General features: G+C 68.3%; 51 protein-coding genes, 1 tRNA gene and 1 pseudogene (2 of these 53 cut by a window edge). 20 read left to right on the top strand and 33 right to left on the bottom strand.

Annotated features, from left to right (window positions below):
• A protein-coding gene (locus BLU08_RS15560) for a GPW/gp25 family protein (protein WP_233996020.1) crosses the window boundary here: on the top strand, positions 1 to 80 show its 3' end. The gene continues 136 nt to the left of window position 1, outside the view; 80 of the gene's 216 nt are visible here — the last part of the coding sequence; its start codon lies off the left edge, out of view; the stop codon is at positions 78 to 80.
• A 287-nt stretch (positions 81 to 367) separates the two neighbouring features.
• Here BLU08_RS15560 and BLU08_RS14980 read toward each other — a convergent pair whose 3' ends face one another.
• Complete coding sequence (locus tag BLU08_RS14980) at positions 368 to 1447, bottom strand: FAD-binding domain-containing protein (RefSeq protein ID WP_233996019.1); 1080 nt, start codon at positions 1445 to 1447, stop codon at positions 368 to 370.
• 401 nt (positions 1448 to 1848) lie between these two features.
• On the opposite strand from BLU08_RS14980, the gene BLU08_RS15555 reads away from it, so the two are divergent.
• The 5 genes from BLU08_RS15555 (at position 1849) to BLU08_RS14965 (ending at position 3050) form a co-directional block, all read left to right on the top strand.
• The gene (locus BLU08_RS15555; RefSeq protein ID WP_233996018.1) at positions 1849 to 2064 is read left to right on the top strand and encodes a hypothetical protein; all 216 of its coding nucleotides are present in this window, start codon (positions 1849 to 1851) and stop codon (positions 2062 to 2064) included.
• Positions 2061 to 2180 carry a fasciclin domain-containing protein gene (locus BLU08_RS15550; protein ID WP_233996168.1) on the top strand — a complete coding sequence of 40 codons (120 nt, stop codon included), beginning with the start codon at positions 2061 to 2063 and terminating at the stop codon, positions 2178 to 2180. Before BLU08_RS15555 ends, BLU08_RS15550 begins: the two co-directional genes overlap by 4 nt.
• A 132-nt stretch (positions 2181 to 2312) precedes the next feature.
• A complete protein-coding gene (locus BLU08_RS15545) occupies positions 2313 to 2417 on the top strand; it encodes a fasciclin domain-containing protein (protein ID WP_090200787.1) in 105 nt (34 codons plus the stop codon).
• A gap of 208 nt (positions 2418 to 2625) precedes the next feature.
• A complete protein-coding gene (locus BLU08_RS15585; protein WP_255361265.1) occupies positions 2626 to 2760 on the top strand; it encodes a hypothetical protein in 135 nt (44 codons plus the stop codon).
• Positions 2757 to 3050 carry a COG3650 family protein gene (locus tag BLU08_RS14965; protein WP_233996017.1) on the top strand — a complete coding sequence of 98 codons (294 nt, stop codon included), beginning with the start codon at positions 2757 to 2759 and terminating at the stop codon, positions 3048 to 3050. Before BLU08_RS15585 ends, BLU08_RS14965 begins: the two co-directional genes overlap by 4 nt.
• A 180-nt stretch (positions 3051 to 3230) precedes the next feature.
• On the opposite strand, the pseudogene BLU08_RS14960 reads toward BLU08_RS14965, so the two are convergent.
• Together BLU08_RS14960 and BLU08_RS14955 are read right to left on the bottom strand one after the other, a co-directional pair.
• Positions 3231 to 4601: pseudogene (locus tag BLU08_RS14960) on the bottom strand (IS1380 family transposase).
• Between the two features lie 108 nt (positions 4602 to 4709).
• Positions 4710 to 5953 (bottom strand): IS3 family transposase gene (locus BLU08_RS14955; protein ID WP_090193779.1). Its coding sequence is split into 2 segments (ribosomal slippage): positions 4710 to 5612 and positions 5615 to 5953, totalling 1242 coding nucleotides; the frame shifts between segments, so codons are not numbered across the junction.
• A 57-nt stretch (positions 5954 to 6010) separates the two neighbouring features.
• Here BLU08_RS14955 and BLU08_RS14950 point away from each other — a divergent pair.
• The 4 genes from BLU08_RS14950 to BLU08_RS14935 all read left to right on the top strand — a co-directional run bounded on the left by BLU08_RS14950 (position 6011) and on the right by BLU08_RS14935 (position 9749).
• On the top strand, positions 6011 to 6514 hold the full coding sequence (locus tag BLU08_RS14950) for an antirestriction protein ArdA (RefSeq protein WP_090193777.1): 504 nt from the start codon (positions 6011 to 6013) through the stop codon (positions 6512 to 6514).
• Positions 6515 to 6621: 107 nt separating this feature from the next.
• A complete protein-coding gene (locus BLU08_RS14945; protein ID WP_090193775.1) occupies positions 6622 to 6867 on the top strand; it encodes a helix-turn-helix domain-containing protein in 246 nt (81 codons plus the stop codon).
• Positions 6867 to 8198 carry a type II toxin-antitoxin system HipA family toxin gene (locus BLU08_RS14940; protein WP_090193773.1) on the top strand — a complete coding sequence of 444 codons (1332 nt, stop codon included), beginning with the start codon at positions 6867 to 6869 and terminating at the stop codon, positions 8196 to 8198. Before BLU08_RS14945 ends, BLU08_RS14940 begins: the two co-directional genes overlap by 1 nt.
• A 180-nt stretch (positions 8199 to 8378) precedes the next feature.
• Positions 8379 to 9749 carry an IS1380 family transposase gene (locus tag BLU08_RS14935; protein ID WP_090193770.1) on the top strand — a complete coding sequence of 457 codons (1371 nt, stop codon included), beginning with the start codon at positions 8379 to 8381 and terminating at the stop codon, positions 9747 to 9749.
• A gap of 214 nt (positions 9750 to 9963) precedes the next feature.
• On the opposite strand, the gene BLU08_RS14930 is transcribed toward BLU08_RS14935, so the two are convergent.
• The 6 genes from BLU08_RS14930 to BLU08_RS14905 all read right to left on the bottom strand — a co-directional run bounded on the left by BLU08_RS14930 (position 9964) and on the right by BLU08_RS14905 (position 16767).
• Positions 9964 to 10701: a PaeR7I family type II restriction endonuclease gene (locus BLU08_RS14930; RefSeq protein ID WP_090193765.1), complete on the bottom strand. Its 738-nt coding sequence runs from the start codon at positions 10699 to 10701 to the stop codon at positions 9964 to 9966.
• A complete protein-coding gene (locus BLU08_RS14925) occupies positions 10698 to 12410 on the bottom strand; it encodes an Eco57I restriction-modification methylase domain-containing protein (RefSeq protein WP_172801049.1) in 1713 nt (570 codons plus the stop codon). The genes BLU08_RS14930 and BLU08_RS14925 overlap by 4 nt, the downstream gene beginning before the upstream one ends.
• A gap of 247 nt (positions 12411 to 12657) precedes the next feature.
• A complete protein-coding gene (locus tag BLU08_RS14920; protein ID WP_090200781.1) occupies positions 12658 to 14028 on the bottom strand; it encodes an IS1380 family transposase in 1371 nt (456 codons plus the stop codon).
• 182 nt (positions 14029 to 14210) lie between these two features.
• Positions 14211 to 15554, bottom strand: a complete 1344-nt coding sequence (locus tag BLU08_RS14915; RefSeq protein ID WP_090200779.1) for a relaxase/mobilization nuclease domain-containing protein — start codon at positions 15552 to 15554, stop codon at positions 14211 to 14213.
• Positions 15551 to 16114, bottom strand: a complete 564-nt coding sequence (locus BLU08_RS15415; protein WP_197676878.1) for a hypothetical protein — start codon at positions 16112 to 16114, stop codon at positions 15551 to 15553. The genes BLU08_RS14915 and BLU08_RS15415 overlap by 4 nt, the downstream gene beginning before the upstream one ends.
• Positions 16115 to 16377: 263 nt before the next feature.
• Positions 16378 to 16767, bottom strand: a complete 390-nt coding sequence (locus tag BLU08_RS14905; protein WP_090200777.1) for a hypothetical protein — start codon at positions 16765 to 16767, stop codon at positions 16378 to 16380.
• Positions 16768 to 16891: 124 nt separating this feature from the next.
• On the opposite strand from BLU08_RS14905, the gene BLU08_RS14900 reads away from it, so the two are divergent.
• The gene (locus BLU08_RS14900; protein WP_090200774.1) at positions 16892 to 18172 is read left to right on the top strand and encodes an NADH:flavin oxidoreductase/NADH oxidase family protein; all 1281 of its coding nucleotides are present in this window, start codon (positions 16892 to 16894) and stop codon (positions 18170 to 18172) included.
• 72 nt (positions 18173 to 18244) lie between these two features.
• Here BLU08_RS14900 and BLU08_RS14895 read toward each other — a convergent pair whose 3' ends face one another.
• Both BLU08_RS14895 and queF read right to left on the bottom strand, forming a co-directional pair.
• Positions 18245 to 23284, bottom strand: a complete 5040-nt coding sequence (locus BLU08_RS14895; RefSeq protein ID WP_090200772.1) for an autotransporter domain-containing protein — start codon at positions 23282 to 23284, stop codon at positions 18245 to 18247.
• A 222-nt stretch (positions 23285 to 23506) separates the two neighbouring features.
• Positions 23507 to 23959: a preQ(1) synthase gene (gene queF, locus BLU08_RS14890; RefSeq protein WP_090200769.1), complete on the bottom strand. Its 453-nt coding sequence runs from the start codon at positions 23957 to 23959 to the stop codon at positions 23507 to 23509.
• Between the two features lie 139 nt (positions 23960 to 24098).
• On the opposite strand from queF, the gene BLU08_RS14885 reads away from it, so the two are divergent.
• The 9 genes from BLU08_RS14885 (at position 24099) to BLU08_RS14845 (ending at position 32742) form a co-directional block, all read left to right on the top strand.
• Positions 24099 to 25418, top strand: a complete 1320-nt coding sequence (locus tag BLU08_RS14885) for a hypothetical protein (protein WP_157674580.1) — start codon at positions 24099 to 24101, stop codon at positions 25416 to 25418.
• A 74-nt stretch (positions 25419 to 25492) separates the two neighbouring features.
• Positions 25493 to 26362 carry a sulfurtransferase gene (locus BLU08_RS14880; RefSeq protein ID WP_090200763.1) on the top strand — a complete coding sequence of 290 codons (870 nt, stop codon included), beginning with the start codon at positions 25493 to 25495 and terminating at the stop codon, positions 26360 to 26362.
• Entirely contained in the window at positions 26359 to 27582 is a 1224-nt protein-coding gene (gene metC, locus BLU08_RS14875; protein ID WP_090200760.1) for a cystathionine beta-lyase, read from the top strand. Before BLU08_RS14880 ends, metC begins: the two co-directional genes overlap by 4 nt.
• The gene (locus BLU08_RS14870; RefSeq protein WP_090200757.1) at positions 27579 to 28691 is read left to right on the top strand and encodes a mechanosensitive ion channel family protein; all 1113 of its coding nucleotides are present in this window, start codon (positions 27579 to 27581) and stop codon (positions 28689 to 28691) included. The genes metC and BLU08_RS14870 overlap by 4 nt, the downstream gene beginning before the upstream one ends.
• A 135-nt stretch (positions 28692 to 28826) precedes the next feature.
• Positions 28827 to 29609 (top strand): uroporphyrinogen-III C-methyltransferase, encoded by a 783-nt coding sequence (gene cobA / locus BLU08_RS14865; RefSeq protein WP_090201501.1) that lies wholly within the window; start codon positions 28827 to 28829, stop codon positions 29607 to 29609.
• The gene (locus BLU08_RS14860) at positions 29606 to 29905 is read left to right on the top strand and encodes a DUF2849 domain-containing protein (RefSeq protein WP_090200755.1); all 300 of its coding nucleotides are present in this window, start codon (positions 29606 to 29608) and stop codon (positions 29903 to 29905) included. Before cobA ends, BLU08_RS14860 begins: the two co-directional genes overlap by 4 nt.
• 2 nt (positions 29906 to 29907) lie before the next feature.
• Positions 29908 to 31536 carry a nitrite/sulfite reductase gene (locus BLU08_RS14855; RefSeq protein ID WP_090200752.1) on the top strand — a complete coding sequence of 543 codons (1629 nt, stop codon included), beginning with the start codon at positions 29908 to 29910 and terminating at the stop codon, positions 31534 to 31536.
• The gene (locus BLU08_RS14850; protein ID WP_090200750.1) at positions 31529 to 31990 is read left to right on the top strand and encodes a DUF934 domain-containing protein; all 462 of its coding nucleotides are present in this window, start codon (positions 31529 to 31531) and stop codon (positions 31988 to 31990) included. The genes BLU08_RS14855 and BLU08_RS14850 overlap by 8 nt, the downstream gene beginning before the upstream one ends.
• Positions 31987 to 32742 carry a phosphoadenylyl-sulfate reductase gene (locus BLU08_RS14845; protein WP_090200748.1) on the top strand — a complete coding sequence of 252 codons (756 nt, stop codon included), beginning with the start codon at positions 31987 to 31989 and terminating at the stop codon, positions 32740 to 32742. The genes BLU08_RS14850 and BLU08_RS14845 overlap by 4 nt, the downstream gene beginning before the upstream one ends.
• Before the next feature lie 20 nt (positions 32743 to 32762).
• Here the strand turns inward: BLU08_RS14845 and BLU08_RS14840 are convergent, their stop codons facing one another.
• The 22 genes from BLU08_RS14840 to BLU08_RS14735 all read right to left on the bottom strand — a co-directional run.
• Positions 32763 to 33671 carry an NAD(P)-dependent oxidoreductase gene (locus tag BLU08_RS14840; RefSeq protein WP_090200747.1) on the bottom strand — a complete coding sequence of 303 codons (909 nt, stop codon included), beginning with the start codon at positions 33669 to 33671 and terminating at the stop codon, positions 32763 to 32765.
• Positions 33668 to 34801, bottom strand: a complete 1134-nt coding sequence (gene proB, locus BLU08_RS14835; RefSeq protein ID WP_090200745.1) for a glutamate 5-kinase — start codon at positions 34799 to 34801, stop codon at positions 33668 to 33670. The genes BLU08_RS14840 and proB overlap by 4 nt, the downstream gene beginning before the upstream one ends.
• Complete coding sequence (gene cgtA / locus BLU08_RS14830; RefSeq protein ID WP_090200743.1) at positions 34786 to 35856, bottom strand: Obg family GTPase CgtA; 1071 nt, start codon at positions 35854 to 35856, stop codon at positions 34786 to 34788. Before cgtA ends, proB begins: the two co-directional genes overlap by 16 nt.
• Positions 35857 to 35935: 79 nt before the next feature.
• Positions 35936 to 36011: transfer RNA gene (locus BLU08_RS14825), tRNA-Ala, on the bottom strand.
• 123 nt (positions 36012 to 36134) lie between these two features.
• Positions 36135 to 37190 carry a hypothetical protein gene (locus BLU08_RS14820; protein ID WP_197676877.1) on the bottom strand — a complete coding sequence of 352 codons (1056 nt, stop codon included), beginning with the start codon at positions 37188 to 37190 and terminating at the stop codon, positions 36135 to 36137.
• Positions 37191 to 37398: 208 nt separating this feature from the next.
• Positions 37399 to 38142, bottom strand: a complete 744-nt coding sequence (locus BLU08_RS14815) for a Bax inhibitor-1/YccA family protein (protein ID WP_090200741.1) — start codon at positions 38140 to 38142, stop codon at positions 37399 to 37401.
• A gap of 154 nt (positions 38143 to 38296) precedes the next feature.
• Positions 38297 to 39097, bottom strand: coding sequence for a pyrroline-5-carboxylate reductase (locus BLU08_RS14810; RefSeq protein ID WP_233996016.1), 801 nt, complete (start codon positions 39095 to 39097; stop codon positions 38297 to 38299).
• Positions 39094 to 39600: a YbjN domain-containing protein gene (locus BLU08_RS14805; protein ID WP_090201499.1), complete on the bottom strand. Its 507-nt coding sequence runs from the start codon at positions 39598 to 39600 to the stop codon at positions 39094 to 39096. The genes BLU08_RS14810 and BLU08_RS14805 overlap by 4 nt, the downstream gene beginning before the upstream one ends.
• 215 nt (positions 39601 to 39815) lie before the next feature.
• Positions 39816 to 41186, bottom strand: coding sequence for a lipopolysaccharide assembly protein LapB (locus BLU08_RS14800; RefSeq protein WP_233996015.1), 1371 nt, complete (start codon positions 41184 to 41186; stop codon positions 39816 to 39818).
• A gap of 155 nt (positions 41187 to 41341) precedes the next feature.
• The gene (gene ftsZ / locus BLU08_RS14795; protein ID WP_090200735.1) at positions 41342 to 43045 is read right to left on the bottom strand and encodes a cell division protein FtsZ; all 1704 of its coding nucleotides are present in this window, start codon (positions 43043 to 43045) and stop codon (positions 41342 to 41344) included.
• 181 nt (positions 43046 to 43226) lie between these two features.
• Complete coding sequence (gene ftsA, locus BLU08_RS14790; RefSeq protein WP_090200733.1) at positions 43227 to 44609, bottom strand: cell division protein FtsA; 1383 nt, start codon at positions 44607 to 44609, stop codon at positions 43227 to 43229.
• Complete coding sequence (locus tag BLU08_RS14785) at positions 44609 to 45532, bottom strand: cell division protein FtsQ/DivIB (RefSeq protein WP_090200731.1); 924 nt, start codon at positions 45530 to 45532, stop codon at positions 44609 to 44611. The genes ftsA and BLU08_RS14785 overlap by 1 nt, the downstream gene beginning before the upstream one ends.
• On the bottom strand, positions 45525 to 46511 hold the full coding sequence (locus BLU08_RS14780; protein WP_090200729.1) for a D-alanine--D-alanine ligase: 987 nt from the start codon (positions 46509 to 46511) through the stop codon (positions 45525 to 45527). The genes BLU08_RS14785 and BLU08_RS14780 overlap by 8 nt, the downstream gene beginning before the upstream one ends.
• The gene (murB, locus tag BLU08_RS14775) at positions 46508 to 47485 is read right to left on the bottom strand and encodes a UDP-N-acetylmuramate dehydrogenase (RefSeq protein WP_233996014.1); all 978 of its coding nucleotides are present in this window, start codon (positions 47483 to 47485) and stop codon (positions 46508 to 46510) included. Before murB ends, BLU08_RS14780 begins: the two co-directional genes overlap by 4 nt.
• Positions 47475 to 48929 (bottom strand): UDP-N-acetylmuramate--L-alanine ligase, encoded by a 1455-nt coding sequence (gene murC, locus BLU08_RS14770; protein ID WP_090200725.1) that lies wholly within the window; start codon positions 48927 to 48929, stop codon positions 47475 to 47477. The genes murB and murC overlap by 11 nt, the downstream gene beginning before the upstream one ends.
• 10 nt (positions 48930 to 48939) lie before the next feature.
• On the bottom strand, positions 48940 to 50166 hold the full coding sequence (murG, locus tag BLU08_RS14765) for an undecaprenyldiphospho-muramoylpentapeptide beta-N-acetylglucosaminyltransferase (RefSeq protein ID WP_090200724.1): 1227 nt from the start codon (positions 50164 to 50166) through the stop codon (positions 48940 to 48942).
• Positions 50163 to 51392, bottom strand: coding sequence for an FtsW/RodA/SpoVE family cell cycle protein (locus BLU08_RS14760; protein ID WP_090201497.1), 1230 nt, complete (start codon positions 51390 to 51392; stop codon positions 50163 to 50165). Before BLU08_RS14760 ends, murG begins: the two co-directional genes overlap by 4 nt.
• Complete coding sequence (gene murD, locus BLU08_RS14755; protein ID WP_090200721.1) at positions 51389 to 52783, bottom strand: UDP-N-acetylmuramoyl-L-alanine--D-glutamate ligase; 1395 nt, start codon at positions 52781 to 52783, stop codon at positions 51389 to 51391. Before murD ends, BLU08_RS14760 begins: the two co-directional genes overlap by 4 nt.
• Positions 52784 to 52793: 10 nt before the next feature.
• Entirely contained in the window at positions 52794 to 53864 is a 1071-nt protein-coding gene (gene mraY, locus BLU08_RS14750) for a phospho-N-acetylmuramoyl-pentapeptide-transferase (protein WP_090200719.1), read from the bottom strand.
• A gap of 21 nt (positions 53865 to 53885) precedes the next feature.
• A complete protein-coding gene (gene murF, locus BLU08_RS14745) occupies positions 53886 to 55352 on the bottom strand; it encodes a UDP-N-acetylmuramoyl-tripeptide--D-alanyl-D-alanine ligase (RefSeq protein ID WP_090200717.1) in 1467 nt (488 codons plus the stop codon).
• On the bottom strand, positions 55349 to 56854 hold the full coding sequence (locus tag BLU08_RS14740; RefSeq protein ID WP_090200714.1) for a UDP-N-acetylmuramoyl-L-alanyl-D-glutamate--2,6-diaminopimelate ligase: 1506 nt from the start codon (positions 56852 to 56854) through the stop codon (positions 55349 to 55351). Before BLU08_RS14740 ends, murF begins: the two co-directional genes overlap by 4 nt.
• A protein-coding gene (locus BLU08_RS14735) for a penicillin-binding protein 2 (RefSeq protein WP_233996013.1) crosses the window boundary here: on the bottom strand, positions 56851 to 57091 show its 3' portion. 1700 nt of this gene lie beyond the right edge of the window; only the last 241 of its 1941 coding nucleotides appear in the window; the start codon falls outside the window, past its right edge — the gene reads right to left on this strand; it ends in the stop codon at positions 56851 to 56853. The genes BLU08_RS14740 and BLU08_RS14735 overlap by 4 nt, the downstream gene beginning before the upstream one ends.

Here is a 57091-nt window from a genome sequence, read left to right as displayed (position 1 = left end):
ACAACGGCGCCAAGCACGGCGCGGCCGACAAGCATTGCACGATCGAGGCCGCCCGCGCGGCGGCAAGCCGATCGGCGTGACGGCGAGGCGGACAAGGTCGACGACGCCGCGCGCAAGGCCGCCACGACGCTCGCCCAACGGCTCGAACGCCATTTCGGCAAGGGCGAAAAGGACAAGCACGCAGCGCGCCCCGACAAGGTGCTGTAAAGGCCTGACGGGTGCCCGGCGTCCGGCGCGACCGGCGTGGGCGGGTGTGCAGCGGGCTCGACGTCGGCTTGGGCGTGCCCGATCTTGGCCTCGGCCCGCAGCGCTGCCCGGCAAGGATGATCCGGCGGCCGCGCGGGCGAGGAGGGCAGGAGCGCCGGGGTCAGCCCGGCAGGTCGCCGGGCGGGTTCGCGCCGGTGATGCCGAGCTCGCCGAGGATCGCTTCGATCTCCTTCTTCACCCGGAAGAATCCGGCGCGCGCGTGCGGCCAGGTCGCCCGCGCGAGATCGCCCAGCAGGAAGGCGGCGCGCCCATCCTCCGCCAGCGGGGCGAGAGCCGGCATCAGCGCGTCGTGCGTCCAGCCGATCGGGAGATAGGGGCAGGCGACCCGCTCGATCCCGGCGTCCGCCAGGATCGCGCGAAGGTCGTCCCCTTCCTCCCACCGGCAGGACCCGCAGCCGAAGGCGCGGGCCGCTTGCGCCATCCCGCTTTCCACCGCGCCGCGCGCGAATTGCGCCGCGGGCTCGCCCACCTCGCGCGGGGAGCGCGCCTCGGGCCGCGCCGCGCCGATCACCAGCGCCGGGCGGGCCGGCAGGGCGATCGGGACGTGGCTCGCCGCCTCGTCGTGGAGGATGAGCGCGTAGGGCTCGGCAAGCGCTTGCGGGCTGACCGGACCGGGCAGGTCGAGCGCGCGCCGCGCGTGTTCGCGCTCCTCGCGAAGCGGCGGCGCGTCCCCGGCGAGGCCCTCCGCGGCGAGCGGCCCGCCCGGCCGGTGCGCGGTTGTAGCGCGCGATGTTGTCGGCCCGCGCGAGATAGGTCTTGCCCGCCGTGTGCAGCCGCCCGACCCAGCGCCAGGACAGGGTGTTGGAGGCGGATCGCCATCGCGCAGGTGCCGCAGGAAGAAATCCGCGCCCAGTTCCCAGTCGAGCTCGAAAGTGAAGATCCAGATGCTCGCAAACCACATCCGCGCGTGGTTGTGGAGATAGCCGTGCTCGACCAGCTCGTGCGCCCAGGTGTCGAAGGCCGGGATGCCGGTGCGGCCCGCGGTGGCCTCATGATAGGCGGTGCGTCGCCCGGCATTGCCTTCGAGCCGCGAAATGGCCGCCTCGCGCGCTTCCCTGTAGCTTTCCCAGACCGAGGGGCGCTGTTCCAGCCAGCCCTTGAAATAGACCCGCCAGAACACCTCGGAAATGAAGCTCTCCGCCTCGCGCGGGCTGTGCTGGCGCAGCGCGGCCTCGATCACCTCGGCCTCGCCGATCAGCCCGGCGTGAAGCCAGGGCGATAATTGCGAGACGTTGGAGCGGCCGCGTTCGCCCGGCGCATCGCTGACCGGCCCGTCGTCATAGCCGCGGCTTTCGGCATAGTCGCTGCCTGCGCGGGGAAGGAAGCGGGCAAGGCGATCGAGCGCGCGCTCTCGGGTCGGGTCCAGTCCATGTCGCTGGCAACCGCGCGCGCCCCTGCGGGTTCCGCGTCGCGCGGGCGCCGGGCAGGCCGGGCGGCAAAATTGTGGCAGAAAAATGGAACGCCTGCACGGCTTCGAGCATTGGCGAGGGGAGGGGGGTTGGATGACGCAAACCGGCCCGACCACTCACCGCGCGCCGCGAAACGCGCATCCGTCACTGCAATTCTTGAGGAGCCTACCCGATGAAAAAGCTCACGATCACCATTGCTTCCGCCGTCGCGCTCGGCCTGTCGGCCTGCGCCGAGGAACCCGCCGAAAACGATGACATGATGGCCGATGAAACCTCGATGGCCGAAGAGGCGACCGCGCCCGGCAACATCGTCGAGGTCGCGGCGGACGACGGGAGCTTCACCACGCTGGTCGCCGCGATCAACGCCGCCGAACTGGCGACACGCTGAGCGGCGATGGTCCCTTCACCGTCTTCGCGCCGACCGACGAAGCCTTCGGCAAGCTGCCCGAAGGCACGTCGAGACGCTCACCACCGACGAGACGGATCGCCTGGAATCGATCCTGACCTACCACGTGGTCGAAGCCTGATGGATGCCGCCGCCGTGACCGAGGCGATCGAAGCCGCGGGCGAGGAAGGCCTCGAGCTCGAAACCGTCGGCGGCCCGACTCTCACCGCGACGCTGGTCGAGGGCAGGTCATGCTGACCGACGCGGCGGGCAACATGGCGACCGTGACCGCGACCGACGTGGAGGCCTCGAACGGCGTCATCCACGTCATCGACACGGTGCTGATGCCCGAATAAGCCCCGGTTCATCGGCAATATCCAAAGAAAGGCGGGCCTCGACGGGGTCCGCCTTTTGCATATGAAAGGGCAAGGCATTAGAGCGATTCCCGATGCGCTGCGTGACATGGTAAATCGCGGCAAAACAGGAAATTAGAGCGGTCGATCCGGCGCAACCTGGCCCGAAGGCCGCTCACGGAAGGCCCTGGCGCGAAGGAGAGGAAAGCCGATGCCGTCATCACCCACCCGTCCTGCCAGCGCGGTTCTCGCCGCCTGCCTCGTGCTCGCCGCCTGCGCGGGGGAGGAGGGCGATGCGATCGGCGCGATACCGAGCCTTTTTCCGGGATCGCCGAGGACGAGGTGATCGAGGTGACCGGGAACGAGCCTTTCTGGGGCATGACGATCGACCAGGCGGCAGGCGTGGCGGCCTATTCCACGCCCGAGAACATCGACGGGACCCGCTTCAAGGCTGCCCGCTTTGCCGGGAACAACGGACTGGGCTTCACCGGCACGCTCGCCAGCGGGGAGGGCGTCGTCGTGACGATCACCCCCGGCGAATGCAGCGACGGGATGACCGACCGGACCTATCCCTTCACCGCCACCGCCAAGATCGGCGGGCGCGACCTTGAGGGCTGCGCCTTCACCGACAGCTAGCCTCTCTTATTCACGGCGATGCGGTTGGGCGCCTCTCGGCGCGAGCTTGACGCCACTGCTGCGTGCGGCGGCGTAGAGCGGGCGTGCGGCACCGCTGGCGTCTGTTTCACCGCGCTGTGATCGATGGGCTTTTCTGGTTGAAGGACTTGGCTCGGGGTTTCTGCGGCACTGCCGCGCCCGCTACGTCGGCGCAGGCTTGAGCGCGAGAACGATGGCACGCATCAGATCGGCATCGGGGCACGCAGAGGCGAACGCTACGCGGATTCGGGTGGCGCTTTCCATGACGCGGGCAGCAACCTTGAGCAGCCGCAGGCGCAGGGTCGTAAACTCGGCTTTTGCCAGAGCGGTGGTCTTTGGGATCGCCTGCTGAACGCGCCACAGCAGCCAGTAGGCAGCGGTGTGCAGGATCAGGCGCATCTGGTTGGCGTTCGCCGACCGGCACGAGGTGCGGTCACTGGCCAGCTGGGTCTTGTGCAGCTTGATCAGGTTTCTCGGCCTGCCCGCGCGCGCAGTAGAGGCGTGTCATAGATGTGCTCGCCGAGCTTTCGGTGAGCGATGTGACGACGTAGCGGATATCCATTCCCAGCGTGCTGGCCTCGATCCTGGCGACGACGCGGCGCTGGCGGTTCCAGCTCTTCGCGCCGTAGCGGGTCTCGGCATAGCTGCGCAGGACCGGGAGTTGGCACTCGGCGCGGCGGACCGCGCAGGCATCGGCGGCAGTGACGATAACCGGATCAGCGCGCAGCGCGGCGTTGGTCGGCAGACCGAACACGTAATCGACATGGGCCGCCTCGCAGAAGGCCATGACCTCGGGCCGTCCATAATGCCCGTCACCGCGGATGGTGATGTGGGTATCAGGCCAGTGGCGGCGAAGATGGGCACCAGACGCCGGATATGCCCTGCCGCCTCCTTGCCAGAAGGCGTCTTGCCCGTGCGCAGCAGCATCGCCACCGGCCGGCCCGTTGCCGTGTCGTAGACATGGATCGGCAGGAAGCAGCGCTCCCCATGATGTCCGTTCCAGAAGGAGAGTTGCTGATAGCCGTGCACGACGTCGCAGGTGTCATCGATATCCAGCGTCACCGCCGCCGGCGGAGTGGGGTAGCTGGCGCAGTAGATGTCGATCATGATCCCCAGCATCTTTGCCAGCTCGCGCGTGCTCGGCGCATTCTCCCAGCGGCTCATCGTCGGTTGGCTGGCCAACCCCGCACCCGATCCCGGCAGCTTGCCCAGCGCAAGGCGGAAGCCCGGATCATCGCGCAGAGCGTCGAGATCATCGGCATCCTCATAGCCGCAGGCGATCGCGAACATCCGCGCGCGCAGGATATCTTCAAGCCGATGAACCACCCGAGCAGGATCGCGCGGATCGGCAATACACGCCGCAAGCCGCTGGCAGAGCCCCATCATGCGCTCGGCCTGAGCCAGCACCAGGACCCCGCCATCCGAGGTCAGCCTGCCGCCGTCAAACGCAGCTGTGACCTTCTTGCCGCGCACTGCTGGAAACGAAAATACGGACGCGCTATCATCGCATCCGGCGGGTGTGGTCTGTGGCATATTTTGCCCCGTTGCAGGTCTGGCTTAAGCAACCACATTCCTACAACAATGCAAATGCTTACGCCACTCCCGCCAACCCGTCAGACCACTGCCGGTGAATAATCCGGGTTAATTCCCGGACAGTTCCTCACTGGTTGATTGGGTGATGTATTCTCGCGGGGCGAGGTAGCCAAGTGCGCGATGCGGGTGGACGGTGTTGTAGTGGTGGAACCAGCTGGGCAGCTGGTTGATCACGGCTCTGGCGTTGGGCTTTTCGGCGACGCGGACGTAGTCGCGCTTCATGGTGCGCACGAACGCTTCGGCCATGCCGTTGGACTGCGGGCTTTCGATGGGTGTCGTGCGCGGCCTGAGGTTGATCTCGCGGGCGAAGCGACGGGTCTCCCTGGCGGTGTAGCAACTGCCGTTATCGGTCAGCCATTCGATGGTAGTAGGGAGCCTGTTCACGCGGCCGAAGCGGTGCTCGACGGTGGCGGTCATGAGATCGCGCACGTCCTCGGCGGATATGCCTGCGGTGGTGGCAACAAAGCCCATCGCCTCGCGATCGCAGCAGTCGAGCGAGAAGGCGACCCGCACCTTCTCGCCGTTATCGCAGCCGATCTCGAAGCCGTCGGAGCACCAGCGGGTGTTGCGGGTATCGACCGCGACCCGCCCATCGTGGCGGCGCTCGTCACCCTTTCCGCTATGGCGCTGGAGCAGCAGGCCATGCACCTTCATCACTCGGTAGACCCGCTTGGCATTGGGCGCAGATGGCCCGCCATTGCGCGCCTGCCGCCGCAGGAGCGCATGGATCCGGCGGTAGCCATAGGTCGGCAGTTCGGCGATCAGGGCCTGGATACGCGCGACGAGCTCCTCCTCAGGCAGTGGAGGCCGGCCGCGGCGGCGTGCAGGAGCCTTGCGTCTGGCTGACGAGAGATGCTGCCGGGAGACGCCAAGCGCTCTCGCAACCGCGCTCACAGGTCGCCCTCCGGCAACGAGAGCGTGCGCAACGCTGTTTTTTTGGGTCCGGCCACGCGCGAGATCGCCTCGCGCAGGATCTCGTTCTCCATGGTCTTCTTACCGAGCATGCGCTGCAGCTCGCGCACCTGGTTCTCCAGCGCGCGATACTCGCTCGCCGGAACCACCTCGCCGCCAGCGCGGGTGGCGGACAGGGCGCCGCTTGCCGCCTGCCGGCGCCAGCCAAAAAGCTGGTTCGGCGCGACCCCGTGCATGCGCGCCACAAGCGACACGCTGTTGCCGGGCAGGAAGGTCTCTTCGACCATGCGGAGCTTCTCTTCCGGGGTCCAGCGCCTACGGCGCTGAACCCCTCCGAGAACCTCCGCATGCACATAGTTCCTGGGATTACTGTCGGTCATATGCCTCACTCTTACATAAGTGTGAGGTCCTGTCCGGTCATTTTGGGGGCCGCTTCAATGAGCAACCGCTACCACGCGACACCCTATGACATTTCCGCCACCGGCTTTTACTTCGACACCTATGAGGAATATCAGGCCCGCGCCGCTGTGCACCGCAACGAGTACGGCGATCCGGTCGAGGAATACGAAATCCAGTTCATCGACGGCGACAGCTACCGGCTCTTCGACGCGATCGGGGTCAATCAGGCAAATCTGAAAGACTGGTTCGAGCGCTTCGAGGACATGGATGACGACGAGGCCGTGAAGCTCATCATCCTGATCGAGCACTTCGGATACAGCGTCGAGGACGCCCTCGATCGGATCGACGATTTGCATCTCTTCGAGGGAACCGCGATCCAGTACGCCGAGGAACTGATCGAGAGCACCGGCATGCTCGACCAGATGCCCGAGAACCTGCGCTATTACTTCGACACCGAAGCCTTCGCCCGCGACATGGTGCTGGGCGGTGATATCACCCCGGTCGAGATTGATGGCAGGAGTTACATCGCCGATGGCGTGTGAGGGGCACACGCCCCTCATTCGCGCTCGCGGATAAAGTAATTTTATCATCGAACGCGGATATTGAATTTTTATCCGCGATCGCGTATATTCAACGATGGAGGAACACCATGCCGATACGCGATCCACAACAGCTCGGCGCAGCGCTTCAACGGGAGCGAAAGCGTCAGGGCCTGACCCAGACACAGCTCGCCGAAAAAGCCGGACTGCGCCAGCAGACGATTTCAGCCGTTGAGGGCGGCAAGCCGCGCTCCGAGCTTCAAGTCATCTTCGACATTATGGCCGCCCTTGGCCTTGAGGTGGCGCTCAGCCCGCGCGACGGCAAGATATCGCCAAGCTTTGAGGAATTGTTCTGATGGGCCGGAAACGCAAATCCGGCGTGCTCACCGTCGCGCTGAACGGGCGCGTTGTAGGCAGGCTTGCGCGCGCCGCCGATGGCGCGACGCGCTTCGATTACGCCCAGAACTGGCTCGATTGGGAATATGCGATCCCGGTCTCGCGCTCTATGCCGCTCGTGGACCGGCCCTTTACCGGCCTCGCCGTTAGGGCGGTCTTCGACAATTTGCTTCCCGACGATGATCGCATCCGGGCACGGATCGCGGCCAGAGTGGGCGCAGACGGGACAGATGCTTTTTCGATGCTCGCCGCGCTTGGCCGCGATTGCGTCGGCGCGCTTCAGTTTCTCCCGGAAGACATGCCGCCCGCACCGCCCGGCCCGCCGGAAGGCGAGCCCATAACCACAGAGGCAATCGCCGAGCGCATTCGCTCGCTCAGCGTCGCGCCGCTGGGCATGCGCGGCGGCGATGATGCGTTCCGCATTTCCCTAGCGGGCGCGCAGGACAAAACCGCCCTTCTTTATCACAAAGGCACGTGGCTGGTTCCGATCGGCACCACCCCGACCACCCATATCCTGAAGCCCCAGATCGGGATGGTCCAAACTCCCGATGGTGAGGTGGACCTCACCGACAGCGTTCAGAACGAGCATGTCTGCATGGCGCTTTGCCGTGCTCTTGGGCTGGACGTGGCCCCGACCGAAATCCTGGACCTTGACGATGATCTTCTCGTTCTCAGCATTGAGCGGTTTGATCGCCGCCTCGACAGCAAAGGCCGTCTCCTGCGGCTCCCCCAGGAAGATATGTGCCAGGCGCTCGGCATCCTGCCGACCGGCAAGTATGAGAGCCATGGCGGCCCCGGCATCGGAGACTGCCTTGACCTCCTGAAATCGAGCGATCACCCGGACGCCGACCGACGCGCGTTCATGAAGGCGCAGATCGTCTTCTGGCTGATCGGCGCGACCGACGGCCACGCAAAGAATTTTTCCCTGTCTCTGGAACCGCAGGGGCGCTTCCAGCTGACACCGCTCTACGACATTCTGTCCACCCAGTGGCAGCATGACCGCCGCCAGATACCCCGCAACGCGTTCCGGCTTGCGATGGCGATTGGCGACAAGCGACGGTATAAGGTGACGGAAATTGCGCCGCGCCATTTTGAGCAGACGGCGAAGCTTGCAGGCTTCCCGATCGACGCGCTGCATGAGGTGATGGGGGAGATCGTGAGCGAGCTTCCACGCGCCTCAGAAGCCTTGACAGATCAACTGGACGCCCGCGTGCCAGCCGTTATGGCAGAGGCAATCCTGGCCGCCGCAAACACGAGAGCGCAGCAGATCGAAGCGTATTTGAATGGCTGATATCAGCCATGCTCGTTGTATGGAGTCGGTGTCACAAGGGAACAGATCGACGGTAATACCAAGGAGCCTTAACCCGGATTATTCACCGGCAGTGGTCTGACGGGTTGGCGGGAGTGGCGTAAGCATTTGCATTGTTGTAGGAATGTGGTTGCTTAAGCCAGACCTGCAACGGGGCAAAATATGCCACAGACCACACCCGCCGGATGCGATGATAGCGCGTCCGTATTTTCGTTTCCAGCAGTGCGCGGCAAGAAGGTCACAGCTGCGTTTGACGGCGGCAGGCTGACCTCGGATGGCGGGGTGCTGGTGCTGGCTCAGGCCGAGCGCATGATGGGGCTCTGCCAGCGGCTTGCGGCGTGTATTGCCGATCCGCGCGATCCTGCTCGGGTGGTTCATCGGCTTGAAGATATCCTGCGCGCGCGGATGTTCGCGATCGCCTGCGGCTATGAGGATGCCGATGATCTCGACGCTCTGCGCGATGATCCGGGCTTCCGCCTTGCGCTGGGCAAGCTGCCGGGATCGGGTGCGGGGTTGGCCAGCCAACCGACGATGAGCCGCTGGGAGAATGCGCCGAGCACGCGCGAGCTGGCAAAGATGCTGGGGATCATGATCGACATCTACTGCGCCAGCTACCCCACTCCGCCGGCGGCGGTGACGCTGGATATCGATGACACCTGCGACGTCGTGCACGGCTATCAGCAACTCTCCTTCTGGAACGGACATCATGGGGAGCGCTGCTTCCTGCCGATCCATGTCTACGACACGGCAACGGGCCGGCCGGTGGCGATGCTGCTGCGCACGGGCAAGACGCCTTCTGGCAAGGAGGCGGCAGGGCATATCCGGCGTCTGGTGCGCCATCTTCGCCGCCACTGGCCTGATACCCACATCACCATCCGCGGTGACGGGCATTATGGACGGCCCGAGGTCATGGCCTTCTGCGAGGCGGCCCATGTCGATTACGTGTTCGGTCTGCCGACCAACGCCGCGCTGCGCGCTGATCCGGTTATCGTCACTGCCGCCGATGCCTGCGCGGTCCGCCGCGCCGAGTGCCAACTCCCGGTCCTGCGCAGCTATGCCGAGACCCGCTACGGCGCGAAGAGCTGGAACCGCCAGCGCCGCGTCGTCGCCAGGATCGAGGCCAGCACGCTGGGCATGGATATCCGCTATGTCGTCACATCGCTAACCCAAGGCTCGGCTGAATACATCTATGACACGCTCTACTGTGCGCGCGGGCAGGCCGAGAACTTGATCAAGCTGCACAAGACCCAGCTGGCCAGTGACCGCACCTCGTGCCGGTCGGCGAACGCCAACCAGATGCGCCTGATCCTGCACACCGCTGCCTACTGGCTGCTGTGGCGCGTTCAGCAGGCGATCCCAAAGACCACCGCTCTGGCAAAAGCCGAGTTTACGACCCTGCGCCTGCGGCTGCTCAAGGTTGCTGCCCGCGTCATGGAAAGCGCCACCCGCATCCGCGTAGCGTTCGCCTCTGCGTGCCCCGATGCCGATCTGATGCGTGCCATCGTTCTCGCGCTCAAGCCTGCGCCGACGTAGCGGGCGCGGCAGTGCCGCAGAAACCCCGAGCCAAGTCCTTCAACCAGAAAAGCCCATCGATCACAGCGCGGTGAAACAGACGCCAGCGGTGCCGCACGCCCGCTCTACGCCGCCGCACGCAGCAGTGGCGTCAAGCTCGCACCGAGAGGCGCCCAACCGCATCGCCGTGAATAAGAGAGGTTAGAAGCTGAATACGATCAAGCATTAATGACACCTATCTTGCCGCCACAGCCGCGATATGCCCTGCAAAGTCTGTCACGAACGTCTTCAATGACGTCAGCTCGCTCAAGTGCCGATAGCTGCCATCTTTTGAAGCCTCGCGCGGCGAAGCCAGAAACGCCGCGCTGTTATAGAGCCCTTCTTGGACAAGACGCTTGCAGAGAATGTCGTATCGCTGCGCGTAGGATGCGCGCTTGAAGGCGGGATCAACGGGGAAGTGCGGCTGCTTGTCCGCAACGGGCGTGTTTGACTTCGGGCAGTCTTCGACAAGCATGACCCACCCGAGGAACGGGCGCGGAACGTCCTTGCCAAACGCCCCTTCGCGGTAGGCCGTCCAGAGATCGTGCGCCGTGCCGATGGCTTCCTCGGAGCGGTTGTTGAAGTTGTTGCCGAAGGACGGCCCGACTTGCGACTTGAATTCAAGGGCGGCGACAAGCTCGCCCCGATACATGACGAGCATGTCCCATAGCTTGGTCGGCCTGAAAAAGCCTGGCAGAGTCAGAACGCGCTGCTGAACGCAGATATCTGCGAGCGCCAGACCGTTGACCTCGACCAGCGTTTGGGCGATGGCAAGGAAGCCATCCATGTTCTTGCCAGCGGTGACAGCCCCGCGCGATCCTGCGTCCTGGTTTCCTGACTCGATCTGCCGCGCCAGCGCAGCTTCACGGTTTCCCCAGAACAGTTTGACGGCTTCGCGCGCCTGGGCTTCGTAGTTGGCAAGTTCAAGACTCATGCGTCGGCATTCCTTTCAATCAGTTTCAGTTCGGCAGGGCTTAGCCCGTAAAGCTCGGATACAATTTCGTTAAGAGCATGGCGGTCGTTCGTCTCGGCGTAGTTTGCGAGACGCTGGCGCAAGTCGGTGCTAACGTCCGACCACTTCGGAATCCTGATCTTGCGAAGGTACTGCGCCTGAAAGCGCAGATACCCGCCCCGCATGCGGGTACAGTAAAGCGCCACGAAAAGGCGGGCGATGCCCGACCGCATGACGGCCTGAAGCGCGTGCACGTCCCACTCGTCCGAGGTGATGAAATAAAGATTGTGGTGCGGGTAGAGCTCGCCCTTTTCGTACACGATGGACGCATCACCCTTGATGTCGGGGATAAGCAGCTTCTCGCGGTAGGTCAGCTCAGGATAGATGCGGTCAATGGTGCGATACCAGCCGCGCGGGTTCTTTTCGGCGACGTGGCGGTCTGCGATCTGTTCCTTGCGCTCTTCAAGGTAGGCGCGCAGCTTCGGGAAGTCCTCGAGATCCACGAGCTTCCCGTCATCGCCGAACGGATTGACGATCCCCTTCCCCCGCCAGGCAACGTGCCCTTCGAGTATGTCGCGCGTCATCACGAGCGGCAGCTTGCGCGAGGGCTCGACATCAAGATTGCCGAAGTCGCCGATGAAGGCCTTGTCGGCGCCCGTGGCAACGCCGATGCCGACTTTGCAGCCCGCATCTTCAAGGGCTGGAAACCGCGCCTCGATGCGGCGCACGAGGGCGAGCTCATCGAAGGAGTCGAGCACCCACGGCTCGCCGCCTGCGGTGACATTCTCGATCTCGCGCACCTTGGTCTTTTTCGGAAGCTTGGCGGCGGTGAGATCGGCTGCGAGCGCCTTCAAAGTCTTCGAGTCGATGGCGGGGCGAGCGAAGACGCGGGTCGAGCCGCCCGTCGCCTTTTCGATGACGGTGATGGCAGGGTATGCGCTGACCTCGGCATGGAAGGCATCAACGCCGTACATGTCCACGTAGGTCGTGAGCGCGTAGTGCTTGCTGACCAGCTCGCGGAGCTTCTTGCCATACTTGTTCTTCATCCAGCGGTCAGCGCAGATGAAGCCAAGCTTGCCGCCCTTCGCCAGCAATGCCAGCGAGCGCTCGATGAAGGGCACATAGATGTCGGCGCGATCATAGATCGTCTTGAAGCGCTTCCTGTACTCGCTCATCAGCACGTCAGGAATGCTCTCCTGCCGAACATAGGGCGGGTTGCCGACGACATGTGTGAAGCCTGTGGGCAGGTCGGCCAGCAGGAAGTCGCCCTGCATCAGCCAGACATCGCACAAGCGCGCTGCATCCTGACGACTGAGCCCGCGCTGTAGGAGCGTCTTGGCAAGCAAGGCGCGAGTGCCGTCACAGGTGGCGCGGTGCAACTCGACGGCGCGGATCGCGGGGGCAAGCGCTTCGAAGGTCAGTTTGCCGTCACGCGCAGCGGCGGCAACCAGGCGGTCGATGGCAGGAAGCAGGAAGTCGCCATCACCGAAGGACGGTTCAAGCAGGCGGTATGCCGTAAGCGGCGCGGCCTCGGTGTAGCCCGTGAGATCGAGGATGAATTCGACCACTTCGCGCTTGGTGAAGATCGCTCCGCGCTCTTCGATGCCGCCGTCTGTCGCCAGCTTCTCCACGGCCTCTGTCACAGGACAAAGGCCAGGGAAGGCAGGCTGCAAGGCAAGCGATGCTGTCACGGTCGATTCCTCATGAACAATTCAAGAACTCGTTGCCCTTGATAGCATGGATAGTGCAAGCCGTTCCCCTCTCTTATTCACGGCGATGCGGTTGGGCGCCTCTCGGTGCGAGCTTGACGCCACTGCTGCGTGCGGCGGCGTAGAGCGGGCGTGCGGCACCGCTGGCGTCTGTTTCACCGCGCTGTGATCGATGGGCTTTTCTGGTTGAAGGACTTGGCTCGGGGTTTCTGCGGCACTGCCGCGCCCGCTACGTCGGCGCAGGCTTGAGCGCGAGAACGATGGCACGCATCAGATCGGCATCGGGGCACGCAGAGGCGAACGCTACGCGGATGCGGGTGGCGCTTTCCATGACGCGGGCAGCAACCTTGAGCAGCCGCAGGCGCAGGGTCGTAAACTCGGCTTTTGCCAGAGCGGTGGTCTTTGGGATCGCCTGCTGAACGCGCCACAGCAGCCAGTAGGCAGCGGTGTGCAGGATCAGGCGCATCTGGTTGGCGTTCGCCGACCGGCACGAGGTGCGGTCACTGGCCAGCTGGGTCTTGTGCAGCTTGATCAGGTTCTCGGCCTGCCCGCGCGCGCAGTAGAGCGTGTCATAGATGTGCTCGGCCGAGCCTTGGGTTAGCGATGTGACGACATAGCGGATATCCATGCCCAGCGTGCTGGCCTCGATCCTGGCGACGACGCGGCGCTGGCGGTTCCAGCTCTTCGCGCCGTAGCGGGTCTCGGCATAGCTGCGCAGGACCGGGAGTTGGCACTCGGCGCGGCGGACCGCGCAGGCATCGGCGGCAGTGACGATAACCGGATCAGCGCGCAGCGCGGCGTTGGTCGGCAGACCGAACACGTAATCGACATGGGCCGCCTCGCAGAAGGCCATGACCTCGGGCCGTCCATAATGCCCGTCACCGCGGATGGTGATGTGGGTATCAGGCCAGTGGCGGCGAAGATGGCGCACCAGACGCCGGATATGCCCTGCCGCCTCCTTGCCAGAAGGCGTCTTGCCCGTGCGCAGCAGCATCGCCACCGGCCGGCCCGTTGCCGTGTCGTAGACATGGATCGGCAGGAAGCAGCGCTCCCCATGATGTCCGTTCCAGAAGGAGAGTTGCTGATAGCCGTGCACGACGTCGCAGGTGTCATCGATATCCAGCGTCACCGCCGCCGGCGGAGTGGGGTAGCTGGCGCAGTAGATGTCGATCATGATCCCCAGCATCTTTGCCAGCTCGCGCGTGCTCGGCGCATTCTCCCAGCGGCTCATCGTCGGTTGGCTGGCCAACCCCGCACCCGATCCCGGCAGCTTGCCCAGCGCAAGGCGGAAGCCCGGATCATCGCGCAGAGCGTCGAGATCATCGGCATCCTCATAGCCGCAGGCGATCGCGAACATCCGCGCGCGCAGGATATCTTCAAGCCGATGAACCACCCGAGCAGGATCGCGCGGATCGGCAATACACGCCGCAAGCCGCTGGCAGAGCCCCATCATGCGCTCGGCCTGAGCCAGCACCAGGACCCCGCCATCCGAGGTCAGCCTGCCGCCGTCAAACGCAGCTGTGACCTTCTTGCCGCGCACTGCTGGAAACGAAAATACGGACGCGCTATCATCGCATCCGGCGGGTGTGGTCTGTGGCATATTTTGCCCCGTTGCAGGTCTGGCTTAAGCAACCACATTCCTACAACAATGCAAATGCTTACGCCACTCCCGCCAACCCGTCAGACCACTGCCGGTGAATAATCCGGGCTAAACCCGCGCGGGGCCATCAGGACATCGCCTGCGATCTCATTTCTACCAAACATAGTACCAGTCCTTCATCTCTAAGGTTCGAGGGTGCGGTCGCGGGAGCGGCCACCGGATTGCGTGGAGCGGTTGCGCGTGCGGTCCGGCTTGGCGCGATCCAGGGCCGCCCGCGTCCGCGCGGAGGGTTTTTCGAGGGCGTCGGACAGCGCCCGCGTTTTCGCGAGGTCGCGATAGAGAAGCGCCAGCTCGCTCGCATGGCGTTGCCGCTCGTTTCGGACATTGGCTTGCAGAGCGCGCCGTTCGGCCAATTGCCGGGTGATCAGGTCCTGGCGCTCTTTCGCATCGCGCTCGCGCTTGAAGGCGACTTCGGCCTCATTGCGCTTGCGCACGGCGCTATGCTTGCCGCGCAGCCAGTCCCACACGCCTTTCAGGCCCTTGGAGAAGCGCGCCTGGCGGGCTTTGGATTCGACCACCCAGCGTTCCGCCTGACGCTGATCGAGCGCCGCGCGCTCAGCCTTATGATCGGCGCGCATAGCGCGCCTTTTCGCGCGGATCGGGTTCAGGCGCTGTGCGCTTTCTTTATCGAGCGTCGTGATGTGACGCTTGAGGACCTTTTCCATCAGCTCTGCGACACGCGCCTTGGTCTCATCGACCGACGGCAGGGTTGACGGATCGCCCAGGCGCTCTTTTACGGCCTTGGTTTTCTGGCCGATCATGCGCGGGATCGCATAGACTTCGCCCTGGACATCGACCGCTACGAAGCCCCGGCGATCGCCTTGCGCCAGATAATAGCCGCGCTCTTCGAGCTGGCGCTTGAAGGCGGTAACGTCTTTCGCGCCGTTCCAGCATTCCTGGAAGGTGGCCTTGATATCGGCAGCGCTTTTCCCGGCGCGCCGGGCTTGTTGCCATTCGGCGAGAGTGAAATTCAGCGGGGAACGATGGTTCCTTCCATCTTGGCCGCGCTTATACCCATCAGGCAGATTCCAGCCATGTTCGAGGAACAGCCCCCGCGAAATCTCATTCAGCTTGCGCTTGAAATGCGGGAGATTGATCGCCCGCATGTTCTCAGTGTCGATCCGGCTCCACACTGCATGGGCGTGGCGGCGGCCTTCCTTTTCATGGAAGACGAGCGCCATCGGCTGGCGCTCCAGGCCCATTTCCTTCTCGATCCGGCGCGCGGCCAGCTCGAAGACTTCAGGCCGGACATTTTCCGTCTCGGGCGGGGAGAGACTGACCGAGAAGAAATGCTGTTTGCACTTCGTGCCCTTGGCCGCCGCTTCGGCTTCCAGGAACGCGCCATGCAGATCGTCGGAGACGAAGCCGCGAACTTTGTGCAGCTCGACATGCTCGTTATCGCGCTCATTCATCAGATGCGAGGCGAGCGCCCGCCCGCCGCCGCGTTGCGATGCCTTGATGATCATGGGGAAGGCTCCCCATTTCGATCATGGTCACCGTGCTCGCCCGCCGCCCGGCCAAAGGCCGAGGAGCAGCTTTCGCAGACATGTGTGGCTTTATCGGTTTCCCTTATGCCGAGGGCGGCGAGCAGGAAGCGCCGCATGATCCGGACATCATCACAGGCGCGCTTGATAGCCCGCTCAGTCTCATCGCCGAGGGGCAGCGCGCCGACGCGCGCAGCCTCGGCCAGTTCGTTCAGGTTTTTGGCAATCCGGGACGAGCCCAGCATGCCCAGGAGTTGAGCCAGCGCTTTCTGGTCTTTGACCGGATTGAGCCCGCGCGCCTGTTTGACCGACGCATCGGGATCGAACAACCGTGATTTGATATACGCGGAAATTGATTGCCGACCGGCATCCTCGATCAGCTTTTGCTTCTCATCGAAGCTCAGACGCAGCGAGAAGGGAGCGGGACGCTTTTGCGTCCGCTTGTTCCATTTATCCTGGCTGGGGCCGGAGCCTTGCCCGCCCCCGCCGGAATTGCCGCCAGAATTACCGAATGCGCCCCATTTGGGAGTTAGCCTGTCCATGACCCGCTCCCATGACTTTCAATCGGCTCTTCGCCGTCGGAATTGGCCGATTCCGCAGTTTTCTGCGGCGCAGCACTATCCAATTGAAATGGAAGCTCGTTAGGATTATCGTATAGAGAACAGGAACTTAGCTGGGCATTCCAGTCAGAGAGTACTTCGAACAATTGGTTCGAAGTTTCTCCGTTTAGGTGCACCAGCGCCATCCCCCGCGGGACGTCCCGGTGGCCCGCGCGGGATGGCGAGGCGATCCTGTAGCCCGAGGCTCACACGCCGGGCGGCGCGGAAAGCCCGATGGACTGCATCAGGAAAGCCTGCCCGACCATCACCACCAGCCAGTGCAGCGCCGCCGAGAATGTCCGGCTCGCGCCCATTTCATAGGCCATGAAGGTCACCCACAGCACCGGCACGACAAAGCCGATCCAGATCACCACCGCGCTTCCCAGCGCCATCACCCATTCGCCCGCCTCCTGCGGCGCGAGGATCAGCGCGCCCGCGAGGATCGAGGCGAGCCAGAATTCCGCCAGCGCCGCCCCGGCGAGCGTCTTCCAGCCCGGCAGCAATATGTCGGAGGCGCGCAGCCAGACGAGACCGATGCCAAGCCCCAGCAACGTCGCCGCGGCAATCGGGAAAAGATTGAGAAGGATATAGATCATCACGTGCCCCTTGCTGCACCAACGCGCGCCCGGCGGCTTGGTGCCGAACCGCCGGGCGCGCTTGAGCGAGGGCCGGGGATAGTCCAGACATGTTGCGGTTTCAGCAACGCAAGGCGCCTCCCCCATGCTCGACACGCCCCTCACCCTCCCGTGCGGCGCCGTTCTGCCCAATCGCCTGGCGAAGGCCGCCATGACCGAAGGGCTCGCCACCCCCGACGGCGCGCCGACGCCGGAACTGGAACGGCTCTACGGTCTGTGGTCGGACGGCGGGGCGGGCCTGCTGCTCACCGGCAACGTCATCGTCGATCGCGACCATCTCGAGCGGCCCGGCAATGTCGTGATCGAGCGCGCGCCCGATGCCGCGCTGGCCGCGGCGCTGGCGCGGTGGGCGAAGGCGGGCACCCGCGGCGGCAACCACCTCTGGGCGCAGATCAGCCATGGCGGCCGGCAGGTCCGCAAGGACGTCAATCCCGCGCCCAGATCCGCCTCCGACGTGCAGCTCGCCCTTCCCGGCGGCCAGTTCGCACGGCCCGTGCCATTGACGCGCGAGGAGATCGCGGACCTCGTCACCCGCTGGGCGGTGGCGGCAGAGGCGTGCCGCGAGGCGGGCTTCACCGGGGTCCAGGTCCACGCCGCGCACGGCTATCTCGTCTCGCAGTTCCTCAGCCCGCGCACCAACCTTCGCCGCGACGAATATGGCGGCGACCTCGCCAACCGGGCGCGCTTCCTGCTCGATATCGTGCGCGCCGTGCGCGCGGCGGTGGGGCCGGACTTCCCCGTTTCGGTGAAGCTCAACAGCGCCGATTTCCAGAAGGGCGGGTTCGATTTCCGCGACAGCCTGACAGTCGTGAAATGGCTCGAACAGGCCTCGGTCGACCTGATCGAGATTTCGGGCGGGACCTATGAACAGCCCAAGCTCATGGGGATCGAAGGCATGGAGGCCGAGGAAAGGCAGGACGTCGCCCCCTCGACCGCTTCGCGCGAGGCCTATTTCGTCGATTTCGCCAAGGCGATGCAGGCCGAGGTCGCGGTCCCGCTGATGGTGACGGGCGGCTTCCGCAGCCGCGCGGCGATGGAACAGGCGCTGCAGATCGGCGCGGCCGACGTGATCGGGCTGGGCCGGCCGATGTGCGTGATGACCGATGCCCCGCGCCGCCTGATCGAAGGGCTCGAACGCCTCCCGCGCTACGAGGACGGGCTCGAGGTGATTCCCGGCTGGCTCGGCTTCCTCAGGAGGCTGCAGGTGATGAAGGCGGTGAACGGCTTTGCCGGGATGGCGTGGTTCTACCACCAGCTCTGGCAGCTCGGCCATCAGGGCACGAGCGAGCCGGGCAAGGCACCGTTTTCGGCGTTCCTCGCGCTGGAAAGGCGCAACAGGGCGATCCTCGCCGCGCGCGCGGGCTGACTGCGCCGGGGGCAAGCGAAAGGGGCCGACCGCTCGCGCGGTCGGCCCCCTTTTGCGTGCCCTGTCGGCGGATCAGAAGGCGAAGCGCACGTTCGCGCGGGCGGAGTGGCCCTGGTAGCCTTCGTTGAAGTCGCCGAGATAGCCGAGATCGACCGCGAAGCCTTCGGACACCGTGATCGAGGCGCCCGCCGCGAGTTCGAAGCGGTTGCGCTCGCGCATCGGCAGGTTGACGAGGAACGAGCCGAGCTGCGACGAGCTCAGGCGGAAGCTGCGCGGATCGTCGATCAGGTCGCGGATCACCGTGCCCGACACGAAGCCGTTCACGCCTTCCGACACCTGCGCCCCGAGGTTGAGGCCGCCGCGCAGTTCGGCGAAGACCGCATCGCCGCGTTCGACCGTGAAACCGAACCCGCCCGTCTCCGCGACGTCATCGAAATTGATCCGCGCCGCGTTGATGCCGATCGTCGGGGTGACCGACACGTTCTCGTCCGGGATCAGGTCGAAGCCCGCCGTGACGCGCGAGGAGAAGCCGTCGAAATCGTAGTTCGAGTTCGTGGCCCCGAAGAACCCGTCGCGGCGGCTTTCGATATCGCCGGTGAGGTAGGCGACCTCGCCGTTGATGAAGCCCCGGTCGAAGAAGCCCGCGCTCATGTAGACGCCGAGCTTGATGCTCTCGGCCTCGTTGCGTTCGGTCGGGACGCTGTCGTTGCGGAGGTCCTGGGTGTCGATGTCGGCATAGCTCGCAAGCAGGCCGAAGCGCACGTCTTCGAACAGTTCGAAATCGGCGCCCACGGTGAAGACGAGCTGGTCGGATTCGTACCCGTCCGCCGACAGCGAGAGGCTGTCCTGCTCGGCCCCGCGGACCGCGATCTGGCCCCACACGCCCGAACCTTCACCCATCAGGTGCCGATCGAGCGCCGCGCTGGCGAGGTTCGCGCTTTCGAAGATCTCGCGGCCCATGCCTTCGCTGAGCGAGGGCAGCGCGTCGGCGGCGGCCCCGGTCATGGCAGCCGAATCGGGCAGCCGGTTGATCCGGTCGAGCGTGGCGAGGTCGATGGTGCCGGCGTTGATGCCGGCCGTCAGCGCGCCGCCGAAAACGCCGATGTTGGCGTCGGCCGAATTGGCCAGCGGATTGACCGGGTTCACCCGCACCGCGAGCGATCCGACGACCACCTCGTAATCGAACAGCAGGTCGTCATCGAGGATGTTGACCGTCGCGCCGTTGTTGGTGAAGCCCGCCCCGTCATCGAGGACCGTGACCGTCTGCCCGGACAGCGCGAAGAGATCGGCGGTGTCGTCGGGCGTCTCGATGACGAGCGAGCCGGTCTCCTCGAGCGTGATCGAGCCGGTCGCGGTGAGCGAATCCCGGCCGAGCAGGACATTGACCTCGCCGACATGGACCACGTCGCCGGTGAGCGTACGGTCGCCGACGATGTCGAGATCGTCGAGCGTCCCGCCCAGGTCCGAGCCGAGCTGGTAGGTGTCGAAGTCGGTGAAATTGTCGGCATCGAGCGTCCCGGCGAGGATCGCGGTGTCGTCGCCCGCTCCGCCGCCGATGTCGCCGGTGACCGAGGACGCCGCGCCCTCGAGGATGAACAGGTCGTCGCCCGCCCCGAGGTCGATGTCGCCGGTGACCGAAGCGCCGGACCATTGCTGGAACTCGTCCGCACCGTCGCCGAGCGCGACGCCGACGCTGCCGCCGTCGATCGCGCCGAAATTGGCGACGGTGTCCGCGCCGCTGCTGCCGCGCACGCCGACCTCGCCAGCGATGGAGCCGCGATTGGTCAGGGTCGAACCGCCCGCATTGAAGCGGATCGCATCGTCATCGGCCGCGACGATCGAGCCGCCTTCGAGGTTGGTCAGTTCGCCCGCTCCCGCGAGGTCGATCGCCCGCGCGCCATCGGACGAGATCGTGCCCGAATTGGTCAGCGTGAAATCGGACGTGGCGATGATGCCGAAGGCTCCGTCGCCGGTCGTCGTGATCGAGCCTGCGTTGTCGATCGTCGCGTCGCCGACGAGCACGATGCCGTGCGCCTCGCTGCCCTCGGTCGAGATCTCGGCGCCCGCCAGGTTGTTGACGGTCGAACCGTCCCCGGCTGCCACGCCGATGGCGCGGTCGCCGGTGGAGGTGATCTGCCCGCTGTTGTTCACGACCGAATCCGTGCCGACATAGACGCCCGCGGTGCTGTCGCCCTCGGTCGCGATCGTGCCGGAGTTCTCGACCGTGGTGTCCGCGACATCGATCGCCTCGAGCCCGAGTGCCCCGTCGCCGCCGGTGACGATTTCGCCGGCATTGACCAGCGTCGAGCCGCTGGAATTGAAGCGGATCGCATCGCCGTCCTGCGAGCCGATGACGCCGTCTTCCGCATTGGTGACGGTGGCAAGCCCCGCGATGTCGATCGCCCGGCCGCCGCGCGCGGCGATGATGCCGGCATTGGTGACCGTGCCATCGCCCGCGATCGTGATCGCCTGCGCGGTCGGACCGTCGGTCGAGATCACGCCGTCATTGGTGACGGTCCCGTCGCCGTTGATGACGATGCCGAAGCCGTTGTCGCCGGTGGTGGTGATGGTCGCGCCTGCGGCGTTGTCGATGGTCGTGTCGTCGCCCGCCGCGACCGCCACGCCATTGGTGCCTTCCGACAGCAGCGCGCCGGTGTTGGTGAGGGTCGAACCGTCGCCGAACACGACCGCGGCAGTCGATTCGCCGGTGGTCGTGATCGAGCCGTCATTGACGAGGAACGCGCCGTCCGCGGCCGAGGCATCGAACCCGGCTTCGCCGTCGCCGTCGGTCACGATCGCGCCGTCCTCGCCGATGGTGAGGCCGGGGTCGATGCCCTCGTCGGCTCCGGCGATCAGGGTGACGGTGGCGTTGACCGTGCCTTCGAGCACGGCGGTGTTGACCACCGTGACCGCCTGGTCGGCCGTCCCGGTCAGCGTCATGACGCCGCCCGCGACCGGCGCGTCGAGCGAATTCTCGATGAAGTCGAAGGTCTGCGAGCCGAGCCGCACGTCCTCGAAATTCAGGTACTGGCTTTCCAGCAGCGAAAGGTCGAAGCTCCGGTCGGTGTCGTCGGTGATGATGAAGGCGAACAGGTCGGTCCCGGCCTGCCCGTCGACCACGCCGTTCTCGGTGCCGCCGTTGAGCTTGACGAAGGTGTCGTCGCCATTGCCGAGCAGCACGGCATCGAACCGGTCGCCATTGGCCGGGTTCTCGCCGCGGCCGGTGATCGTGCCGAAATTGTAGACGGTCTGTTCGCCGTCATTGGTGTCGGGCGAGTCCTGGTTGCCCTGGCTCGTGTTGATCCCGATGTCGCCGATAATGAGGCCGCCTTCGAGGTTGTAGACGACCCCGTCCTCGTTCCCGTCGGTGCCCGCGTCGAAATCGATCGCGGCATCGAGTTCCGGCACGGTCCCGCCGATGATCAGCGAGCCGTTGGGGTCCGAATCCACGCTTTCGATCGTGCCCGAGTTCATGATGAAGCCCGAGTTCAGCTCGAGCCCGTCGTTCTCGCCGCCCTGGATCAGGCCGCTGTTCATGATCGTGACGTCGTCGTCGCCGTCGACCGCATCGTCGAACCGGGCGATGATCTGGCCGGAGTTGATCAGGACAAGCCCGCCCGCATCGGCTTCGATCGCTTCGGAGACGGCGCTTTCGATGAGGCCCTCGTTCTCGACCCGGAGGTTTTCCTCGGCCTCGATCGCCTTGTCGCCGTTCTCGCGGGTGCGGATGATGCCGGTGGCGGTGTTGACGACGGTGAGGTCGTTGACGCCCGATGCCTCGATCGCCTCGTCGCCGTCGCTGTCGATCAGGCCGGCGTTGAAGATGGTCGACCCGTCGCCTTCGACGCGCAGGCCGTCACCGCCGCGGCTGAAGATGATCGCGCCTTCGAAATTGCGGACCGTGCCGACCCCGCCGATATCCACGGCGCGGTCCTGTTCGGAGGTGATCCGGCCCGAATTGTCGAAGATCGCGTCGCCGCTGATGTCGACGCCCTTTGAATCCGCGCCGGTCGCCTGGATCAGGCCGCGCGAATTGGTGAAGGTGCCGTCGCCGTCGATCGTCACGACGGTCGAATCGTCGCCCGTCGTGGCGATCTGGCCGGTCGGGTTGTTGATGACGATCGAACCGTCGCCCGCCTCCACTGCCGACGCCGCGTCGCCGCGCGTGAGGATGATGCCGTTGTTCTGGACGAAAGAATCGTCGCCCACGGAAACCGCGGCGGCGTCGTCGCCGAAGGTGAAGACATTGCCCGAGCCGGTGTTGATGACACTCGAATCGTCGCCGGCAATCACCCCGATCGCATTTTCGCCGGTGGTGAAGACAAAGCCTTCGTTCAGCACCTCGGATTCTGCGCCGACGGCAATGCCGATCGCTTCCTCGCCGAAAGTCTGGATAAGCCCCTGGTTCTCGACCGTGGCCCCATCGGTCAGGGCGATCCCGAGCCCGTCGTCGTTCGTGGTGATGATCGAGCCCGTGATCGAGTTGATGACGGTCTGACCGCCTTCTCCGTTGTTATCGTAAATCCCGAAATCGCCCGATCCGTCGATCTGGATCAGGCCATTGTTGATGACCGTGCTTCCGCCGCCGACGGAAATGCCGTCATTGATGCCATTGAGGTCATTGTTGGTGCTGATGACCCCGTTGTTCGTGACGAGGGAATCATTGCCGGTGCGAATGCCGTCCCCGCTGTCGGAGGTCACCTGGATGAAGCCGTTGTTGACCACGGTCGCCGCATCGCCGAGCAAGAGCCCGTTGTCGGTCGAAGTGACGATCGATCCGTCGACCGTCGCATCGACATTGACCAGCAGGTTGATCTCGCCCTGGACCTGCGAGCCTTCCTCGACCGTCACCGAGATCGAGTTGAAATCCTCGTCGAAGCCATCGGGATCCGTGCCGGGCGCGCAGATGACTTCCGGCGGGGAGACGGTCGTGACGAGCGCGCATTCCTGCGTATTGCCCGGCGCGGCGGGCGCGGTCGGCGTCGGGGCGGACTGGACCGGCTGAGGCGGGGCGACCTGGGCTGCACCGGGAGCGGCGACAAGGCCGGTCGAAATGGCCAGCACGGAAGCGCCGCCGATGGCGCGGAACTTGGTCGAAAACGCGTTTGTCATGTTTTTTTGGCCTCTCGAAATGGCGGGTCGTTCTGTTCGCCTGGAGGCTTTGCCGCCCCGCCGGTTGAGAGGGGGAAACCCTTTCGCGGACTCGGTGCGGCAGAATCCCCCTCTGCGCGGCGGCGTTTATGCCGCTCGTATGACAATGCTATGAAAAAGACTGGCCGCGCGCAAGCCTTCTTCGGTCGGCCAAAGAATTGTTCTGGAAAAGTTTTTAATCGATCATCCGCGTCCGCGATAAGAGGCGACGCCCTGATCGGGCAGCCACAACCCCTCGGGCGGCGCGCCGGTCTGCCAGAACACGTCGATCGGGATGCCGCCGCGCGGATACCAGTAGCCCCCGATCCTGAGCCAGCGCGGTTCCATTTCCCCGGCGAGCCGCTGCCCGATCCCGACCGTCACGTCCTCGTGGAAGCCGTTGTGATTGCGGAAGGATCCGAGGAACAGCTTGAGGCTCTTGGACTCGACGATCGTTTCCCCCGGCGCGTAATCGATCACCAGATGGGCGAAATCGGGCTGGCTCGTCACCGGGCAGAGCGAGGTGAATTCGGGCGCGGCGAAGCGCACGAGATAGAGCGTCCCGGGCCGCGGATTGGGCACGTAGTCGAGCCGCGCTTCCCCGGGCGAAGCGGGAAGCGGGGTGTCCTTGCCGAGAAAGGCGGGTGTGGTTTCCATGCCGCGCTGTTGCCGCGAAAGCCGTGTGCGCGCAACCCGGGAGGTGGCCTTGCCGGGCCGCGCGGTCTATGCTGCGCGCTCCGTCGGGAACCGGCGCCCGCCGCGCCGGGTCCCCGCTCCCGTTCCGTTTCCATCCGCGATGCGCCCCGTCGACCGATCCGCTCCCCGCCCCGCCCGCATTCGCCCCGCCGTTCCCGGCACGGGGCGCGCGGCGGCTGCGCTGATCGCGGCCGCCGCGCTCGCGCTGCCCGTTGCCGCTGCCGCCCAGCAGGCGCCCGGAAGCTTCTCTCTGCCCGAGCCGGGCGAAAGCCCCGCGCCCGCCCCGCAGGGCCCGGTCGACATCCGCGAAGGCGTGGTGATCGGCCCGCGGGTCATCGCCCCGCCGTCCGCCCGGCAGGAAGCCGGCGGGCGGCAGCAGCCCGAACGCAGCGAGGCGCGCGAACCGGCCCGGCCTGCGCCGACGCCCTCTCCCGCGCGCACGCCTGCGCCCCGGCCCGCACCCGCCGCGATTACACAAGACCCGACCCTTCCCGCCCCCGCCGACCGGACCGAAACGGCGACGCCCGAGAATGCGGCGCCTTATTCGGGCGAGCCCGCGGCCGACACCGCCCCCTCGCTCGATCTCGCGCCGGGCTTCGATCTTTTGCCGGCCGGTCCGGTGCGCGAACAGCCGTTCGAGCTGCGCGTCCACCGGCCCGCGCTGATCGAACGGCTGCGCGCGTTCGACGGCTGGATCGTCGCGGGCCTGCTGCTCCTCGTCGCGCTCCTCCTCGTCGCGCTCCTCGTGCCGCTGTGGCTCGCCCGGCGCCGCCGCAAGCGCGAGGTTCCGCGCCTTGCCGCGATCTCCCAGCCGACCCGGCCCTTCGCATCGGCGCCCGACGCCGCGCCCGCACAAGCGCCGCTCGCCCAACCCGCCTCCCAACCCGCACCCCAGCCCGCGCAATCGCCCCCGCGGATCGACCTCAGGCTCGACGTGACCGCCGCGAGCCGTTCGGTCATGACCCTGACGCTCGACATCTGCCTCACCCTCACCAACCGATCGGACAGGGCGGTGCGCGATCTCGCGGTCGCGGCCCGGCTCGACTGCGTGCGGGCGGGTGACGGGCAAGGCGCCGCCGGCAGCCCCGGCCATGGCCAACCGCTCGGCGAAATCGGGCGGATCGGCCCGCATCAGGGCACGGCGCTCACCGGCCAGCTGCGCCTGCCGGTGAGCGAGCTCAGCCTGATCCGGCAGGGCAGCGGCGGCGGGCGGGTCTACATCCCGCTGGTCCACGTCACCATTGCAGCGCAGGGCGTGCCCGCGACCGATTGCACCTTCGTCATCGGCACGCCGAGCAGCGCGGGCGCCGGGCGGATCCGCCCGCTCCCCGTCACCGCGCCGGTGGGCGGAATCTACGGTCTCGCCGCGCAGCTCGTCCACGTCCCGCAGGCGCCCGCCGCCACGCCCCAGCCGGCCTGACCGCGCCGGCCGACCCCCGGCCCCGCGACCCGCCCCCTTGGCGGCGCGGCGCCCACACGCTACCCGATCAGGCGATGGACGATTTCCCGAGCCTCGTTTCCTGCCAGTGGCTGGCGCAGCGCCTTGGCGATCCCGGCATCGCCGTGCTCGACGCCTCGCGCCATCTTCCTGCCGCCGGGCGCGATCCGCGCGCCGAATACGAAGCGGCGCATATCCCGGGCGCACGCTTCCTCGACCTGGCGAGCCTCACCGATCCCGCTTCCCCCGTCCCCGCTGCGCTTCCCACCGCACGGCAGGTCGCCGCGCGGCTCGCGGCGCTGGGGGTGGCGCCGGATGCGGCCATCGTGCTCTACGACGACAGCGCGATCCGCAGTTCGGCCCGCGCGTGGTTCGCGCTGACCGAAACCGGGCGCGAGCGGGTCGCGATCCTCGACGGCGGCCTTGCCATGTGGCGCGCGCAAGGCCTCCCGCTCGAAAGCGGGCCGCCCGCGCCCGAACGCGCCGAGCCCGCGGCGCTCCATGCCCCGCGGCGGGTGCGGAGCAAGGCCGACATGCTCGCGAACCTCGCCAGCCGCGCCGAACAGGTGCTCGACGCGCGCGGGGCCGACCGCGTGTTCGGGACGGGCGAGGACCCGGTCCATGGCGGGCCGAACGGGCGCATCCCGGGCTCGATGAACCTGCCCTATGGCGATCTGTTCGCGCAGGACGGCACCTTCAGGTCGCCGCAGGAGCTGCGCGCGGCGTTCGAGGCGGCCGGCATCGACCTGGACCGGCCGGTCGTCACCACCTGCGGCAGCGGAGTCACCGCGAGCGTGCTGCTGTTCGCGCTCCACCTGATCGGCAAGTCTGACGCGGCGCTTTACGACGGCAGCTGGATGGAATGGAGCGCCGATCCCGCCACGCCCAAGGCGCAGGGGCGGGAAGCGCAGGGGCCGGAAGCATGAGCGGCGGCGAGGAGCCCGAAGGCCTGCGCGCGGCCACCCGCCTCACCCGCGCCGGGCGGCGGCCCGAATGGACCGGGCGCGTGGTCAACACGCCGGTCTGGCGCGGCTCGACCCACCTTTACGCCAGCGAGGCCGAGCGCAGGCGCGCAGGCGGGCGCGACGATCCGGCGCAGTTCTTCTACGGCAGGCGCGGCGCGCCGACCCAGTGGTCGCTGGCCGAGGCCCTGACCGAAATCGAGCCGGGCGCGCACGGCACCGTGCTCTATCCGAGCGGGGTCGCCGCGATCGCGGGGTGCCTGCTCGCGGTGCTCTCGCCCGGCGACCGCCTGCTGATGAGCGACAATGCCTATGATCCCGCGCGCAGCATGGCGACCGGCCTGCTCGCCCGGATGGGGGTGGAGACGCGCTTCTTCGACCCGCTCGACCTTGCCGCCTATGCCGGGCTTGTCGCCGAGTTCCGGCCGCAGGCGGTGTGGCTCGAAAACCCGGGCAGCCTGACGATGGAGGTCTGCGACGTCCCCGAACTCGCCCGGATCGCGCGCGCGCACGACGCCGTGAGCCTGATCGACAACACCTGGGCGAGCCCGCTCGGCTTTCCGGCGCTGGAACGCGGCTGCGACATCGCGATGATGAGCCTGTCGAAGCACGTCGGCGGCCATTCCGACCTGATGATGGGCTCCGCGAGCGCGGCGGAACCTCTTTTCGGCAGGCTCCGCCGGACCGCGCTCGACCTCGGCCAGGTGGTCTCGCCCGACGACGCCGCGCTCGCCGCGCGGGGGCTGCGGACGATGCAGGTCCGGCTCGCCGCCTCGACCCGGAGCGCCGCGCGCATCGCCGCCTGGCTCGCCGAGCAGCCGCAGGTCGCGCGGGTCATGTGCCCGCTGCTCGAAAGCGATCCCGGCCACGCGCTCTACGCCCGCGATTTCACCGGCGGCTGCGGGCTGTTCAGCTTCGTGCTGGAAACCGGGGACATGGACGCCTCGGGCCGCGTGGTCGACGCGCTCAAGCTGTTCGGCATCGGCTATTCGTGGGGCGGCTATGAAAGCCTCGCCCTGCCGATCGCCCCGCACGTCCACCGCACGGTGATGGCCTCGCCGACCAGGCCGCACGGGGACGCGGGGGCGACCCGCCCCGCCATCCGCCTGTCGATCGGGCTCGAGGACGGCGAGGACCTGATCGCGGACCTCGCGCAGGCGCTTGCGCGGATGGACGAAGCATGAGCGCGGCGCCCCCGCCCGGCCCTTCGCCGCAGGACGACCCCGCCGGACCGGCCCGCGGTGAAACGCCCCCCGCGGCGAGCCCCGAACCCGCCGAGCCGGGCCAGGTCTGGAGCCTCGCCGAAGAGGCGCCGGCCGAAACCGTCATCGGCCTCAGCGGCGGGGCGAAGGAGGAGATCGCGCGCCAGAGCGAGACCGTCGGCGCGGTAATCGAGCGGCTCGATTCCATGGCCATCATGATCGGTTCGCTCAAGATTTCGCTTGCCGACATCCTGCTCAGCGTGCTGACCTTCCTCCTCGTCCTGTCGCTCGCCTGGTTCGCGACGCGCCTCGTCCGCAAGGGGCTGCGCGGCATGAGCCGGCTCGACGGGGTGCAGGAACTGCTCGCGGAAAAGATCGCGACCATCGTCATCTGGACCGCGGCCTTCTTCATCGGGGTGGACCTGCTCGGCATCGACCTCACCGCGCTGGCCTTTTTCGGCGGTGCCTTCGGCCTCGCCATCGGTTTCGGCCTGCAGAAGACCTTCGGGAACCTGATTTCGGGCATCATCCTGCTGCTCGACAAGTCGATCAAGCCGGGCGACGTCATATCGGTCCACGATTCTTCGGGCGCGGAAAGCTTCGGGCAGATTCGCAAGATCGGCATCCGCGCGATCTCGGTCGTCACCCGCGACCGGACCGAATACCTGATCCCGAACGAAACGCTGATGATCAACCAGGTCGTCAACTGGTCCTATTCCTCGCGCGACGTGCGCGTGAAGGCGCCCGTGGGCGTCTCCTACAATTCCGACATCGAGCTGGTCACCCGGCTGCTCTACCAGGCGGCCGAGGAGACCGACCGCGTGCTCAAGTCGCCCAAACCGCGCGTCAACATCATGGAATTCGGCGATTCCTCGGTCAATTTCGAGCTGCGTTTCTGGATCCAGGACCCGGAGGAAGGGATGGCGAACATCCGCTCCGACATCTACCGCCGGGTGTGGCACCTGTTCAAGGAGCACGAGGTCGAGATTCCCTTCCCGCAGCGCGATCTCAACCTGCGCCAGTCGGACCAGCTCGACCGCCTGATCGCGGCGCTCGAAGCGGAACGAAAGCAGGCGTCCGAGGGCGATTGACGCCGCTGCAAAGGACGGCGCGACCCGGAAAAGGCGCGGCGAGCGGGGACATGGAAGCGGGGCACAAGTTTCGCTTGCGCGGGGCAAACCCATTCTCGCTGGCGGCGCGAGGCGGTTTCGTCCATGCCCGGCGCCATGCGAACCACCCCCACTCCGCCCGCGTTCAGGCCGGGCACGGTCTTTCTCGTCGGTGCGGGTCCGGGCGATCCGGATCTCCTGACCCTGCGCGCCGCCCGGCTGATCGCGCGCGCCGCCACCATTGTCCATGACGGCCTCGTCAGCGCCGACATCCTCGCCCTCGCGCGGCCCGATGCGCGGCTGATCTCGGTCGCGAAACGGCGCGCCCGCCACACCCTGCCGCAGGAGGAGATCAACGCCCTGCTCGTGCGCGAGGCGCTGGCCGGGCGCGACGTGGTGCGATTGAAGGGCGGCGATCCCTTCATCTTCGGCCGCGGCGGCGAGGAGGCCGAGGCCGCGCGCGCCGCGGGCGTCCCGGTCGAGATCGTGCCCGGCATCTCCGCCGCGAACGGGGCGGCGGCGGCCGCCGGCATCGCGCTGACCCACCGCGACGCGGCGAGCGTGGTCAGCTTCGTCGCGGGCCAGTGCAAGGGTCTTTCCGAGCAGGACTGGTCGGGCCTTGCGGGCAAGGGCCGCACACTCGTCATCTACATGGGGCTCAGGACCGCGCCCCAGATCGCCGAGAAACTGATGGCGGACGGCCTTTCCCCGGCCATGCCCGTCGCGGTGATCGAGAACGGCGCGCGTCCCGGGATGCGCGTGGTCAGGGGACCGCTCGCCGGGCTGGCCGAACTCGTCGCGGACCACCGGATCGCAAGCCCTGCCCTGATCGTCATCGGCGAGGTGACGGCGCGCGACGACGTCGCGCTCGCGCGGATCGCGATGGAGGCGCATCAATGAGGATCCTAACCGGAAACGATCTCAGGACCGGCGCGGTGGTGTGGTGGGACGGCCAGGGCTGGTCGCTCCACGTCGACGACGCGGTCGATGTCGCAGACGCGGCCGAGGAAATCATGGCCGCGCAAGAGGCCGCGCGGCGCGTCAACGTGCCCTATGCGATCGATGCGACGCGCGAAGAGGACGGCCATGTCCGCCCCGCCCATATCAAGGACCGCGTCCGCGCCCTCGGCCCAACGGTGCGGCCCGACCTCACCTTGAAACCGCAGGACCCCGCAGCGCTCGATTGGGTGATCTGAAAATGTATGCCTATGACCGATACGACCGGCAGATGGTCGATGCCCGCGTCGCCGAATTCCGCGACCAGGCCCGCCGCCGCCTCGAAGGCAAGCTGACCGAGAACCAGTTCAAGCCGCTGCGGCTGATGAACGGGCTCTATCTCCAGCTTCACGCCTACATGCTGCGCGTGGCGATCCCCTACGGCACGCTCAATTCGCGCCAGCTGACGATGCTGGGCGACATCGCGGACCGGTTCGACCGCGGCTACGGCCATTTCACGACGCGGCAGAACATCCAGTACAACTGGATCAGGCTGGAGGACGCGGCCGACATCCTCGCCGACCTCGCCACGGTCGAGATGCACGCGATCCAGACCAGCGGGAACTGCATCCGCAACATTTCTTCCGACCATTTCGCCGGCGCGACCCGTGACGAAGTGACCGACCCGCGCCCCTATGCCGAGCTGCTGCGCCAGTGGTCGAGCTTCCACCCCGAATTCAGCTACCTGCCGCGCAAGTTCAAGATCTGCGTGATCGCCTCCGAACGCGACCGCGCCGCGATGCGCCTGCACGACATCGGCATCCGGATCGTCGAGCGGGACGGCGCGCTCGGCGCGCAGTTCTTCGTCGGCGGGGGCATGGGCCGCACGCCGATGATCGCGCCGATGATCCGCGACTTCGTGCCGCTCGATCACCTCGTCACCTACGCCGAGGCCGCCTTGCGGGTCTACAACCGCTACGGACGGCGCGACAACAAGTACAAGGCGCGCATCAAGATCCTCGTCCACGAACTGGGCGCGGAGGAATACGCCCGGCAGGTGGAAGAGGAATTCGCGCACCTCCTCGAGCAGGGCATCGAGCCGCCCTTCGCGGAACTTGAGCGTATCCGCGGCTTCTTCACCGACCCGCCGTTCGAACACGGGCCGAAAAGCATCGACCGCTCAGACCCCGATTTCGCCGTCTGGGTCGACCGCAACACGCATCGCCACAAGCACGATTCCTATGTCTCGGCCGTCATCAGCCTGAAGCCCGTCGGCGGTATCCCGGGCGATGCGACCGGGGAGCAAATGCGGCTGATGGCGCGGCTCGCGCGGGACTATTCCTTCGACGAGATCCGCGTCATGCACACGCAGAATCTCGTCCTGCCCCATGTCCGCATCGCCGATCTTCCGAAGCTCTGGGCCGAACTCCACGAAGCCGGGCTCGGCGCGCCCAACATGGACACGATCGAGGACATCATCGCCTGCCCCGGGCTCGACTACTGCTCGCTCGCCAATGCCCGCTCGATCCCGCTCGCCCAGCGGATCAGCGAGCGTTTCGACAGGTCCGGAAAGACCGGGAAACTGGGCGAACTGAAGCTCAAGATTTCCGGCTGCATCAATGCCTGCGGCCACCACCACGCGGGCCACATCGGCATCCTCGGCGTCGATAAGAAGGGCAAGGAGAACTACCAGCTCTCCTTGGGCGGGAGCGAGGCGGAGGATGTCAGCCTTGCCAAGATCACCGGCCCCGGCTTCGACGAGGACGGCGTGATCGAGGCAGTCGAGACAGTCACCGACCTCTACCTCGCCCGGCGCGAGCGGGGCGAACGCTTCATCGACACCTACCGCCGGCTCGGCATGGAGCCCTTCAAGGAGGCGCTTTATGGATAATGATCTCGGCACCAGCCCCGACGATGTCCAGTTCCGCTTTCGCGACGACGAGCCGGTCGATCACGCCGCGGTCACGGTCGATTCGGCGCTGGAACAGACCAATGCGACCGCCGTGCGGATCGAACCGGGCGACGATGCGCGGCTGCTGATCCCGTTTCTCGATCGGCTCGCGCTGGTCGAAATCAATTTCCCCGCCTTCACCGACGGGCGGGGCTATTCGGCGGCGCGCATCCTGCGCGAGGCTGGCTACACGGGCGAATTGCGCGCTGTTGGAGACGTGCTGGTCGATCAGCTTTCCAACATGCGTCGCTGCGGCTTCGACAGTTTCGCGCCCGACCGGCGCCTCGACGAGGACGACGCGCGCCGCGCCTTCGCGACCTGGCAAGCCGTCTATCAGCACGCCGCCGACACCCGCCCGACCATCGCCCAGCACCGCCACGGTCAAGGTTCATGAACGAAACCCGCAGGATCGACCGGCTCGACGCGGCTCCACGCTTCAGCGAGCACGACGCGGTGCGCCTCAACCGGATGTTCCGCGGCTCCTCGACTCAGGAAATGCTCGAAGGCGTGATCGCAGGCGACCTTGCGGGCGAGATCGCCGTGGTCTCGAGCTTCGGCGCGGAAAGCGCGGTGCTGCTGCACCTCCTGGCCGAGGTGGACCGCCGCGTGCCGGTCCTTTTCCTCGACACGGGCAAGCATTTCGCCGAGACGCTGGCCTACCGCGATGCGCTGGTCGAGCGGCTCGGGCTCGACCTCGTCGTGCTGGCGCCGGACGAGGCGGAGCTGGCCGCGAAGGACGCAAGCGGGCTGCGCTGGTCCTACGATCCCGACGGCTGCTGCGCGATCCGCAAGGTGAACCCGCTGGCGCAGGCGCTGGCGGATTACGATGCGAGCATCACCGGGCGCAAGGCGTTCCAGTCCTCCACCCGGGCGAACCTGCCGCGGTTCGAGATCGACACGTCCGACGCGCAGGGCAGGCTCAAGATCAACCCGCTGATCGACTGGACGGCAGGGGACATCGCGGACTATTTCCTCGCCCACGACCTGCCGGTCCACCCGTTGGTCGCGCGCGGTTTCCCCTCGATCGGCTGCGAGCCGTGCACCCACAAGGTCGCGCCGGGCGAGGACCCGCGCTCGGGCCGGTGGAAGGGTTGGGACAAGACCGAATGCGGCATCCACCGGCCCGGCGAGGAACCGTTCCTCTGACGCGACCCTGGTCGCGGTGGCTACAGCCAGCCCTCGGCGCGATACCACTCAGCCGTCGCCTTCAGCCCCTCCTCGCCATCGATCCGCGGTTGCCACACCTCGCGCGGCACCTTCCGGTCGGAGCGTGCGACCCAGTTGGGATGCGCCATGTAGCCCACGCGGTCGGCGGTGAGCTTGGCCCTGTCCCCGCGCAGCATCCGGTCGGCCCGCGCGGCGAGATCGAGCGCGGTGCGCGGCAGGTGCGGCGCGAACACGGCCTTGCGCCCGACCGCGCGGCCGATCGCCCGCGCCAGTTCCCTGTGCGCCCAGCCGCCCTCGCGCCCGTCATCGGGTTCGTGGATCGCCTGCGGCCCCTTGCGAGCGGCCAGCGCGACCAGCAGGCGGGCAAGATCGTGCGAATGGATGATCGAGGTCGCCCCGCCCGGGGGAAGCGGGACCAGGCCGAGCTTCGCCGAACGGAAGAGATCGAACATCTCGGTGTCGCGCGGGCCATAGACCGCGGGCGGACGCACGATGGTCCAGTCGAGCCCGCTCGCCTCGACCAGCGTCTCCGCCCGCGCCTTGGACGCGCCATAGGCCGACAGCTTCGGCTCGCGCGCGGAAAGCGAGGAGACGAAGACGAACCGCGCCGCGCCCGCGGCCCTGGCAGCGGCGATCATGCTTGCCGTGCCGGTGACGTTGGCGGTTTCGAACCCGCGCGGGTCGGGGGTGTTGGTGAGACCCGCGACATGGATCACCGCGTCTGCCCCGTCGCACAGCCGGGCGAGCGCGGGCGGGTCTTCGAGCGTGCCGGAAATCCATTCGACCCCTGCGCGCGCTGCCTGCTCCCGCCGGGTCAGCGCGCGCGCCTTGTGCCCCTGCGAAAGCGACTCGTCCAGCACCGCCGAGCCGACGAAGCCGGTCGCGCCCGTGATCGCGAGCACGCTCAAGCGCGCACCATGTGATCGCGGTGCACCACCGCTGCGCGCGGGGCGTAGCCGAGCCTCGCCTCCTGTTCGCGCGTGCTGAGACCGGCGATCGCGCGGCATTCGTCGGACGAATATTCGACGAGGCCCTGCCCCAGCCGTTCGCCCTTCGGCCCGTGGAGCGAGACCAGCGCGCCGCGCTGGAACGTGCCCTCGACCTCGACCAGCCCGGCCGCGAGCAGGCTCGCCCCTTCGCCGAGCGCGGCGACGCAGCCCGCGTCCACCGTCAGCACGCCTTCGGGCGCGAGCCGCCCGCCGAGCCAGGCCTTGCGCGCGCTGTCGGATCGGACGGGCAGGAAGATCGTGCCGCGCCCGCTTGCGCGCAGGCGGGAAAGCGGCGCCTCGGCCCGCCCGTCGATGATGCCGAGCGCGATGCCGGCGCGCTCCGCGATCCGCGCGGCCTGCAGTTTCGCGAGCATCCCGCCAGAGCCGAGGCCCGAACCCGATCCGCCATCCGCCATCGCGACGATTTCGGGCGTGACTCCCTCGACCCGCTCGACCAGCGCCGCGCCCGGTTCGGACGGCGGGCGGTCGTAAAGCCCTTCGACATCGCTCAGGAGCAGCACGCCGTCCGCGCCCGCCGCCTGCGCGACCCGCGCGGCAAGGCGATCATTGTCGCCGAAGCGGATTTCCTCGGTCGCGACGCTGTCGTTCTCGTTCACCACCGGGACCGCGCCCCTCGCCAGCAGCATCTCGAGCGTCGCCGCGGCGTTGAGATAGCGCCGCCGGTCCTCGAGATCGCCCAGCGTCACCAGCATCTGCGCCGCGATCAGCCCGCGCGCCTCGAACGCGCCGGCCCACAGCTGCGCCAGCGCGACCTGCCCGACCGACGCCGCGCCCTGCGCTTCGGCAAGGCTCGCGCGGCCGCCTTTCGCAAGGCCGAGCCGGGCCGCGCCCAGCGCGATGGCGCCGGAACTCACGACGATCACCTCGCTCCCGCCCGCGTGGAGCGTGGCGAGGTCCCGGGCCAGGGTTTCGAGCCATTCGCGGCGCGGGGCGCCGCGTTCGACCAGCAGGGCCGAGCCGACCTTGACCACCAGCCGGCGGCAGCGCGCGGGGTCGATCAGGTCGGCGAGCTTCAGATCGGCGACCACTCGTCCGGTTCCTCCCCGTCCCCGTCGTCGACCTCGGCCGCCTTCGTCTCGGTCGAGGTGCGGGTCGGCAGGTAGGACAGCACCGCGTCGAGCAGCGGCTCGATCCCCTCGCCCGTCGCGCCGGAGACCGCGAAGACCTTGTCCGCCCCCGCCTCGACCAGCTCCGCGGCAAAGCCCGCGACGAGTTCCGGATCGGCGAGATCGCGCTTGTTGAGCGCGACGAGGCGCGGCTTGTCCGCCAGCCCCTCGCCATAGGCATCGAGCTCCTCCTCGACGATCCGCATGGCGCTCGCCGGATCCTGTTCGCCCGTGCCGGAAATGTCGATCAGGTGGATCAGCACCCGGCAGCGCTCGATATGGCCGAGGAAGCGGTCGCCGATCCCCGCGCCCTCCGCCGCGCCCTCGATCAGGCCGGGAATGTCGGCCAGCACGAATTCGCGGCCCTTGTGGCGCACGACGCCGAGCTTGGGCACGAGCGTGGTGAAGGCATAGTCGCCGACCTTGGCCCGGGCGTTCGACACCGCGTTGATGAAGGTCGACTTGCCCGCATTGGGAAGCCCGACGAGGCCGACATCCGCCAGCAGTTTCAGCCGCAGCCAGACCCACATCTCCTCGCCCGGCAGGCCGGGCTGATGCTGGCGCGGCGCGCGGTTGGTGGCGGTCTTGTAGGAGGCGTTGCCGCGCCCGCCCATGCCGCCTTCGAGCAGGGTGACGCGCTGGCCGACCTCGGTGAAATCGGCGAGGACTTCCTCGTAATCGTCGGAGATGACCTGCGTGCCCACCGGCACCTTGATCACCAGCGGCTTGGCGCTTGCCCCGGTGCGGTTCTTGCCCATGCCGTGCCCGCCGCGCGCGGCCTTGAAATGCTGCGAATAGCGAAAGTCGATGAGGGTGTTGAGCCCCGGCACGGCCTCGAACACGATGTCCCCGCCGCGTCCGCCGTCACCGCCATCGGGTCCGCCGTATTCGACGTATTTCTCGCGCCGGAAACTGACCGCGCCCGGCCCGCCCGCACCCGATTTCAAATAGATCTTGGCCTGGTCGAGGAAATGCATGGGCGGCACCTATGCCGTTCGCCGCGGAAAAGCGATCCCCGTTTTCGCGGGACCTGTCCGGGTGGAAAGCCGGGACACCTGGTGGAGCCGAGGGGAATCGAACCCCTGACCTCGTCATTGCGAACGACGCGCTCTCCCATCTGAGCTACGGCCCCGTTCAGGTGCTTGGCCGGGGGCGAAATCCGCACCCCGTTGCGGGCAGGCGCGCGCCTTAGCGTGAAGGCATGGCGCTTGCAACGGCAATCTTGCGGGCGGTACCCTTCGCGCCGGGGCGGCTTTCAGCGCAGGCGCAGGCCCGGAACGGTCGGCCCGGCCGGTTCCTCGAACTCGCCGTCGCCGCCGCGCTGCTCGCGCTCGTTCGCATCGGCCGGAAGCGGCTGCGTCACCGGCTGCGCGAGCACGCGTTCGTCGACCGGCACGACCGGGACCCGCTCCCCCGTCTCGGGATCGGTGACGGTCATCACGCCGCCCGGTTCGGCGACGGTCTGCGAAGGATCGCCGACCCCGACGCGCGGGACCGGCACGCCGTTTTCGCGCGCCTTCTGCACCGCGACCCAGCCGGGCTGCGAAGGGCCGAAGAGTTCGCCGTATTTCGCGTCCCATTCCGCCGATTCGCGCTGGTAGCGCTCATATTCGGTGAAGAACGTTTCGAACGGATCGAGCAGTCGCCCGAAATTGTCGCGCGCGAATTGCAGCGCGTCCTGCGGCGGATCGGCGATCGCGCGCTGGGCCATGTCGAGCGCGGCCGTGCAGAACCCCGCGCGCGCGGGCGGCAGGGCGAAGAAATTGTAGACCATCGTCGTCTGGCCGTCGCGCGCGACCATCGCCTCGCGGCGGGTCTTGGCCTCGCTGCGATAGCGCTTTTCCAGCCGGTCGTTGACGCGCTTCAGCTCGCGTTCGTTATCGACGATGAAGGCGCGGTAGCCGTCGAGGATCGGCTGGTAGCGATCCGCCGTGCAATTGAGCGCGGCGACGTTCCAGCCCGAACGGAAATGCCAGACGAGCTCGTCTTCGGTGAGGTCTTCGTTGACGGTGTCGCGCGTGCCGTCCGCGCGCCTGGGCGGGATTTCCATGACATAGGCCGCGCCGCCCGGGGGGAGCGGGCGATAGGGCGTCTGTTCGACCACCGGCGGGGGCGGCGGAGGGGGCGGCGGAGGAGGCGGGGGCGGCGGGGGCGGCGTCGCGCAGGCGGCGAGCGCGCCGGCGGCCACCGCCACGGTCAAGATCCTGAGCCCGAAGCCGGTCCTGCGCCCGGGCGGGGTGGCGGCAGCGGGCGCTGCCTCGCGGGGGAAGCTGTCCGACTGGGCGGTCTCGAAGCGGTCTGCCAAGCTCATGTCCATTCATCTTGCGCGAAGGGGTTCGCGGCCTGGCACCATGCCCCGGACCACATTGCCCCCGACTGAAGGCTTTCAGCATTAGATGGTCCGACCGACAAAACAAACGCCCGACCCCACCAAAATGGGGCCGGGCGCCGAAGATTTCACCAGCGTGGTGCGGTTGCCGGACCGGGACGGGGAACATCCCGTCCCGCACCGGCGCGCCTTATTCGCGGTTACCCAGGAAGTTGAGCAGGAACATGAACATGTTGACGAAGTCGAGATAGAGGCTCGTCGCGCCCATGATCACGGCCTTGCCGGCCATCTGCGTGCCGCGGATGTACTGGTACTCGTTCTTGAGCCGCTGCGTGTCCCAGGCGGTGAGCCCGGCGAAGATCAGCACGCCGAGGATGCTGATGACGAACGCGAGCGTGCCCGACTGCAGGAAGAAGTTGAGCACCATCGCGACCAGCAGCCCGACCACGCCCATGACGAGGAACGTGCCGAAGCCCGACAGGTCCTTCTTCGTGGTGTAGCCCCACAGCGACAGCCCGGCGAAGGCACCGGCGGTCGCGAAGAACGTCAGCGCGATCGATTCGTTCGTGAAGCGCAGGAAGATCGTCGACATCGACAGGCCCATCACGGTCGCGAACGACCAGAAGACGATCTGCAGCGTCGACTGGCTCATCTTGTGCAGGCCGAAGCTCATCGCGAGGATGAAGCCGAGCGGCGCCAGCGCGACGACGAACCACAGCGGGCTCGTCACGAGCGCGGCGGTGATCCCGCTTTCGGAAGCCAGCAGCGCGACGAGGCCGGTGAGCAGCACGCCCGAGGCCATGTAGTTGTAGATCGAGAGCATGTGCTTGCGCAGGCCCTGATCGTAGGTCGCGCGGCCCGCGACGTCGCCGCCCGCGCGCGGCACCGAGCCGAAGCGGCTCTCGGTGCGTTCCGTGTTCTTCCAATCAGCCATCGTGGAACCCTTGTCTCCATTGCGGCGCGGGTTTCGAAAGGCTCCGCGCCCTGTGCCGACAATATCGGGGCATCGCCCCCGCTTTTCAAGCGAAACCGGTGCCCGACAGGTGCCTGTCATTAACCTTGCCTTGCGCCTGGATGAACGACGCCGCCTAGCCGATTTCCCGCGCCAGCGCCGCGCCCTTTGCCGCCGTCGCGCGCAGGGTTTCGGCGAGCAGGCGGCGCAGGGCGTCGTCCTTGTCGAGCACGTCCATCCCCTCGCGCGTCATCCCGCCGGGGCTCGCCACCCGGTCGGCGAGAGCGCCGGGGTCGAGATCGGAGCCGGCGGCAAGGCTCGCCGCGCCCTCGACCATGACCGTCGCGAGCCGAATCGCCTCCTCCGCGTCGAGCCCGAGATCGGCCGCCGCCCCGGCAAGTGCATCGATGAAGCGATAGACGAAGGCCGGGCCCGACCCTGCGAGCGCGGTGACGAGGTCGAAGCGCGCCTCGTCCTCCTGCCACACGGCGAGCCCGAGCCGGTCGTAGAGCGCCTGCACCTCCTCGCGCTCGCCCGGCGAGAGGCCCTGCTGGGCAAGGATCACCGGCGACTTGCCGATCCGCGCGGCGAGGTTGGGCATGACCCGGACACGGGCGCGCGCCGCCGGGAAAGCGGCGGCGACCTGCGCCAGGGTGATCCCGCCGAGCAGCGAATGGACCGCGATATCCGGCCCGGCGAGGCGCTGGAGCGTCGGGGCGAGGCTGCGCAGCTGCTGCGGCTTGAACCCGAGCAGGATCGCGTCGTGCCCCGCCCCCGCGGCTTCCTCCGGCGCGCGGAACAGGGCCACCCCGTCCGGGGCCGCATCGAGCGCCGGATCGAGCACGGCGAAGCGCGCCGGGTCCTCGCCCGCAGCGAGCCAGCCGGCGAGCATCGCGCCCGCCATGTTGCCGCAGCCGACCAGAAGCAGCCTGGTCAAGCCTCGCCCGCCGCGTCCACCAGCGCCGCCTCGAGCGCATCGCGCGGCGCCTTGTCGCCCCACAGCACGAACTGGAAGGCCGGATAGAACCGGTCGCATTCGTCGATCGCGCTTTCGACCAGCGCCTGCGCCTGGTCGAGCGATAGCATCCCGTCATCGCCCAGCAGCGCGCCGTGGCGATAGAGCAGCATGTCCCCGTTCGACCAGATGTCGAAATGGCCGAGCCACATCTGCTCGTTGACGAGGCTGAGCAGTTCATAGGCCGCCCCGCGCTTTTCGCGGGCGACGCGGATGTCGGGCAGGCACAGGAACTGCAGCACGTTGTCGCAGCTGCGCCAGATCGCGCGCAGCTGGTATTTCGCCCAGGCGCCCTGGATTTCGCCCGTCATCTCGTCGTCGCCGACGATTTCGCACGGCCAGCCGCGCGCCTCGAACAGGGCGGCGAGCATGTCGAGCGGGGCGGCGTCGTCTTCGCCCGTCCGGGCGGGTTCGCGGCGCGGCATCATCGGCAGGCTTTCTGGTGGGAGCCGGGCTGCTGGGGGAGGGGCGGCTGGGGGCCGGGCTGCTGGGGGATCATGCTTTGCATCGCGGCAAGGAATGCACATGGGCTTTACCGCTTGGCAACATACTCTCCCGCCCGGCTTGGGGAGAAGCGATCTCGCCTGTTCAAAGCCTGTGAACAGAAAGCCGGGGACAGTCGCGGCAGGGCGCGTGCGACTCAGCCCAGCGGCCGGATTTCCGTGCCTTCGGGGCTGGTATAGGTGAAGCTGTCGAGCCCTTTCGCCTTGAGCGCGTTGACCATCTCGCGCGCCTTCGCACCGTCCTCGACCGGCCCGGCGAGCAGGCGGTTCGCCCGGCCCCAGCGGACGGTGTGCGGTTCGAACCCGCCGAGCACCCCGTCCGCCGCGCGCGCGATGCGCCGCCAGTCGAACCGCAGCGCGGACAGGTCCTGCCCGGTCGCGACCTGCACCCACACGCGCTTGGGATGCGCCGGCTTTTCCGGCGCGGGCGGCCTTTCGCGCGGGATCTCGATCGCGGAAAGATCGACCGCGTCGCCGCGGCTCGTCCCGGCGGGAAGTCCGCCGCCGGCGAGGTCGGTGAACGCCTCCGCCACGCGCGGCGGGGCCGACGGGGGCGACGCGGGCGACGAGGACGGCGAGGCGAGATCGAAGCCGGGACGCGCGCCGAGCGGTTCGCCCGCCGGTTCAAGCCTGCGGCCCGCTTCGTCCTCGCGAGCAAAGCGCGCCGCCCGCGCGTCCTCGCGCGTTGAATTCGCAATGCGCGCGTCCCCGCGCGGGGAACCGGAACTGCCCTCCTCGTCGCGCGCGAAACTGGCGATCCGCGCGTTCTCGCGCCCGATGTCGGCGGCGCGCGGGAATATCCCGAGATTGGCCGCCGCGGCCTGCTGCGCCGGGGTCAGGCGGGGCATGAAGGCGAGATAGGGCGTGATCCGGCCCGCGAGGTCGCGTGGCATGACCGCATCGACTATCGCCGCCGCGCGCGCCTGGTCGCCGAGGATCGCGAGACCGAAGGCACGAGTGCGAAAGGCGGCGTGATCGCGCCGGTCGAGCAGCGGGCGCAGCGTGTCCTCGAAGCCCGCGCGGTTGCCCGCGATCGCGTGGCTGAGCGCGAGGCGGCGGGTCGTTTCGTGATCGTCGGGGGCGACCTCCAGCGCCATCTCGTAGGCCGCGCGCGCCGCCTCGTGGTCGCCGACGAGGTCATAGGCGAGGCCCCGGTCGCGGGCGAATTCCGGCGGCTTCGCGCCGGCCGCCTCGGCAGCGGCAAATGCCTCGAGCGCCTCGACCGGGCGGCCCGAACGCAGATAGACCGCCGCGATCCCGAGCTTGACCCGCGCGCTCGCCGGGTCGAGATCGTCGGCCCGGCCATAGAAGCCCATCGCCGCGTCGAGATCGTCGAGCGCCAGAGAGGCATCCCCCGCCTCGACCAGCGCGGCCAGGCTCTTGGGCCGCCGGGCAAGGTCCATCAATGCGCGGTTGAGACGCTGGACCTCGCCCGAGGGGAGCGGCTGCACGACCTCGCGGGCGGTCACCTCCTGCGCGGCGGCGGGAAGCGATGCGAGGAGGGCCACGGCGGCGAGCGCCGGAAAGCGAAGGTTACAGGGTTTCATCGTGGCGGCAGAGATAACCCGCGCTCCCCGCCGCGCCAGACCCGCAAGGGACCGCGCGCGGCAGGCGGAATGCGGCAGCCGACGAAACGAGCAGGCACCCGCGCCGGGCGCGCGCGTTACTGGTTCTTCTGGCTGGTGATGAAGCGCGGGATGCTGAGAGCGGTGGAATCGTCGTCGTCCTCGTCCTCGTCGTCGTCCCGGGCCGAACTGCGCGACAGATTGGCCATCCGTTCGAACAGCGTGCTGCCCGCGCCGCTCGCGCTGGCGCCCGCGCCGCCGCTCCCGCCGCCGGAGCGACCGGCCGGGCCGCCTTCAGTGCCGCCGGGCGCGCTTTCGCCGAGGAGGCCGCGGCGTCGTTCGCCGAGGCGCGGCGCGACCGGCTGGTCGGCCGCCGCCAGCCGGTCCGCATCGGCGAGCAGGTCGCCGTGCCCGTCCTTGCCGCTATCCCCGGCCTGCGGGTCGTCGGAGTCGGAATATTCGACGTAATCGGCGGTGAGGTCGAAGGCGTCGTCGTCCTCGGCCCCGCGCAGCCCGGCGAGGGGATCGACGATCTCGTCGACGTCCTCGCCCTCGGGTTCGCCCATGTCGTCGCCCGCCTGCATCCCGGTGAGGTCGAAGGGCTCGCCATAATCGTCCCCGGCCAGGTCCTCGCCGGCCTTGGCCACGGGTTCGTCGGCCCGGTCGGCCGGCGCGCCCGTTGCAGCGGCGGGAGACGGGGCGGGTGCGGGGACGACCGGGGCTTCGAGTTCGCTTTCGTCCGGCAGTTCGAGCACCGGCCGCTTGGGCGCGCGGCCCCCGCCGAACCCGGTGGCGAGCGCCGCGCCCGTTTGCCCACGATCCTGCGAGGCGGCCGAGCCCGGCTCGATCCCGGTGGCCACGACCGAGACGCGGATCTTGCCGTCGAGGTCGGGATTGAAGGCGCTGCCCCAGATGATGTTCGCGTCCTCGTCGACCAGTTCGCGGATGTGGTTCGCCGCCTCGTCGACCTCGAGCAGCTTCATGTCCTCGCCGCCGATGATCGAGATGATCACGCCCTTGGCGCCCGCCATGCTGACCCCGTCGAGCAGCGGATTGGCGATCGCCTGCTGGGCCGCGTCGAGCGCCCGGTTCTCGCCCTCGCCCTCGCCCGTGCCCATCATCGCCTTGCCCATCTCGCTCATCACCGAACGCACGTCGGCGAAGTCGAGATTGATGAGGCCGGGCATGACCATGAGGTCGGTGATCGAGCGCACGCCCTGCTGCAGCACCTCGTCGGCGAGCTGGAAGGCCTCCTTGAAGGTGGTTTCCGCCTTGGCGACGAGGAACAGGTTCTGGTTGGGGATGACGATCAGCGTGTCGACGTGCTTCTGCAGCTCGGCGATCCCCGCTTCCGCCGCGCGCATCCGGCGCGTGCCTTCGAACAGGAACGGCTTGGTCACGACGCCCACGGTGAGCACGCCCATGCGGCGCGCGGCCTCGGCGATGACGGGGGCCGCGCCCGTGCCCGTGCCGCCGCCCATGCCGGCGGCGATGAAGCACATGTTGACGCCTTCGAGCGCCTCCTCGATCTCGGCCACGGTTTCCTCGGCCGCGGCCTTGCCGACTTCGGGCCGGGCGCCCGCGCCGAGCCCGCCGGTGATGTCCGGCCCGAGCTGGATCCGCCGTTCGGCCGGCGAACTGCTGAGCGACTGGGCATCCGTATTGGCGACGATGAAATCGACCCCCTCGATTTCGGCGTCGATCATGTTGGCGATCGCGTTGCCGCCCGCCCCGCCGACCCCGATCACGGTGATGCGCGGCGCGAGATCCTCGTCAGCGGCGGGTCCGATATTGATGCTCATGAGTTCTTCCTCCAGCCGCGTTTTCCGGTTTTCCGCGGAGTTTACGGGCTATCCTGCAATTCTCTGACACAATCGTGACTTGCGGTTGATACCGTCTTAACCCTTATCCACAGTGGCCCCACAGGGTCCTGCGCGCGTTCATGCCACATCGGGGCGGTTTTCCCCAAATTCTCTAGCGCGCTCAGAAATACTCCCGCAGCGCGCGCATCAGCCGCGCGAGCGCGAAGGGGCCTCCCGGCGCGCCCGGGATCCGGCTGCGCGCATAACGGTCGCCCAGCGCGCGGATGTCCACCGGATCGTCCGCCGCGTAGAGGCACAGCCCCGCCAGCGTCGCGAAACCCGGCGTCGCGTGCGCCTCGGGCAGGCCCTCGAACGCGGGCGGGCGGCCGATCCTGACCGGCATCCCGAGCGCCCCCTGCGCGAATTCGGCCAACCCCGCGAGTTCCGCGCCGCCGCCGGTCAGCACCACCTGGCCCGCGCCCATACCGCTGAAGCCCATGCCTTTCAATGCCTTGCCGATTTCGGTCGTGAGCCGGGCGAGATGCTGGGTGATGACCGAGACGAGTTCGGCCCGCGCGATCCGCCCGCGATCGTCGGTCCCGCGGGCGACGCTCGCCCCGCCCGCCTCGTCCCAATCGTCGCCGGGCGCGGTCAGCGCGATCATCTCGCGGTGGTCGCTGGGAGAGGCGATGGCCGAACCGGAGACGCATTTCAGCCGTTCGGCCTGCGACTGCCGGATCCCGAAGGCCCGCGCGAGCGCGTCCGTGATGTCGGCCGATCCCATCGGCAGCGCGGCGAGGCCGAGCAGCATTCCGCCGGCAAAGACCGAGACATTGGTGACGTCCGCCCCGATCTCGACCAGCGCGACGCCCAGTTCGCGCTCCTCCTCGGACAGGCAGGCATGGCCCGCGGCGAGCGGGGCCGCGACCACGCCCTCGACATCGAGGTGGGCCTTCTGCACGGCTTCCATGAGGTTCTTCACCGGCGCCCCGTCGGCCAGCATCACGTGGATGTCGACGCCGAGCCGCTCCGCATGGAGCCCGCGCGGATTGGCGACGCCGTGCGCCCCGTCGAGCGTGTAATGCGCCGGCTGGGCATGGAGCACGGTGCGCCCGTCGGGCTGGATCGCCCCGCGCGCGAGGTAGAGGAGGTGTTCGACGTCCTCCTCCTCGATCCGCCGCCCGCCGATCTCGGTCTCGACGCTCTTGACGTCGCTCCTCAGCCCCGCCCCGGCGCAGGCGATCCACACGCCGCTCACGCTCGCCTGCGCGCTGCGCTCGGCCCGCTCGACCGCGTCGCGGATGGCGAAACTGGCCTGCTCCATGTCGGTGATGTAGCCGCGCTTCACACCCTTGCTCGCCCGGTGGCCCGAACCGAGCAGGACGAGGTCGCCGTTCTCCGCCTCGCCCATGATCATGGCCGAGACGCGGTACGAGCCGACATTGACCGCGCCGATCGTGCGGGTGAGCCGGGCACGCCCCGTTCCCCGGGCGCTTGCCTTTACGCTTGCCTTCGCGCCTGCCTTGCCCGCGCCCTTCGCCTGCCCGGCCGCGCGCCGCGCCATCACTCGGCCCCGCTCGCGGCGAGGTCGCGCGCCTCGATCCGTTCGCTGCGTCCGGGCACCCGCATGTAGACGCGCGGCGGGTTGCGCATGTCGAAGCTCGCGACCTGGCCGCCGATCAGCCGGTTCTGCCCGTCCATCCGCGCGAAGGTGACGAGCGCGCTCGCCGCCGCCGTCTCGCCTTCGGGGAGCGCGAGCACCTGCCCGCTTTCGAAGGTCACGTTCCAGCGCCGGTTGCCGATCCATTCGGCCGCCTCGACCCGCGGCAGGAGCGCCGGGGCCGCCGCGAGCAGCCGGTCGAGCGCCGCGACCTGCCGCGCCGCGCCCGGCCCCGAAATCCGCAGCCTGCCTGCCGCATCCTCGGGCGCGAGCGGGGCGAGTTCGTGGCCGCCCCTGTCGATCAGGACCAGCCGGTCGGGCCTGACCAGCACCGCGTGAGGTTCGCGCTCGACGATGTCGATGGCGAGCGTGTCGGGCAGCTGTTTCGACACCCGCGCGTCGGCCACCCAGGGCAGTTCGAGCAGTTCGGCGCGCAGGGCCTCGACATCGACTGCGGGCATGGCGCGGTCGCGCTGCGCGAGCGCGCGGGCATAGACCTCGCGTTCGTCCATGCGGTTGGTGCCGGTCACGCGCACGCGGCGCACCTCGAAACCGGCATCGGACGCCATGCGCGCGACTTCGGCTTCGGCCATGGCGGGGACGCCCGCGAGATTGGCGATGACGAAGGCGAGCGCGACCCCCGCGCCGATGATGACGGCGAGCCAGATGCGGGTCCATTGCTCCTCGGTGAAGGGCAGCAGGCCCATCGCGCGGTCGAGCACGCCGCTGGTCCGGGCCTTGGCCCGCCGCGCCCCGGCCGCGCGGCCCTGCGATTTCGCGGCGCGCCGCACGCCCTTGCCGTCGGAACGCCTGATCCGATTAGCCATGGGCGTCCCGCTCCCTTGCCTGCCCTTTCGCCCGGTGGACCCGCAGCGCCTCCTTCACCAGCAGGTCGACAAGGTCGGCATAGTCGATCCCGGCGTGCTTCGCCTGTTCGGGCACGAGACTGAGTGGCGTCATGCCGGGCTGGGTGTTGGTCTCGAGCACGAAGAGGCCGTCCTCGCCCAGTTCGTCGTCCCAGCGAAAATCGGTCCGGCTGGTGCCGTGGCAGCCGAGCACCCGGTGCGCCTTCAGCGCATAGTGTTCGCACAGGGCGGCGATCCCGGGCGGGACGCGCGCGGGGCAGACGTGCTCGGTGCGGCCCTCGGTGTACTTGTGCTCGTAATCGTAGAAGCCTTCCGCGATGACCAGTTCGGTGACCCCGAGCGCGCGCGGGCCGTCGGTTCCGTCGATCACCGCGGCGGTGAGCTCGCGGCCCTTGATGAAGGGTTCGGCGAGAAGTTCGGCGAATTCCTGCCACGGCCCCGGCGCGTCGCGGTGGATGGGGTTGCCGACATTGCTGTCCGCGGTGACGATGGCGACGCCGACGGACGAACCTTCGTTTACGGGCTTTAGCACGTAGGGGCGCGGCAGCGGGTCGCGCTCGAACAGTTCAGCGGACTTCACGATGCGGCCGCCGGGCATGGGAATGCCGTGGGGGACGAGGGTCTGCTTGGTGAGCTGCTTGTCGATCGCGATGACCGAAGTGGCGAGGCCCGAATGGGTGTAGGCGAGGCCCATGAGGTCGAGCATCCCCTGCACGCTCCCGTCCTCGCCCGGCACGCCGTGGAGCGCGTTGAAGACGACATCGGGCGCCGCTTCGGCAAGGCGCGCGGCGACGTCGCGGCCCATGTCGATTGCGGTCACGCGGTAGCCCTTGTCGCGCAGCGCGGCGGCGATGCCGCGCCCGCTCATCAGCGACACTTCGCGCTCGTTCGCCCAGCCGCCCATCAGGACCGCGACATGGAGGGGAGCGGGCTCGCTCACGGCCTTCCCACCCGCTGGATTTCCCAGTCGAGCATCACGCCCGAATGCTTGTAGACCTTCTCGCGCACGAGTTCGCCCAGCCCCTCGATGTCGGCGCTGGTCGCCTCGCCCGTGTTGATCAGGAAGTTCGTGTGCTTTTCCGACACCTGCGCCGCCCCCAGCGTCAGGCCCCGGCAGCCCGCCGCATCGACCAGTTCCCACGCCTTGCGGCCTTCCGGGTTCTTGAACGTCGACCCGCCGGTCCTGGTGCGGATCGGCTGCGATTCCTCGCGCGCCCGGGCAATGCGCTCCATTTCCGCGCCGATCTCCGCCGGGTCGCCGGGGCGGCCCCTGAACCTTGCCGAAACGACGATCGCGCCCTCGGGAAGCTCGCTGTGGCGATAGGTGTAGCCGAGGTCCCCGACCGGCAGCATCACCATCTCGCCGCCGGGCAGGATCACCTCGCAATCGACCAGCACGTCGGCGACCTCGCTCCCGTAGGCCCCGCCGTTCATCCGCACGAAGCCGCCCACCGTGCCCGGTATCCCGCGCAGGAATTCGAGCCCCGCGATGCCATGGTCGCGCGCGGTGGAGGCGACAAGGATGCCCGGCGCGCCTGCGCCGCAAGTCAGCAGGTGGTCCTCGCCCGGCTCGACCCCGGCGAAGGGCTTGCCCAGCCGCACCACGATCCCGGGCACGCCGCCGTCGCGGATGATGAGGTTGGAACCCAATCCCAGCGCCATGACGGGAAGCTGCCCGCCCAGCCGCTCGAGGAAGAGCCTGAGGTCCGCAAGGTCGGCGGGTTCGAACAGCCAGTCGGCCTGCCCGCCGCTCTTGAACCAGACGAGCTTGGCGAGCGGGGCCTTGCAGGTGAGGTCGCCCCGGATGCCCTCGAGCGGGACGGGCGCCGCGACCGCCCCCTCGACCGCGCAGGTCGGGGCCCGTCCGTCGTCGTAGTTCCAGGTGTCGCCGGGCTGGACCATCCTATCGCTCATGCCTCACATGTGCTTCGACCGCGCCCGCAAGGGTAGCCGCCCAGCGCGTGATATCCCCGGCGCCGAGACAGACGACCATGTCGCCCGGGCGCAGCACGGCGGCGAGCGTTTCGGCGAGTTCGGCATGGCTTTCGACCAGCGCCGCGGAACGGTGCCCGCGCGACTTGAGCCCCGCGACGAGCGCCGCGGAATCGACGCCCGGGATCGGCTTCTCGCCCGCTTCGTAGACCGGGGTGACGAGCACCATGTCGGCATCGTTGAAACACGACTGGAAGCCGTCCATCAGGTCGTGCAGGCGGGTGTAGCGATGCGGCTGGGCGACGGCGATGACCCGTGCGCCATCCCCGCTGGCGGACCCTTCCGAGGCGACCGCCTCGCGCGCCGCGGCGAGCACGGCCTGGATTTCGACCGGGTGGTGGGCATAATCGTCGATCACGCTCACGCTGCCGCCGGCAAGCGCGATCTCGCCGACCCGGGTGAAGCGCCGGCGCACCCCCCCGAACGCGCCGAAGCCTTCGCGGATGACCTCGTCCGAACAGCCCATCTCGATCGCGACGGCAATCGCGGCGAGCGCGTTCTGGACGTTGTGCCGTCCCGGCATGGGCAGGTGCACGCCCTCGATCCGGCGATCATGTTCGCCGCGCTGGCGGACCATCACGTCGAAGCTGTTGCCGCCCTTGTGAGCGCGCACGTTGACCCCGCAGATATCGGCCTGGAGCGAGAAGCCGTAGGTCACCACCTTGCGGTCGCGCACCTGGCCGATCACCGCCTGCACCTCCGGGTGATCGACGCACAGGATTGCCGCCCCGTAGAAGGGCACGTTCTGGATGAATTCGAGAAAGGCGCGCTTCACCCCGTCGAAATCGCCGTAATGGTCGAGATGTTCGGGGTCGATGTTCGTCACCACCGCGATGGTCCCGTCGAGCCGCAGGAAGCTGCCGTCGCTTTCGTCCGCCTCGACCACCATCCAGTCCGAATCGCCCAGCCGCGCGTTGGAGCCGTATTGTTCGATGATCCCGCCGTTGATGACCGTGGGGTCGATCCCGCCGCGGTCGAGCAGGCTCGCGACCATGCTCGTCGTGGTGGTCTTGCCATGCGTGCCCGCGACCGCGACGGTCGATTTGAGGCGCATCAGTTCGGCGAGCATTTCGGCCCGGCGCACGACCGGGATGCGCGCTTCCAATGCGGCGGCGACCTCGGGATTGCTGCGCTTGACCGCGGTCGAGGTGACGACCACCGCCGCCCCGTCGACGTTGCCCTTCGCATGGCCGATATGGACCGGGATGCCGCGTTCCCGCAGGCGTTCCACGCTCGCCCCTTCGGCGATGTCGGAGCCCTGCACGCTGTAGCCCAGATTGTGCATCACCTCGGCGATGCCGGACATCCCGATCCCGCCTATGCCGACGAAGTGGATCGTGCCGATATCGGTCGGAACGCCTCTCACGCCCGCCCCCTCACGCGGCCATGTCCTCGTCGCGCGTCGAAGGCTGCGTCCGCACCGCCGCCGCCGCGCCGCGCAGGGGCTTCTCGCCGACGCGGATCACGTCCATGAGGTCGATCCCGCCAAGGCTCTCGACGAGGTCGGCGAGGTCCTTGGTCGCATCGGGCCGCCCGCAATTGAACGCGGCGTGCGCGGCGTTGGCGAGGCTCGCCGGGTTCTGGGCGAGCGCCTGGATCTGCTTGGCGAGTTCCTTGGGCGTGAATTTCTCCTGCCGGATCATCCGCGCGCCGCCCGCCTTGACGATCTCGCGCGTGTTCGCCGCCTGGTGATCGTCGGTCGCGATCGGCAGCGGCACGAGGATCGCGGGCCGCCCCACCCCCGTCAGTTCCGCAATGGTCGAAGCGCCCGCGCGCCCGATGAACAGGTGCGTGTCGGCGAGGCGTTCGTGCATGTCCTCGAAATAGGTGCCGAGTTCGGCGGGGATGTCGTGTTCGGCATAGCGCGCGCGGACCGCGTCGAGATCCTCCGGGCGGCATTGCTGGGTCACCTGCAGGCGCGTACGCAGCGCAGGCGGCAGCATGGCGAGCCCGTCGGGCACGATTTCCGACAGCACCCGCGCGCCCTGCGATCCGCCGGTGACGAGAACGCGCAGCAGGCCCTCCTCGGTCAGCGGGGGGAAGTCCATCTCGCGCAGGGCCAGCACCTCCTCGCGCACCGGATTGCCGGTGAGATGAACCTTGCCCGCGTGCTTCGGCTTCAGCCGGTCGACCCGCGCATAGGAGGTGGCGATCGCATCGACCCGGCCAGCCAGCAGGCGGTTGACCCGGCCCAGCACCGCATTCTGTTCGTGGATGACGCTCGGCACCTTCGCCGATGTCGCGGCGAGCAGGGCGGGAAGCGCGGGATAGCCGCCGAAGCCGATCACGGCGGAAGGCTCGAACGCGTCGAACAGGCGCAGCGCCATGCCCCGCCCCTCGATCACGGCGCGCACGCCGCCGAGCCATTTCAGCGGGTTCTTCCCGAACCGCCCGGCGGGCAGGACATGGGCGGTCAGCCCCGCGGGCTTGCCCGGGATGGCCGCGCCGCGCTCGTCGGTGATGAGCGCGACGTGGTGGCCGCGCGCCTCGAGCTCGACGGCGAGCGCGAAGGCCGGGATCAGGTGCCCGCCCGTGCCGCCCGCGGCGAGGACGAAGTGGCGACTCGCGCCCGTGCGGGGCGTCTGGCGCGTCGGCTTGGTCATGCGCGCTCCTCCTTGCGCTCGAATAGGTGGCGCAGCCCGCCGCCCTCCCGCCGGAGGAAGGGATTGCGCCGCGTGATCGCCAACAATAGCCCGAGCGCGAAGCACACCGCCAGCGTCGATGACCCGCCATAGCTGACGAGCGGCAGGGTCGCGCCCTTGGACGGGAAGAGCTGGAGGTTGACGAGCACGTTCATCAGGGCCTGCCCGCCGACCTGCGCGATCAGCCCTGCCCCCGCGAGCAGGGCGAACAGGTCCTCCTCCTCCACCAGCCGCATCAGCGCGCGTAGCACGATCCCGCAGTAGAGCGCCACCACCAGCGCGCAGACGGCGAGGCCGAATTCCTCCCCGATGACCGAGAAGATGTAATCGGTGTGCGCCTCGGGCAGGCTGTTCTTGCGGGTGCCGAGCCACAGCCCGGTCCCCGTCCACCCGCCGTTCGTCAGCGTGCGGAAGGCGAGGTCGACCTGGTCGTAGGCGGTCCCGCCGCCGAAAAAGGAATCGATCCGGTTCTTCGCATTGCCATAGAGGAAATAGGTCAGCACCAGACCGGCGAGCCCGAGCACGGCGACCCCGGCGATGCGCCTTGCCGAAACGCCCGCCAGCAGCACCATCACGAACCAGATCCCGGCGAACAGGATCGTTTCGCCGAGATTGGGCTGCAGCATCAACAGCCCGCCGATGAGGGCGAGCAGCGCGCTCGCGAAGGCGAGCACGGGCAGGTGCGGATCGCGCAGCCGCCACGACAGGATCCACGCGAGGACGACCGCGAAGCCGGGCTTGAGGAACTCGCTCGGCTGGAGGCTCATGCCGATTTCGAGCCAGCGCCGCGAACCGTTCTTCTCGACCCCGAAGAAGGGCACGAGGACGAGTAGGACGAGCATGACGGCAAAGGCAAGGATCCCGAGACGCCGCGCATCGTCGCGGGCGAAGAAGGACAGGCCGATCATCAGCGCGAGGCCGAGCAGCTGGAACAGCAGGTGGCGTTTCAGGAACAGGAAGGGGTCGAGGATCGTCTGCGCGGTCGAAAGCTGCTCCGCGCTCGCGGGGGAGGCGGCGGCGACGGCGAGCGTGCCGAAACCCATCAGCAGCAGGATGAGGCCGAGCAGCCAGCGGTCGACCTCGCGCCACCAGATCCGCACCTCCTCGCGCCAGCCGCGCCGCACCAGCGCGGGCGGCAGGGCGCCCGCGCTCCGGCGCGATGCGGGAAGGGCGGTCGGCCCGGTCATGCCCCGGCCCCGGCCCCGCCCGCGAAGGAGCCGGGCGGGCAATCCGCGCAGCCGGAGATCACCCGGGCGAGGTTGCGGAAATGTTCGCCGCGCTTTTCGTAGTCGCGGAACTGGTCATAGCTCGCGCAGGCAGGGGAAAGCAGCACCACCTCGCCCGGTCGCACCGCCGCGCCCGCCCGGCTCACCGCCTCGGCGATCAGTTCGCAGCGTTCGACGCGCAGCCCGCGGGCCTCGAGCAGGTCGGCGAAACGCGGCCCCGCCTCGCCCACGGTGTAGGCCGCGGCGATGTTGGGAAGATGCGCCTCGCATTCGGCGAGCCCGTTCTCCTTGGCGAGCCCGCCGACGATCCAGTGGATGCGCGCGGCGCCCCGGTTGATCGAAGGATCGGGCGGGAAGGCGGCGAGCGCGGGCGCGGCGGATGCCGGGTTGGTCGCCTTGGAATCGTTGATCCACACGATCCCGTCCTTCTCGCAGGTCCGCTCCATCCGGTGCGGGAGCCCGCGAAAGCGCGGCAGGGCGTGGCGCCATTGCGGCTCGGTCACGCCCAGTTCCTCGGCAAGCGCCACCGCGACCGCGACGTTCTGGAGATTGTGCGGCCCCTGCAGCGCGGGCCATTCGTGCTGGAGATGTGCGAAGCGCGCGAGATCGGCAAGCACCGCCCGCCCCTCCCCCCGTCGCTCCGCCTGCCGCGCCCGGATCGCTCCGGCCGGGCCTTCGTCGGTCCCGAACACGGCGAGGTGGCGGGCCGACTGCATTTCGAACAGGCGCTCCTTCGCGGCAGCATAGGCGGGGTAATCGGCGTAGCGGTCGAGATGGTCGGGGGTGATGTTGGTGAGGGCCGCGACCTCGGGATCGAGGCTGAAGGTGAGGTCGATCTGGAAGCTCGACAGTTCGAGCACGTAGACCCCGACCCCCGTCTCGTTCGGGGCGAGCGGTTCGCGCGACATGATCGGCTCGCCGATATTGCCGCCCATCGCCGCGGGAAAGCCCGCCATGGCGAGGATGTGATGGGTGAGCGCGGTGACGGTCGACTTGCCGTTGGTCCCGGTGATGCCGACGACGCGGTGGTCCAGAAGATCGCGCCGGGCGAGCGCGAACAATTCGACGTCGCCGATCACCGGCACGCCGTATCGCGCCGCATGGGGCGCGATCGGGTGGGTGTTGAGCGGCACCCCGGGAGAGACCACGATCCCGTCGAACCCGGTGAGGTCGAGGGCAAGGGGATCGGCGAGGTCGCAGCGCCCCTCGAACGCGGAGCGCTTGTCGTCGTCGCGGTCCCACGCGATCACTTCGGCCCCGCTCGCGAGCAGCGCGCGCACGCTCGCCGCGCCCGACCGCGCGAGGCCGAGCACCGCGTAGCGTTTCCCGGCAAAGGCGGAGGAGGTGATCACGCCGTCCGCCCTATCTCAGCTTGAGCGTGGCAAGGCCCATCAGCGCGAGCACGATGGCGATGATCCAGAACCGGATCACGACCTTGCTCTCGCTCCAGCCCAGCTGTTCGAAATGGTGATGGATCGGCGCCATGCGGAAGACGCGCCTGCCGGTGCGCTTGAACCAGAAGACCTGGATGATGACCGACACGGCTTCGAGCACGAACAGCCCCCCGACGATCGCGAGCACGACCTCGTGATGCGCCGCGACCGCGATCGCCCCGAGCGCGCCGCCGAGCGCGAGGCTCCCCGTATCGCCCATGAACACGGCGGCGGGCGGCGCGTTGAACCACAGGAAGGCGAGCCCGGCCCCCATGATCGCCGCGCAGAACACCGCCAGTTCGCCCGCGCCCGGCACGTGCGGGATGCCGAGGTACTCGCTGAAATCGACCCGCCCGACGAGATAGGCGATCAGCGCGAAGGTCCCCGCCGCGATGATCACCGGCATGATCGCCAGCCCGTCCAGTCCGTCGGTGAGGTTCACCGCATTGCCCGCGCCGACCATGACGAAGGCGGCGAAGACGTAATAGGCCGGCCCCAGCGGGATCTCGACCTCGGAGAAGAAGGGGACGTAGAGATTGGTGCTGATCTGGCTGACGATGATGTAGCTCGCGACGCCCGCGACCGCGAATTCCATCAGCAGCCGCACCCGCCCCGAAACGCCCGCGTGGCTGGCCTTGGACACCTTGGCATAGTCGTCGAGGAAGCCGATCAGCCCGAACCCGAGCGTGACCGCGAGGCAGGCCCAGACGAAGGGGCTGGAAAGGTCCATCCACAGGATCAGCGCGGGCGTCAGCGCGACGAGGATCATCAGCCCGCCCATCGTCGGCGTGCCGCGCTTGGCGAGGTGGGTCTGCGGCCCGTCGAGCCGGATCGGCTGGCCCTTGCCCTGCCGCACGCGCAGCATGTTGATGAAGCGCGGCCCGATGATGAGGCCGATCACGAGCGCCGTGATCAGCGTCGCCCCGAAGCGGAAGGTCTGGTAGCGCACGAGGTTGAGCGCGCCTTCGAAACCCAGAAATTCCGCGAGAAGATAGAGCATGAACTCGTCCCCGGCGCGTGCCTAGCCCGCGCCATCCGTGAAGTGTGATACCAGCCCGCCGAGCCCGACCGAATTCGAGCCCTTCACCAGAACCGCATCGCCATGGGTGAGACCATATCGTCCGAGCGCCTGGATCGCCTCGGCGGGCGTTTCGCAATGCTCGAAACCGGGCACGAATCCAAGCGAATTGGCGCTGCCTTTCCCCAGTTCGGCGGCCAGCGCGCGCATCTCGTCGCCGACGAGGATCGCGTGGTCGATCCCTGCCTCGATCAACGGCTCGGCGAGCTGGGCGTGAAAGCCCGCGGAAAAATCGCCCAGTTCCTTCATGCTGCCGAGCACGGCCACCCGGCGGTGCGCCGGGGTCTGACCGAGTGCGCGCAGCGTGGCGCGCATGGAGGCGGGGTTGGCGTTGTAGCTTTCGTCGATCAGCAGCGCCTTCCCGCCGGGCACCTCGAGCTGGAAACGCGCCCCGCGGCCCTTCAATCCGCCCATTTCGGCGAGCGCGAGCCCCGCCGCGCCGAGGTCGCCCCCGGCCGCGCGCACCGCCGCCATCACGCCGAGCGCATTGGCGATCCAGTGTTCGCCCGGCTCCGCGACCGAGAAGCACAGTCGCTCCGCCCGGCCGAGGTCGGCGGTGACGAGCGAGCCGCCATTGGCGGAGGGAATCGCGTCGAGCAGGCGCACGTCGGCACCCTCGCTGCGCCCGAAGGTGACGATGCGGTGGCCGAGCCGCCGGGCGTGGCCGACGAGGCGCGGCGCCCATTCGCTGTCGGCGGGAATGATCGCGGTCCCGCCCGGCATCAGCCCGGTGAAGATCTGCGCCTTCTCGTCCGCGATCGCCTCCATGCTGCCGAGGTTCTCGATATGCGCGGGCGCGATGGTGGTGATGAGCGCGACGTGCGGGCGGACATGGGCCGACAGCGGCGCGATTTCGCCGGCGTGGTTCATCCCCATCTCGAACACGCCGTAGCGCGCCCGAGCGGGCATCCGCGCGAGCGACAGCGGCACCCCGACATGGTTGTTGTAGCTGCGCACCGAACGATGCGCCGCACCCCGGCTCGCCCGGTCGAGACAGGCGAAGATCGCCTCCTTCATGCCGGTCTTTCCGACCGACCCGGTGATGCCGATCCGCACCGCGCCCGAACGGTCGCGCGCGGCATGGGCGAGCGCGTGGAGCGCCTTGGTCGTGTCCTCGACGAGGACATGGGGGAAATCGACAGGGCGATCGACGATCGCCGCGACCGCGCCGCGCTCGAAGGCCTGTTCGACGAAGCGGTGCCCGTCCATGCTTTCGCCCTTCAGCGCCACGAACACGTCGCCGGGGCGCACGTCGCGCGAATCCGTCTCGATGCCCGAAGCCTCGAAGGCGTGGCTCGCCGTTCCGCCGGTGGCTGCCGCGATCCCGGCCGCATCCCACAGGGCAAGCGGCAGCGCGTCGCGCGCCGTGAGCGGCCAGCTCCTGAGGAGCGCTGAGGTGCGTCGCGTCATCGACCCGTATCCCGGTTACGTTCGGCCGCGCATTCGCGTGCCACTTCCACATCGTCGAACGGTAACACCCGCATAGCCTCTCCCGACCCGATAATCTGCCCCTGCTCGTGGCCTTTCCCCGCCACGAGGATGATGTCGTGTTCGCCCGCGCCCGCGATCGCCTCGGCGATGGCCTCGCGCCGTCCGGCGACCTCGACGATGTCCGCCGCGCTCCCTGCGGCGCGCGCGCCTTCGAGGATGGCGGCGCGGATCGCGCCCGGGTCCTCGCCGCGCGGGTTGTCGTCGGTGACGATCACCCGCTCGGCCCCGCGCGCTGCGACCTCGCCCATGGCTGCGCGCTTGCCGGGATCGCGGTCGCCGCCCGCTCCGAAGACGACGGTGAGCCTGCCGCCCGCCACGTGATCGCGCAGCGCGGCGATGGCTGCTTCGAGCGCGTCGGGCGTGTGGGCATAGTCGACATAGACCGGCGCGCCCACGGCAGCGATCGCGGCGCGTTCGAGCCGCCCGCGCACCGGCTGGAGCCGGGCGAGCGCGCCGAGCGCGTCGATCGGCGCGAGCCCGGTCGAAAGCGCGAGCCCCGCCGCGACGAGGGCATTGGCGGCCTGGTATGCGCCGATCAGCGGAAGCTCGAATTTCCAGTCCGTATCCGCGTGGCGCACCATCAGGAACTGGCCGAGCTGGGTCGGCTCGCGCCTCACCAGGGTCAGGAAATCGCCTTTCTCGCCGACCGTCCGCACGTCGAGCCCGCACGCCCTCGCCCGCTCGATCGCCTGCGGGATCCAGACCGCATCGTGCCCGTCGTCATGGATCACCGCCGGGCTGCCGGGCGGGGCGACCTCGGCGAAGAGCCGCATCTTGGCCTCGAAATAGGCCTCCATCGTGCCGTGATAGTCGAGATGGTCCCGGCTGAAATTGGTGAAGGCCGAAGCCGCGACCGGCGGGCCTTCGCTGCGATACTGCGCGAGGCCGTGGCTCGATGCCTCGTAGGCGACGTGGGTGACGCCCTCGCGCGCCAGGCCCGCGAGGTTCGCGAGGAAGGTGACGATGTCGGGCGTCGTCAGCCCGGTCGAGACGCTTTCGTCGGGCGTGGTCACCCCCAGCGTCCCGATGCTCGCCGCGCGGTGGCCGCAGATGCGCCAGATCTGGCGGGTCATCTCGACGCAGGAAGTCTTGCCGTTGGTCCCCGTCACCGCGACGAGCGTTTCGGGGAACGGCGCGAAGAAGCGGGCGGCAAGCTGCGCGAAGGTGCGGCGCGGCTGCTCGCTCGCGACATGCGCCGCGCCCTCGACCCGCGCGTGCGGCGCGGCGACGACCGCGATTGCGCCCGCCGCGATCGCCTCGGGAATGACGTCCTCGGCGTTGAAGCGCTCGCCCCGGAAGGCGCCGAAGACCGTGCCGGGGGCGACCTTGCGGTGATCGATCGCGAAGCCGCTCACGGCCGCGTCCGTCCAGTCGCCGCGCGGCTCCACCCCGGCCGCTTGGAACAGCGCCGCAAGCCTCACTTGTCCTTCTCCATCAGGTAGCGCAGGTCGGAGATGTCGACGTCGCGGTTGTCGTCGGGCCGCACCCCCAGCATCGGGCCGATCCGCGGAACCAGCCGGCCCACGATCGGCGCCGCGTTCCACGCCGCGGTGCGCTGGAAGGAGCTGGCGATGGTCCCGCGCGGTTCGTCCAGCACCACCACGACGACAAAGCGCGGCCGGTCCATCGGGAAGGCCGCGGCGAAGGTGCTCATGAGC

Source organism: Erythrobacter sp. HL-111 (genome assembly GCF_900105095.1).
GTDB lineage: Bacteria > Pseudomonadota > Alphaproteobacteria > Sphingomonadales > Sphingomonadaceae > Erythrobacter.
Note: the sequence above shows the minus strand (reverse complement) of the source record. Positions and strands in the feature narration are given on the sequence as shown.

Bases quoted from the DNA above. Each gene is read 5' to 3' on its own strand.
- BLU08_RS15555 (WP_233996018.1), top strand. From the start codon at position 1,849: ATGAAAAAGCTCACGATCACCATTGCTTCCGCCGTCGCGCTCGGCCTG.
- BLU08_RS15545 (WP_090200787.1), top strand. From the start codon at position 2,313: ATGCTGACCGACGCGGCGGGCAACATGGCGACCGTGACCGCGACCGAC.
- BLU08_RS15585 (WP_255361265.1), top strand. From the start codon at position 2,626: ATGCCGTCATCACCCACCCGTCCTGCCAGCGCGGTTCTCGCCGCCTGC.
- BLU08_RS14950 (WP_090193777.1), top strand. From the start codon at position 6,011: ATGAGCAACCGCTACCACGCGACACCCTATGACATTTCCGCCACCGGC.
- BLU08_RS14945 (WP_090193775.1), top strand. From the start codon at position 6,622: ATGCCGATACGCGATCCACAACAGCTCGGCGCAGCGCTTCAACGGGAG.
- BLU08_RS14940 (WP_090193773.1), top strand. From the start codon at position 6,867: ATGGGCCGGAAACGCAAATCCGGCGTGCTCACCGTCGCGCTGAACGGG.
- BLU08_RS14935 (WP_090193770.1), top strand. From the start codon at position 8,379: ATGCCACAGACCACACCCGCCGGATGCGATGATAGCGCGTCCGTATTT.
- BLU08_RS14930 (WP_090193765.1), bottom strand. From the start codon at position 10,701: ATGAGTCTTGAACTTGCCAACTACGAAGCCCAGGCGCGCGAAGCCGTC.
- BLU08_RS14920 (WP_090200781.1), bottom strand. From the start codon at position 14,028: ATGCCACAGACCACACCCGCCGGATGCGATGATAGCGCGTCCGTATTT.
- BLU08_RS14915 (WP_090200779.1), bottom strand. From the start codon at position 15,554: ATGATCATCAAGGCATCGCAACGCGGCGGCGGGCGGGCGCTCGCCTCG.
- BLU08_RS15415 (WP_197676878.1), bottom strand. From the start codon at position 16,114: ATGGACAGGCTAACTCCCAAATGGGGCGCATTCGGTAATTCTGGCGGC.
- BLU08_RS14905 (WP_090200777.1), bottom strand. From the start codon at position 16,767: ATGATCTATATCCTTCTCAATCTTTTCCCGATTGCCGCGGCGACGTTG.
- BLU08_RS14900 (WP_090200774.1), top strand. From the start codon at position 16,892: ATGCTCGACACGCCCCTCACCCTCCCGTGCGGCGCCGTTCTGCCCAAT.
- BLU08_RS14895 (WP_090200772.1), bottom strand. From the start codon at position 23,284: ATGACAAACGCGTTTTCGACCAAGTTCCGCGCCATCGGCGGCGCTTCC.
- queF (WP_090200769.1), bottom strand. From the start codon at position 23,959: ATGGAAACCACACCCGCCTTTCTCGGCAAGGACACCCCGCTTCCCGCT.
- BLU08_RS14885 (WP_157674580.1), top strand. From the start codon at position 24,099: ATGCGCCCCGTCGACCGATCCGCTCCCCGCCCCGCCCGCATTCGCCCC.
- BLU08_RS14880 (WP_090200763.1), top strand. From the start codon at position 25,493: ATGGACGATTTCCCGAGCCTCGTTTCCTGCCAGTGGCTGGCGCAGCGC.
- metC (WP_090200760.1), top strand. From the start codon at position 26,359: ATGAGCGGCGGCGAGGAGCCCGAAGGCCTGCGCGCGGCCACCCGCCTC.
- BLU08_RS14870 (WP_090200757.1), top strand. From the start codon at position 27,579: ATGAGCGCGGCGCCCCCGCCCGGCCCTTCGCCGCAGGACGACCCCGCC.
- cobA (WP_090201501.1), top strand. From the start codon at position 28,827: ATGCGAACCACCCCCACTCCGCCCGCGTTCAGGCCGGGCACGGTCTTT.
- BLU08_RS14860 (WP_090200755.1), top strand. From the start codon at position 29,606: ATGAGGATCCTAACCGGAAACGATCTCAGGACCGGCGCGGTGGTGTGG.
- BLU08_RS14855 (WP_090200752.1), top strand. From the start codon at position 29,908: ATGTATGCCTATGACCGATACGACCGGCAGATGGTCGATGCCCGCGTC.
- BLU08_RS14850 (WP_090200750.1), top strand. From the start codon at position 31,529: ATGGATAATGATCTCGGCACCAGCCCCGACGATGTCCAGTTCCGCTTT.
- BLU08_RS14845 (WP_090200748.1), top strand. From the start codon at position 31,987: ATGAACGAAACCCGCAGGATCGACCGGCTCGACGCGGCTCCACGCTTC.
- cgtA (WP_090200743.1), bottom strand. From the start codon at position 35,856: ATGCATTTCCTCGACCAGGCCAAGATCTATTTGAAATCGGGTGCGGGC.
- BLU08_RS14820 (WP_197676877.1), bottom strand. From the start codon at position 37,190: ATGAGCTTGGCAGACCGCTTCGAGACCGCCCAGTCGGACAGCTTCCCC.
- BLU08_RS14815 (WP_090200741.1), bottom strand. From the start codon at position 38,142: ATGGCTGATTGGAAGAACACGGAACGCACCGAGAGCCGCTTCGGCTCG.
- BLU08_RS14805 (WP_090201499.1), bottom strand. From the start codon at position 39,600: ATGCCGCGCCGCGAACCCGCCCGGACGGGCGAAGACGACGCCGCCCCG.
- ftsZ (WP_090200735.1), bottom strand. From the start codon at position 43,045: ATGAGCATCAATATCGGACCCGCCGCTGACGAGGATCTCGCGCCGCGC.
- ftsA (WP_090200733.1), bottom strand. From the start codon at position 44,609: ATGGCGCGGCGCGCGGCCGGGCAGGCGAAGGGCGCGGGCAAGGCAGGC.
- BLU08_RS14785 (WP_090200731.1), bottom strand. From the start codon at position 45,532: ATGGCTAATCGGATCAGGCGTTCCGACGGCAAGGGCGTGCGGCGCGCC.
- murB (WP_233996014.1), bottom strand. From the start codon at position 47,485: ATGAGCGATAGGATGGTCCAGCCCGGCGACACCTGGAACTACGACGAC.
- murG (WP_090200724.1), bottom strand. From the start codon at position 50,166: ATGACCAAGCCGACGCGCCAGACGCCCCGCACGGGCGCGAGTCGCCAC.
- BLU08_RS14760 (WP_090201497.1), bottom strand. From the start codon at position 51,392: ATGACCGGGCCGACCGCCCTTCCCGCATCGCGCCGGAGCGCGGGCGCC.
- mraY (WP_090200719.1), bottom strand. From the start codon at position 53,864: ATGCTCTATCTTCTCGCGGAATTTCTGGGTTTCGAAGGCGCGCTCAAC.
- murF (WP_090200717.1), bottom strand. From the start codon at position 55,352: ATGACGCGACGCACCTCAGCGCTCCTCAGGAGCTGGCCGCTCACGGCG.